Below are 55303 nucleotides of genomic sequence, written 5' to 3'. Positions count from 1 at the left end.
CCCACCGGCACCTACCAGACGGCGCAGAAGTTCCAGGTCTACGGCAAGGCCGTCCGGGTCGTCGGCGCGGGACCCTGGTTCACCCGGTTCCAGGCCCCGCTCGCGCAGGAGAACACCGACATCGGCTTCAGCGCGCCGTCGTCCGCGAGCGGGTCGACGTTCAGCGGGTTCGCCGTGTTCGGCAACTACACCGCACGCATCAACGGGCCGGGCAAGGTGTTCGACTTCGCCGGCGTGCAGAACATGACCATCGAGAACATCTGGGTCGAGCACATGATGTGCCTGTTCTGGGGCAACAACGTCGACAACAACGTCATCAGGGACAGCCGCGTCCGCGACATGTACGCGGACGGCCTCAACCTGACCAACGGGTCGGCGGGCAACCGGGTCGCGAACATCGAGGCCCGGTCGACCGGTGACGACGCGTTCGCGTTGTTCGCCGCCACCGACGGCGGTGGCAGCGGCCAGCAGAACAACGTCTTCGAGAACCTCTCGGTGCTGACCCCGTGGCGCGCGGCCGGTCTCGCGGTCTACGGCGGCAAGCTCAACACGTTCCGCAACATCTACGTGGCGGACACGCTCACCTACTCCGCCGTGACGATCAGCTCGCTCGACTTCGGTTACCCGATGGAGGACTTCGGGCCCGAGCCGACGACGTTCAGCGGGCTCACGCTGGTGCGGTCCGGCGGTCACTTCTGGGGTGCGCAGACGTTCGGCGCGATCTGGATGTTCTCCGCCTCCAAGAAGTACACGGGGATCCGGGTGAGCGACGTCGAGATCATCGATCCGACGTACAGCGGAATCATGTTCCAGACCAAGTACAACGGTGCGGCCGAGAACGTCTTCCAGGACACGGTGCTGTCCAACGTGAGCATCTCGGGTGCGCGCAAGAGCGGCGACGCGTTCGACGCCAAGTCCGGGTTCGGGTTGTGGGCCAACGAGATGCCGGAAACCGGTCAGGGTCCGGCGGTCGGTGAGGTCACGTTCAACGGCCTCAGGTTCAGCGACAACTTCCAGGACATCAAGAACACCACGTCCACCTTCAAGATCAACATTAACAACTGATATCCCTGCCGCGAAGGACAATTCAATGAAAAACACGCTCATGAAGCGTGCAGTGAGCGCTGCCCTCGTCAGCGCCCTCGCACTGTTCGGATTGACACCCACGGCGGGAGCAGCGGTCGTCAGGCTGTCCGCGAACCTGACCGCGTCCAGCACCAACGGAGCGCTCGGCGCCGGGAACGCCGGTGACGGCAACCAGGGCAGCTACTGGGAGAGCACGAACGGCGTGTTCCCGCAGTGGCTCCAGGCCGACCTGGGCGCCGCGAAGAGCGTCAGCAAGGTCGTGCTGCGCCTGCCCTCGAACTGGGAGCAGCGCACACAAACGCTTGCCGTGCACGGAAGCTCCAACGGATCGCAGTTCAGCGACATCGTCGGTTCCGGCGGGCGGGTCTTCTCCCCCGGCTCCGGCAACACGGTGACGCTGGACTTCGCGGCCACCAGCACCAGGTACGTGCGCGTCACGATCACCGCGAACACCGGCTGGGCAGCGGGTCAGCTCAGCGAGTTCGAGGTGCACGGCGAGTCCGGGCCGGTCGACCCGCCGCCGCCTGGCGACAACCTCGCGGCAGGCAAGCCGGTCGAGGAGTCCGGGCACGTGCACACCTACGTGCCGGGCAACGCGGTCGACGGCAACACCGGCACGTACTGGGAGTCCAACGGTCTCCCCGGTCACCTGACCGCGAAGCTGGGCTCGAACGCGGACGTCACCTCGGTCGTCGTCAAGCTGAACCCCGGCGGCGACTGGGGTGCGCGCACGCAGAACTTCGAGGTGCTCGGCCGTGAGGCGAGCGCCACGGCGTTCGGCACCCTGAAGGCACGTGCCGACTACCGGTTCGACCCGGCCACCGGCAACAGCGTGACCATCCCGGTGTCCGGCCGCGCGTCGGACGTGCGGCTGCACTTCTACTCGAACACCGGCGCGCCCGGCGGCCAGGTCGCCGAGTTCCAGGTCTTCGGCGCCTCCGCACCGGCGCCCGACCTGACCGTCACGAACCTGACGTGGACCCCGGCAAGCCCGAGCGAGGCCGACGCGATCAGGCTCACCGCCACCGTGCGCAACGGCGGCACCGTGGCGTCCGGCGCGACGACGCTGAACGTCACGCTCGGCGGCACCGCCGCGGGCACCACCCAGGTCGCCGCGCTCGCCGCTGGTGCCACCGCCAGTGTCACCGTCGACGCGGGACGGCGTGGTGCCGGCTCGTACGCGGCCGCGGCCACCGTGGACCCGGCCAACCAGGTCGCGGAGACCAACGAGGGCAACAACACCTTCACCTCCGGCTCTCCCCTGGTCGTCGGCCAGGCACCGGGTCCGGACCTGCGTATCACCGGCGTCACGCCGAACCCGTCGTCCCCGGCGGCGGGCCAGCAGGTGACGTTCGCCGTGCAGGTCAACAACCGCGGTACCTCCGCGGCGGGTGCTTCGGTGACCCGCGTGGCCGTCGGCGGCAGCACTTTGACCGCCAACACCGGTGTGATCAACGCCGGTCAGACCGTCACGGTCAACGTCGGCTCCTGGACCGCCACGAACGGCGGCGCCACGGCCACCGCGACGGCGGACGCGACCAACGTGGTCGCGGAGACCAACGAGACCAACAACACCGCGACCCAGTCCATTGTGGTCGGACGCGGCGCCTCGACGCCGTTCACGAGCTACGAGGCGGAAGCGGGCCGCTACCAGGGCACGCTGCTGCAGGCCGACGCGGAGCGCACGTTCGGGCACACCAACTTCGGGTCCGAGTCCTCGGGCCGCAAGTCGGTGCGCCTCGACTCGCAGGGCCAGTTCGTGGAGGTCACCTCGACGGTCAGCACCAACTCGATCGTCGTGCGCAACTCGATCCCGGACGCCGCCGCGGGCGGTGGCCAGGAGGCCACGATCAGCCTCTACGCGAACGACCAGTTCGTGCAGAAGCTGACCCTGTCCTCGCGCCACAGCTGGCTCTACGGCACGACCGACGACCCCGAGGGCCTCACGAACCGTCCGGGTGGCGACGCCCGCAGGCTGTTCGACGAGAGCTCCCAGCTGCTGGCGAACAGCTACCCGGCGGGCACGAAGTTCAAGCTGCAGCGCGACTCCGGTGACACCGCCCAGTTCTACGTCATCGACCTGATCGACCTGGAGCAGGTCGCACCGGCCGCACAGAAGCCGGCCGAGTGCGTGTCGGTCACGCAGTACGGTGCCACGCCGAACGACCAGACCGACGACGCGGACGCTCTGCAGCGTGCTGTGACGGCCGACCAGAACGGGGAGATCCCCTGCGTCTGGATCCCGGAGGGCAAGTTCCGCCAGGAGAAGAAGATCCTGACCCTGTTCAACTCCGGTCAGTACAACCAGGTCGGCATCCGCAACGTCACGGTCCGCGGCGCCGGCATGTGGCACTCGCAGCTGTTCTCGCTCACGCAGCCGCAGGACGCCGGCACGATCAACCACCCGCACGAGGGCAACTTCGGGTTCGACATCGACGACAACACGCAGCTCTCCGACTTCGCGATCTTCGGCTCCGGCCGGATCCGCGGTGGTGACGGCAACGCGGAGGGCGGCGTCGGCCTGACCGGCCGGTTCGGCAAGAACACCAAGATCACCAACGTGTGGATCGAGCACGCCAACGTCGGTGCCTGGGTCGGCCGCGACTACACCAACCTGCCCGACCGCTGGAACCCCGGCGACGGCCTGCAGTTCACCGGCATGCGCATCCGCAACACCTATGCCGACGGCATCAACTTCGCCAACGGCACGCGCAACTCCACGGTGTTCAACTCGTCGTTCCGCACCACGGGCGACGACGCGCTGGCCGTGTGGGCGTCGAAGTACGTGAAGGACCAGAACCTGGATGCCGGCAGCGGCAACGCCTTCCTCAACAACACGATCGCACTCCCGTGGCGTGCCAACGGGATTGCGATCTACGGCGGGTCGAACAACCGCGCGGAGAACAACATCATCTCCGACACCGCCAACTACCCGGGCATCATGCTGGCGACCGACCACGACCCGCTGCCGTTCGGCGGGACGACGACGCTCGCCAACAACGCCCTGCACCGCACGGGCGGCGCGTTCTGGGGTGAGGCGCAGGAGTTCGGCGCCATCACGCTGTTCTCGCAGAACCTGCCGATCCCCGGAGTCGTCATCCGCGACACCGAGATCCTGGACTCCACCTACGACGGGATCCAGTTCAAGGGCGGCGGCAGCGGCATGCCGGACGTGCAGATCACCAACGTCCGCATCGACAGGTCGAACAACGGCTCGGGCATCCTCGTGATGGCCCAGGCCCGCGGTTCGGCGCGACTGACGAACGTCACGATCACCAACTCGCGGGACGGCGACATCACCATCGAGCCGGGTTCGCAGTTCGTCATCAACTAGCCCGGCCGTAGATCACAGTTGAAACCACCTCCGACCGGGTATGCCCCGGTCGGAGGTGGTTTCTCATGTCCACGGTCGTTGTGGGGTTCGACGGTTCCGACCTCGCCCGCCGCGCGGTGCTCTTCGGTGCGGAAGAAGCGTCCCGCCGCGGCGGGGCCTTGCAGGTCGTGCACGCCGTACGCGCTCCCCTGCCCGAGCCCGTCTTCACGCCGATGACCATCCCGGTGCCGGAGTTCGTCACCGAGGAGACGATGTCCAAGGCGGCTGAAGACCACCTCAACGAACTGGAGGCCGACCTCAGGGAACGTTGGCCGGACCTCGAAATCGCCACGCACGTGCGCATCGGCCGCCCGGTCGACGTCCTCGCCGCAGAACCCGGCGACCTGCTCGTGCTCGGCTCGTCCGGTCGCACGGGCATCGCGGAGATGTTCCTGGGCTCCACCGCCTTGGAGCTCGTGTCGACCGGCGGACGCCCCGTGATCGTGACCCGCTCCGGCCCTGTCGACGGCCGGGTGGTCGTCGGCGTCGACGGCTCCGAGACCTCGACGGACGCGATCGCGTTCGCCTTCGAGCACGCGGCCCGCCACGGCCGCGAACTGCTCGCCATCTACGCGTGGAACGACGTCGGCTGGGCCGAACTGCCCGAGCAGGACTTCGACCACGTCCGCCTCGACCTGGCCAAGGTGCTGGACGAACAGCTGGCACCCCACATCGCCCGGTGGCCCGACGTACACGTGGCACAGGAGGTCGCTTTCGACGCTCCCGCCCGCGCGTTGCTCCAGGCGGCCGATGGCGCGGCTCTGATCGCCGTCGGCAGTCACGGCCGAGGAGCGGTGAGGCGTGCAATTCTGGGCTCGGTGAGCCACGCTGTGCTCCACCACGCGCCGTGCCCGGTCGCCGTGGTCCACCGGAGGTGACGTGACATGCGCGGGTTGACGGCCGTGCTGCTCTGCCTGGTGCTGGCTTCGTGCGGCCAAGTGCCGCCGCCGCAAGCACCGGCATCGAGCACTCCCACCACCGACACGTCCACGCCGAGCGTTCCGGCGCCGTTGCCGCCGTCGTCGACCCCGCTCCCGGCCACGACCACGCCACCCTTGTCGCCCACTCCGTCGCGTGCGCTGGATCCCGGGGTGACGACCGTGCGCGGCACGGTGTCGGGCGGCGTCGAGTCCGGCTGCACGCTCCTGGACACCGGTGGTGAGCAGTACCTGCTGCTCGGCGCCGACCCCGCGATCGCGGTGGCCGGCGCCGTGGTGGAGGTGAGCGGGCGGGCTGATCCCGGCGGGATGACCACGTGCCAGCAGGGCACGCCGTTCCACGTCATCAGGACCCAGCGGGGTTAGTCGTTCAGAGCCTTGCGCAGGAAGGCCGTGGCCTGCTTGATCGCTGCCTCGGCGGCATGCGTGCCGCGCAACGCGTTCAGCATCACGAAGTCGTGGATGACACCCGCGTACCGGACAGCGGTGACGGGCACGCCGGCCTCGCGCAGCTTGTCGGCGTAGGCCTCGCCCTCGTCGCGCAGGACGTCGGCCTCGGCGGTGATCACGAGTGCCTGGGGCAGGCCGGCGAGCTGGTCCCTGGTAGCGCGCAACGGAGACGCGGTGATCTCGGCGCGCTCGACCGGGTTCGTCGTGTACTGGTCCCAGAACCACTGCATGCCGTCGCGGCGCAGGAAGTAGCCCTCGGCGAACTGCAGGTACGAGTCGGTGTCGAAGGACGCGTCGGTCACCGGGTAGAAGAGCACCTGGGCCTTCAGCTCGACGTCACCGCGTTCCTTGGCCTGCAACGTCAGCGCGGCGGCCATGTTGCCGCCTACCGAGTCACCGGCGACGGCGACGCGGGTGGCGTCGAGGCCGTACGAGGCGCCGGACGCCTGGATCCACTGGGCGGTGGCGTAGTTCTGGTTGATCGCGACCGGGTAGCGGGCCTCGGGCGAGAGCGAGTAGTCGGGGAAGACGACGGCGGCGCCGGCACCGACCGCGAGTTCGCGGACAAGGCGGTCGTGGGTGTGGGCGTTGCCGAAGACCCAGCCCGCGCCGTGGATGTAGAGGACGACCGGGAGCGGACCCTCGGCACCGGCGGGCTTGACCACACGGACCTTGAAGCCGTCCAGCTCCACCCACTGCTCGTCGATCTCGGGCTTGTCCACCGAGCCCGACTGCACCTCGTCGACGGCCTTGCGGCCCTCCTCGGGGGCGATCTCGAACAGGAACGGCGGCGTGGCGGTGGCGGCGGCGAACTCTGCGGCGGCGGGCTCGAGGACGGGGCGCTTCATGACTTCCTCCTGGCGTTCCGGGGTGATGCCACAAAGCTAGTGCGCGATTAAATCGTGCACAACGTAATCACGGCCTCATCAGAACCGGGAATAACTTGATGAGGGGAGCTTTCATCAACCTGACGTTGATGAAAGCTCCCCTCATCAAGTTCGAGTCAGGCGACGGTGAAGGCCGTCGTGGCGCCGGTGAAGCCGGTGATCTTGCCGGTCCAGCCGCTCTTCTCGTCGCCGTGGTGCACGATCCGGTAGGTGCCGGCAGGGGTGTCCGCCGGGATCTGCCAGGTGATCGTGGCGTTGGAGAACGCGATGCCGACCCGTTCCCACTTGTAGCGCGTCGCCCAGTCACCGTCGTCGGCGACGCGCGTCCACTGGCCGTTCACCTGCCGCTGCACCTCCAGGAAGGTGTGGTTGCGGTGCAGGTTGTTCTTCGGGTGACCGGTGACGAACACCGACGTCACGGTCTCGCCGCGGCCGTAGGAGGTCTTGGGCGCGACCAGGACGTCGCCGTACCTCTTGTCGGCGGGCTTGTCGTCGAGCACGACACCGGTCTGCAGGTTGAGGTCGGTGAACGGCGGCTTGCCGGGGTTCGGGCCGGCGGGCAGGGCGGTGCCGGCCTTCATCGACGCGGCGAGCTTGGCGAACTCCTGCTGGTAGGCCGGGGTGGTGTTGCGGCCGAACAGGGTGGAGCCGCCCTCGTACTGCTGCGAGTCGTACTCCTCCGGCGTGGTGACGTACTGGCTGTAGTCGTTGGCGTAGCCCTGGATGAGCACGTTCTGCAACGGCACACCGGCCTCGGCGGCCACCGCCTTGCGGATGCGCAGGCCCGCGGTGATCGTGACCTCACCCGGCACCGCGACGAGGTGCAACTGTCCGATTCGGACGATCTGCAGCGGCACGATGTTCGGCGTCGCACCGATCAGGCCGGTCGGCACCAGGGAGGCCTTGGGGAACTGGCAGTCCCGCAACCACTGCGGAACCTCCATCTGCAACGGCTCGAAGAGCTTCTTCCACGGCGACTGCATGCCCTCGGAGAAGCCGGGGATCGCCGGGCCGTCCTCGATGCTGCCCGCGATCGTGGACGCGCCGACGACGCCCGAACACGTCGTGCCGGGCTGAGCGGTGTCGGTGTAGCGGCCCTCGACCCGCACGGCCGACATGTCCACGAACCGCATGCGCGAGTCGACGCCGCCCGACATAGCGGACTGCGGGCCGCGGTAGACCTCCTGCGCCTTGCGGTTCTGGCGCTCGCCGATGACGCGGGCGTTCTCCCACTCGTTCTCGGTGGGGCCGGAACCGGGCTTCAGGTTGAGGTTCGGCGACATGTCGCCCGCATTGGTGTTCGGGAACGCCGCCACGAAGCCCGCGGTGTCGTCCAGGTACCGCACGCCTTCGTCGTCGTGCTCCCACTGGTACGCCGCGTAGCCCTTGTTATCCGGGCTGATCAGCGTGTTGGCGTTGGTGATCGACGTGTTGTGCGTGGCGAACCAGCTGATCGCGCCGACGTTCGCGGTGCCCTGCCTGAACTTCAGCACCGTCATCTGCGGGTCGATGCCGGCCGGGAAGGCGCCCTTGTCGGGGTTGCGGTCGAACGCGACGCGCGAGCGGTTGACCGACGCGTTCGCGAGCTCGCCGACGCCGAGGCTGATCGAGCCGGGCTTCACGTCGTCGTGCGCCTCGACGACGGACTCGGTGATGCCGTCGACCACGGCGGCCAGGGCCTGCGGCTGCATGCCGAGGATCGACAGGTTGTAGGCGAGGTTGTGCGACTGACCGCCGGGGCCGCTGTGCGTGTGCGTGGCGGAGAGCAGCAGGTTCTCGCGCGTGTAGGTGCTGCCGTACTTCGCCTGCAGCTTGGTGAGCACGCCCTCCTGGACCGCGCGGAAGATCATCGCGAGGTCGGCGTTGACGTACGCGACGCGCTTGTTCGTGGCGCGGTCGACCACGACGTAGGCCCGCGACCGCAGCCGCTGGTGGATGCCCGTCGTCTTCTGGTCGAACTTCGAGTAGCCCATCATGCCGTTCTCGGCGGCGGGGCCGGTGACGTCGGCGATGCCCCGGCCCACCAGGTACGGCTCGGGTTCGGCCCACGCGAACGGGCCGCTGACCAGCGCCGCACCGACGAGTGCGGCGACCACCGTCAAGACTTTCGTCCGCATGAGCACCCCGCTAAGTGAATTGGATTCACATTTCGGGCTTGACGGTAGGTGATCCAGACCACTTCGAGCAAGTCACCGCGAGTGCGTTGGCGGTGACGACGAGCAAGATTCCCGCCCAATGGTGAAGTTCGAACGTCTCCCCCAGCACCACGAGCCCTGCCAGTGCCGCCAGCACCGGGTGCACGCTCATCGCCAGCCCGAACAGGCGGGCAGGCACCTTCCGCAGCGCGATCACGTCGACGGCGTAGGGCACGACGCTGCAGAACACGCCCGCGCCGACCGCGTACAGGATCGCCAACCCGGTCAGCTTCCCGTGCAGCACCAGCAGCACCGCGACCGGGACGTAGAGCGTCGCCGACATCGCGGTCGCGACGGCGGGCGCCTGCAGACCGGGCAACCGGGCACCGACGAGGCGGTTGAGCAGGATGTACGCGGCCCAGCAGCCCGCGGCGAGCAGGCCGAGGCCGACGCCGAGGTAGTCGCTGCTGGGGCCCGGCAGCACCAGCACGTACACGCCGACGGCGGCGACCAGCACGAACAGGAAGTCCTGGCGCGTTCGCGACCCGGCCAGCGCGACACCGAGCGGCCCGAGCACCTCCAGCGTGACGGCGAGACCGAGCCCGATGCGGTCGATCGCCATGTAGAGGCTGAGGTTCATCGTGGCGAACACGAGGCCGAGCGCGATCGTCGGCCACCACTGCGCCCAGGTGAATCTTCGCAGGTTCGGCCGGGCCATCGGGAGCAGCACCGCGGCGGCCACGAACTGGCGCACCGCCACGACACCGGCCGGGCCGATGGCGGCGAACGCGTGGGCGCCCACGGCGGCACCGATCTGGTTGCTGGCCGCGCTCGCGGTCATCGTGGCGAATCCGCCGAGGCTCTTCATGCCGTCCAGCCTGCGGCCCCGACATCGATGCGGGAAATGCATGAGACGTACCACCTATACGCTGGACGCATGGATCTGCGGCACCTGCGGGCGTTCGTGGCGGTGGTCGACGCCGGCACGTTCACCGACGCGGCAAGGGAACTCGACCTGACCCAGGCCTCGGTGTCCCGTTCGGTCGCCGCGCTGGAGGCCGCGCTCGGCGTGCGGCTGCTGCAACGTTCCACCCGGCACGTCGCACTCACCGCCGTGGGCACCCAGGTGCTCGACGGCGCCCGGCGCGTGCTGGACGAGGTCGCCCACCTGCACCGGATCGCGTCGCAGTCGCTGACCGAGCTGCGGATCGGCTACGCCTGGTCGGCGCTCGGCAAGCACACCCGGCGCGTCCAGAAGGCTTGGGCCGCACAGCATCCGGGGCTGCCGCTGGTATTCGTGCAGTCGAACTCGCTGACCGCGGGACTCGCCGAGGGCACCGCCGACATCGCGGTCGTGCGCAAGGCCCTCGAAGACCCGCGGTTCGAGACGGCACTGCTCGGCACCGAACGGCGCTACGGCGTCGTCGCGACGGACAACCCGTTGGCGCGCAAGCGTTCGTTGAAGCTCGCCGACCTCGCCCGCTACTCGCTGGCGGTGGACGACCGGACCGGGACGACCACCCTGGACCTGTGGCAGCCGGGCAAGGCCCCCGCCGTCGTGCGCAACACGCACAGCGTCGACGAGTGGCTGACCCAGATCGCCGCCGGGCAGGCCGTCGGCATGACGTCGGAGGCGACCGCGAGCCTGAACCCGCGTCCCGGCGTGGCCTACCGGGCCGTGGTGGACGCGCCGCCGATCGCGGTGTGGCTCGCGTGGTGGAAGGACCAGCCGCCCCGGCACCTCACCGACCTGATCACACTGGCGTGCGACGCCTACCGCGCGGTGTGAGGAATCGCCGCCGGACCAGGGGAATGAGTGGAGGTTTCTGCCCTCTCGCCCGCCGGAGAGCTCACTTAGGGTGATCTTCCATGGACGGGCTGATGCAACCCCGGCCGCTCACCCTCGCGCACGTTCTGGAGCGAGCCGAGCGGCTGTACGCGCACAAGCAGGTCGTGACGGCCGGCGTGGAGCGGGTCACGTACGCCGAGGTGGCCGTGCAGACCCGGCGCCTCGCCACCGCGCTCGACTCGCTCGGCGTCCCGGCCGGTGCCCGCGTCGCCACGTTCGCGACCAACACACGGCGCCACCTGGAGCTGTACCTGGCGGTGCCGATCACCAAACGGGTGTTGCACTCCATCAACATCCGGCTGTCGGCGGAGCACCTCGAGTACATCGTCGACCACGCCGAGGACGACGTGGTGTTCGTCGACCGCGCGCTGCTCCCCCGGATCTGGCCCAGCGCAGGCCGGATGCCGAAGGTCCGGCACTGGGTGGTCCTGCCCGACGACAGCGACGTGCCGATCCCCGCCGACCCTCGCGTCCTGCACTACGACGACCTGGTCGCGGCGGCCACCCCGTTCGACGGCTCCTTCGAGGACCAGTTCACGCTCGCGGACGAGAACCTGGCCTCCGGGCTCTGCTACACGTCAGGGACCACCGGACCGCCCAAGGGCGTGCTGTACAGCCACCGGTCGACGATCCTGCACTGCCTGGGAACGCTCGCGGCCGGCTTCATCGGCCTGTGCGAGAGCGATGTCGTCATGCCGATCGTGCCCATGTTCCACGCCAACGCCTGGGGTCTTCCCTACGGCGCGATGATGGCGGGTGCCTCGCTGGTGCTCCCCGGTCCGTCCTCGAACCCGACCCACCTGTTGCGGTTGATGGAGTCCGAACGGGTCACCGTCGCCGGTGCCGTGCCGACGGTGTGGACGAGCCTGGTTCCCCAGCTGGCCTTCCACGAACTGAGCGCCACGCGGTTCCTGCTCGGTGGTGGCTCGGTGATCGCCCCGGCGCTGTCCGAGACCTACCGGACCGCGCTCGGCGTGCCCATCACGCACTCCTGGGGGATGACGGAGATCAGTCCTGTCGGGACGATCGGCGGCACCCGCACCCAGCACCGCGACCCGGAGGAACAGGTGGCGGTGCGGGCCGCGCAGGGCCAGCCGCTGCCACTGGTGAACCTGCGGATCGCCGACGTCGAGACGGGTGAGCAACTGCCGTGCGACGGCAAGACCATCGGCGAGTTGCAGGTGGCGGGCCCCTGGGTGGCGGGCGGCTACTTCCACGTGGACGCGAGGGACAGCTTCACCGCTGACGGCTGGCTGCGGACCGGTGACCTCGCCACGATCGACGCCGACGGGTACGTGCGGCTCGTGGACCGGATGAAGGACCTGATCAAGTCCGGCGGCGAGTGGATCTCGTCGGTCGAGCTGGAGAGCGCGCTCACCTCGCACCCCGACGTCGTCGAGGTCGCCGTGGTCGCCCGCCCGGACCCGAGGTGGGGCGAACGGCCCGTCGCCTACGTCGTCCTGCGCGACGGCAGCGCCACCACGGGCGACGAACTGCTGCGGCACATCACGCCGTCGGTCGCCAAGTGGTGGCTGCCCGACGAGGTGGTCTTCCGGACGGCGTTGCCCAAGACCGGCACCGGCAAGCTGTCGAAGAGCGCCCTGCGCGACTCGGCCTGAGGCCTAAAGGTCGCGCAACCGGTGCAGCCGCACCCCGAGCTGCAGTTCCAGGTCGTTCTCGGTGCGCCAGTCGGCACCGAGGACGTCGCTGACCCGGTCCAGTCGCTTGAGCAACGTGTTGACATGCACGTGCAACGCGCGCGCGGTCGCCGCGACGTTCGCACGGTGGTCGTAGTAGGCGCTGAGCGTGCCGACGAGATCGGTGCCGCGCCGCTGGTCGTAGTCGGCCAGCGGGCCCACGGAGGTGGCCAGGAAGCGGTCGAGCTCGCGGGCGCGGTCGGCGTCGAAGACCATCGCGAACAGGGCGTACCGGCCGGTCGTGACGCCCTTGTCGGTGTGCCCGATTGCCCGCATGACCGCGGCGCAGCGGCTCGTCAGGGAGAACGCGCGCGACCAGTCGTGACCGGCCGCCCTCTCCCCCACGACGGCGACGGGGCCGCCCAGCGAGCGCCGCAGCCGCTTGTGGACCTCCTCGACGGTCCGGTCGTCGTCGGCGCTGGGCACGATCATCGTGGCCCTGCCCAGGTGTTCGCCGGCCAGCCCTGCGCGGTCCCTCGCGATGTCGTGCAGGTGGCGCAGGAGATCGGTCGACGACAGCGAGGCCGAGTCCGCGACGAGGACCAGGTTCAGCCGGTCGGCGTCGATGCCGCGGGCACGGGTGCGGGCGCGCTGGGCCGGGCTGATCCCGGGACCGCCTACGAGCAGTTCCGTCAGCAGTTCTCCGCTGAGCCGCTCGCTGGCCTCGGCGACCGCCCGTTCCTTGAGGATCAGCAACCCCAGGATGTGCGTGGCCCGTTCGAGCGTGCGCAGGTCCATGTCCTCCGAGACGCCGGGACCGGCCGGACGGCTCCACGCCAGCGCGCCTAGGCGACTGTCGCCCGCCTGGATCGGGGCCACGCTGCGGGCGACCCCGTCGTCGACAGTGGTCGTGACGCGGCCGGACCGCTGTTCGGGCGCTTCGAGCAACGTGACGGTGCCACCGAGCTGGTCGGCCAGGAGCTGCGCGACGTCGTCCGGCGTCCCGCCCTCCAGCACCACACCGGTCAGGGCCTCGTGGATCGCCTGCGCCCGTTCGACGACGGCCACGTGCTCCTCGATCCTGCGGTACGCGACCTGCAGGTCCTGCAACGCGGTCCGGCTCTCCTCGTAGAGCCGGGCGTTGTCGAGGGCCACCGCGGCGTGGTCGGCGAACGCGCTCAGCAGCGCGATCTCACCCGCGTGGAACGACCGCTCGGAGCGGTACGCGGCGAACAACGCGCCGACCACCTCGTCCCGGATCACCAGTGGCACACCGAGAAGAGCGACCAGGTCCTCGGTGCCGACGAGGCGGTCGAAGCCGGCGTCGTGGTCGATGTGGGTCGAGGCGGCGTAGTTGCGCACCCACTGCGGGCGCCGGGTGGCCAGCACCTTGCCGCCGAGCCCGACACCGGCCGGGATGGTGGCGCTGAGGAACGTGGCGGAGATCGTCCCCTCCGCCGCACGCGCGGACAGCCTGCCGTCCGCGACCAGCGAGAGGTACGTGAAGTCCGTGCCCATCAGGTCGTGGGCGTGGCGGACGATCGACTGCAGCACCTCGTCGAGCTCGCCGAGGGCGGTCAGCGACTTGGCCGTCGCGTACAACGACGCCAGTTCGCGCTGGCGGCGCACGAGCTCGTGCGACTCACTCGGGTCGATGCTCACGACGCCATTCTCACCCAGCCGCCGGTGGCGGAAAGCCCCACCGAATCAACGCGGGTGGTGTGTGATCCAGACCTCAGCCACGAGGGGTCGCCGCCCTAGCATTGGCCGTCATCACCTGCCGGTTCACCGACGAAGGCGGCATGTATGGCAACCCCTCTGGCTCAGCCCGAAGAACAATCCGTGACCCGGCGCCGCGGCTTCCGCAAGCTGCTGACCGTGGGGCTGGTCGGCAGTTCGATCGAGTGGTACGACTTCTTCCTCTACGGCACCGCGGCCGCGCTGGTGTTCCCCAAGGTGTTCTTCCCGGAGTCCTCGGCCCTGACCGGCACGCTGCTCGCGTTCAGCACGTTCTGGGCGGGCTTCGTGGCACGCCCGGTCGGCGGGGTGCTCGCCGGGCACTTCGGTGACAAGTACGGGCGCAAGCCGGTCGTCGTCACGTGCCTCGCGCTCATGGGCGCCGCGACGTTCCTGATCGGCTGCCTGCCCGGCGCGTCGTCGGTGGGAGCGCTGGCCCCGGTCCTGCTGGTGACGCTGCGGTTCCTGCAGGGGCTCGCGGCGGGCGGCCAGTGGGGCGGCATCATGTTGCTGCTGACCGAGTCCGCGAGCCCGAAGCGGCGCGGGTTCGCCGGCACCTTCGGGCAGACCAGCGTCTTCGTCGCCGTGATCATCTCGAACCTGATCTTCGTCGCCGCCAGCGGCCTGATGCCGAACGACGCGTTCCTCAGCTGGGGCTGGCGGATCCCGTTCCTGGTCAGCGTCGTCATGTTCGCCGTGGTCCTGTACATCCAGTCCAAAGTGGAGGACACGCCGGAGTTCCGCGAGCTGCAGAAGGAGGTGGCACGGCCGGAGCGCGCGGTGGTCAGGGCCCCGCTCGCGCAGGTCGTCCGGACCAGGTGGGCGACGATCCTGCTCGCCTGCGGCATCCTCTCGGCCACCAACAGCCTCTTCTACGTCAGCATCGCCGGGCTGCTGAACTACGGCACCACGTCGTTGAAACTGGACCGCAACGGGCTGCTCGCCGTCGTGCTGCTGGGTTCCGTGGCGATGCTCGCGGTCCTGCCGTGGGCCGGTCACGTCTCCGACAAGATCGGGCGCCGGCCGCTGATCCTCATAGGCGGCCTGGGTGTCGCGTTGTGGGGCTTCCCGTACTTCGGGCTCGTCAACACCGCGTCGCTACCGCTGATCTTCGTGGCCGTGGTGGTGGGCTTCACCTTCCAGTGCCTCACCTACGGTCCGATCGCGAGCTTCCTGGGCGAGCTGTTCGCGCCCAACGTCCGCTACTCGGGCGCGTCGCTGTCCTACCAGCTCTCCGCGATCATCATCAGCGGTGGCACTCCGTTCCTCATGACCGCGCTCATCGCCGAGACCGGCAGCACGGTTCCCGTCGCCGCCTACATCACGCTCATGGGGCTGGTCACCTTCGTCAGCGCCTGGTTCCTGCCGGAGACGAACCCGGCCGAGGTCCGCGCGGACCCGCAGGCCGTTCCCGGCGCACACCTCTACCGCTGACAGGAGAACGCTGTGAAGACGTCCGTCGTGCTGGCCACCGTGGTTCTGCTGCTCGGCGCCGATCCCGCTCTGGCGACGACCCCGCCCAGGAACGTCCCGGCGTGCGCGGGGCTGGACCAGCTGGAGATCCCGGCCTCCGCCATCAGCCTGCCCACCACCGGTGGCCGGGTGCGGGCGGCCACCACGACGAACGCTGTCGTGAGTGGACAGACGATCGAGTACTGCCAGGCCGACGCCGACCTCCGCCCGGTCGACCCCTCAGCTCCGGTCATCAAGATGCGGATCGCGTTGCCGCACGGCTGGAACCACAAGGCGATGATGTTCGGCGGCGGCGGGTACAACGGCACGATTCCCGCTCTCACCGGGAACGTGCCGTTCGCCGCCGCGGACGCGCCGGCTCCCCTGGCCCGGCGGTACGCGACGTTCGCCAGCGACTCCGGCCACCAGCAGGGCCCGGTGGCGGTCCCCTCGCTGGACGGTTCGTTCGGCGTGAACGACGAGGCGGTGCGGAACTTCGCCGCCGGTGACGCGCTGAAGAAGACGTACGACGCGAGCCTGTTCCTGATCCGGCGCGCCTACGGCCTCAGTCCCGCCGAGACGTACTTCGCGGGAGGCTCGACGGGCGGGCGTGAGGCCCTCATCGTCGCGCAACGGTGGCCGCGGGCGTTCGACGGCGTGATCTCCGGCTATCCCGCGTGGAACAACCTCGCCGAGGCCCTGTACCTGGGACACCTGACGCGGGTGCTGGCCCGGCCGGGCGCGTTCCCCGGTCCGGCGAAGCAGACGTTGTTGTACGACAGCGTGATCACCGCGTGCGACGGTCTGGACGGCGTCCGGGACGGGGTCGTCTCGAACCTCGCCGGCTGCCACTTCGACCCCCGTGTCCTGCGCTGCCCCGACGGCGCGGACACGGGCCAAACCTGCCTGTCGGACGCCCAGATCGGGTCAGTGAAGGCGATGTCGGCACCGTTGCGCTGGCCGTACCGAGTCGCGAGCGGGGAGACCGGGTACCCCGGCTTCCCGTTCCTGTCGGGCGCGGACATGCGGACCCCGTTCCTCGGGTTCGGCACGACCCCGCCGGCCGACCCGATGCCGGCCACGAGCGGGTACGGCATGCAGTACTGGGACCAGTGGGTCAAGTACTTCCTGACCCGCGACCCCGGCTTCAACCCGCTCGACCTCGACCCCCTGCGTCCGGGGAAGTGGCTCGACCGGATCAGCGACCTGTCGACCATCCAGGACCGCAACGACGTGGACCTGGGCCCGTTCGCACGCTCCGGCGGCAAACTGGTCCTGCTCCACGGCGCCGCGGACGAACTGGTCTCGCACCGCTCGACGAACGACTACTTCGACCGCGTGCGCGACCGGCTCGGTCCTGCCACGACCCAAGGGTTCCTGCGGTACTACCTCGTGCCCGGCGCCAACCACGCGAACTTCGGCACGCCGTCGTTCGCCGCCGGGTGGGACTCGCTCACCGCGCTCGAACGCTGGGTCGAGAGTGGACGGTCGCCGAAGAACCCGGTCGTGGCCGACATCGCCCACGACCGCACCCGTCCGCTCTGCGAGTACCCGGGCTGGCCCCGTTACCGCGCGGGCGATCCGGACAGCGCGTCGAGCTTCACCTGCACGCGTTAGCGGTCGAGGAACTCGTGCACCACAGCGATCAACGCCCTGGCCGCCGCGGCCGGGGCGCGGTCCGCCGGCCTCGCCAGCCCGATGGGCCAGCGCAGGTCGGCCCCGGTCACCTTGAGCGTCGTGACGCCCTTCGCGTCGCCGAGGATGTAGCTCGGCAGCAGTGCGATGCCCAGGCCGTTGCGGACGTAGTCGACGCCGGTGAAGATGTCGGACATCTCCAGGGTCACGCGCCGGGGCACGGCGCAGGCGGCGAACGCCCGGTCGGCCACCGCGCGGTTGCCGTAGCCCAGCGGCGAGTCGATGAAGTCCATGCCGGCCAGGTCGCCGAGGGACACCTCGGCCCTGGCGGCGAGCGGGTGGTCGTCCGGCACGACCAGGTCCATGACCGAGTGGGCCAGCGCGTCGAGGACGATCCCGTCCGGCACCTCCCCCGGCAACGACACGAAGGCGAGGTCGAGCCGGCGGTCCAGCAACTGCTCGACCAGGCCTGCCGACCCCGCGGTCGCCGCACTCGTGCGCACCAGCACTCCGGGGTGGCGGCGGTGGAACTCGCCGAGGAGACCGGGCAGGTCGACCAGGGTCATCGCGGTCAGCGTGCCGACCCGCACGGTGCCCTTCAGCCCGCCCTGGACCTGCGCCACCGCGTCCTTCGCCTCGACCACGGCGTCCAGGACCGCCCGGGCCTTCGGCAGCAGCGCCTCCCCCGCGTCGGTGAGCAGGACGCGTTTGGAGTTGCGGTCGAGCAGCGCGGCGCCGAGCTCGCGTTCGAGGGTCTTGATCGCGGCCGAGACGGCGGACTGCACGACGTGCACGCGAGCGGCGGCACGGGTGAAGCTGCTCTCTTCCGCGACCGCGACGAAGTATTCGAGCTGACGGAGGTCCACACCAGCGATTATCTCACAAAGTGATGATCGTCAGCTTCAACTTTCGTTGGACGAGATGCTCGCTGGACCGCAAGGTGGTGGCATGTCGTTGCTCCTCGATTCACCGGTCACCGAACGAGCCACCGTCAGCAAGCGCCACGGGCGCGGTTTCTGGGCCGTCGCCGGGACGTTCCTCGTCGCGATGGCGTACTCGACCGTCCCCGCCCCGCTGTTCCCGCTCTACGTCGCCCGCGAGGGCTTCTCGACGTTCGCGATCACCGTCGTGTTCGCCGCCTTCGCCGTCGGCGTGGTGATCAGTCTTGTGCTCGCGGGCCACATCTCGGACTGGGCGGGCCGCAAGACCGTCCTGATCCCCGCGCTGGGCCTGGAGATCGTCTCCGCGCTGCTCTTCCTGACCAGCACGTCGCTGCCGGTCCTGATCGTCGCGCGCGTGGTCAACGGCCTGGGCGTCGGCATGATCGCCGCGACCGCCACCGCCTACCTCTACGACCTGCACGCCCGGCACCGCCCCGGCGCCTCCCCGCGCCGGTTCGAGATCGTGTCGACCGCCGCGAACATCGGCGGCCTCGGCGTCGGCGCGCTGGTCGCGGGCGTGCTCGCGCAGTACGCGCCCTCACCGCTGAGCACCCCGTACGTCGTGCTGGCCGTGCTGCTCGTGGTGAGCATCGCCGCGGTCGCCCTCACGCCGGAAACCGTTGTCCGCAAGCAGGTCCCCTACCGTCCACAACGCATCAGCGCCGACCACGGCGACCGCACGGGCTACCTCGCCGCGGCCCTGGGCGCGTTCGCCGCCTTCGCGATGTTCGGCGTGTTCACGTCCGTCTCGCCGGGCTTCGTGGCGGGCGAACTGCACCACCCGTCGCGCCTGCTGGCCGGGCTCGTGGTGTTCCTCGTGTTCGGTGGCGCCGCTGTCGCGCAGACCCTGGTGAGCGGCCTGGCACCGGCCACACTGCGTCGGCTCGGCCTGGGCGGGCAGGCCTTCGGCATCGTGCTGGTCGTGGCCGGCATGGCCGCGGTGAGCTTCCCGCTGTTCCTCGTCGGCGGCGCCATCGCCGGTGTGGGCGCGGGTGTGCAGTTCAAGGCGTCGATCGGTGCGGTCAGCCGGATGGCGGCGCCCGAGAAGCGCGGTGAGGCGCTGGCGACGTTGTTCTTCATCGCCTACCTGGGGTTGAGCGTGCCGTCGCTGTCGATCGGCCTCGCGACGCGGTTCCTCGCGCCCACGACGGTGATGGCGTGGTTCGCCGGGGTCCTGCTGGTGCTGCTGGGCGGAGTGGCGGCGCTCAGTCGACGTGCTTCCTGAACGGGTGCCGAACGTCGTTCTCACACGCGAGGATGTTCAGGTTCCCTTCGCGCCCGAACGCCCACTCGACGTTCTCACCAGACGGCTCACGCGTCCCCAGCGACAGCATCTGCCGTTGTTCCGAGCCGCACTCGGGGCAGGTGAACGTGACCGGCCCGGTCTGCCACCAGGGCGTCCAGCCGCCGATCTTCGTCCCGGCCGACGTCTCCGGCCAGTCCTCGTCCTGCAGTTCCTCCGGCCGGTCGAACGAGTGCGCGTACTCGGTGAACCTGATCGGCTCCAGCACGTTCACCGTGGGCGTGTAGATCTCCTCCTGCACAGAGGGTTCCGGCTCTTCCTCGATCAGCTCGACCACGGTCGTGGAGTCGCGCCACACCAGGCGCACGTCCGGGCCGAAGCAGTCGTCGAGGTCGTGGTGCAACGTGCACAGGAAGACCTGCAGCAGGTCCGTGCCCGCGGGGAACGGGAGTTCGGGGAAGTCGCGCTGGTAGAGCTGCACGGAACCGACGAACGGCATCCGCACGCCGACCGCCTCGGGGTTGAGGTCGTCGTGCCGGGTGCCGTCGCACCACGGCCACGGCTCGTCGATCGGCCACAGCATCGGGCCGCCGATGTGGCTGTCGGCGTCCGTCGGTTCGCCTTCGCGGGGGTTGAGCAGCACGGCGGGCCGGGCCCACTCATCCTTGATCGGCACAAGCGGGAAGACTAGTCGCCGGGCGGTAACGACAACGAGGCCGGCACCGACCCCGCAGGCATGAGGTTCTCGATCACAGCCGTGCTCCTCGCCGTCCTCGCGGCGGGCTGCACCCCGGACATCACCGGGTCCGGTTCCCGTTCGGACTCCGAGTCGCCCACCGCTCCGACGACTCAGCCGACTCCGACGACTCAGCCGGCGACCACCACGTCGGCCGCGGCCACCGCGCTGAACGGGGTGCCGCCCGAGCAGTACGAGAGCCTGCCCTCGCAGTACTGCGACAAGCTGTTTCTGGGAGCCCTCAGCAAGCCGATGCTGGCCGTCGTGGTGGAGACCCCGAAGGGCAGGCTGAACTGCGACCAGGCCGGAGCGGTGCTGTTCGACTACTACGCCGAGCGCCTGGAGCCGAAGACGGGGCTGCCGCCGATCAAGGTCGGCTCGATGTCGTGCAACCAGGTCGCCGAAGGAATCCTGCCCCAGGTCGTGTGCGCCGACGAGGACAACGTCATCTACTCGATGTGGCCGCAGACCTGACGCCGACAGGGGTGGGCGGGTCGTCCCCGCCCACCCCGTTTCGTCAGTCCGTGCCGAACTCCATGGCCGCCGCGTCGAGCAGCTCGTCGGCCGCCGAGACCTCACCGCGCGAGGCGATGGCCTCCGCGCCGCCGTCCGGCACCTCGCCGATCAGCTGGGTCGGTTCCGGCAGGGCCGAGATGAGCGCCGACTGGCGGGTGCCGACCATGCCGAGGCTCGCGAAGAGCTCCAGCTTGGCGCGGGAGTCCGCGATGTCGAGGTTGCGCATGGTCAGCTGGCCGATGCGGTCGACCGGGCCGAACGCCGAGTCCTCGGTGCGCTCCATCGACAGCTTGTCCGGGTGGTAGCTGAACGCCGGGCCGGACGTGTCGAGGATCGAGTAGTCGTCGCCCCTGCGCAGCCGCAGCGTGACCTCGCCGGTGACGGCGGCGCCGACCCAGCGCTGCAGCGACTCGCGCAGCATCAGCGACTGCGGGTCGAGCCAGCGGCCCTCGTACAGCAGCCGGCCGAGCTTGCGGCCCTCGTTGTGGTACGCCGCGACGGTGTCCTCGTTGTGGATGGCGTTCACGAGGCGGTCGTAGGCGATGAAGAGCAACGCCATGCCGGGCGCCTCGTAGATGCCGCGGCTCTTGGCCTCGATGATGCGGTTCTCGATCTGGTCGGACATGCCGAGACCGTGGCGGCCGCCGATGGCGTTCGCCTCCAGCACGAGGTCGACGGCGTCGTGGAACTCCTTGCCGTTGATCGTGACCGGACGGCCCTGGTCGAAGCCGATGGTGACGTCCTCGGCCGCGATCTCGACCGACGGGTCCCAGAACTTGACGCCCATGATCGGCTCGACGATCTCGATGCCCTCGTTGAGCAGCTCGAGCGACTTGGCCTCGTGCGTCGCGCCCCAGATGTTCGCGTCGGTCGAGTACGCCTTCTCGACGGACGAGCGGTAGGGCAGGTCACGCTCCAGCAGCCACTCGGACATCTCCTTGCGGCCGCCGAGCTCCGTCACGAACGCGGCGTCGAGCCACGGCTTGTAGATCCGCAGCGACGGGTTCGCGAGCAGGCCGTAGCGGTAGAACCGCTCGATGTCGTTGCCCTTGTAGGTGGAGCCGTCGCCCCAGATCTGCACGTCGTCGTCGAGCATGGCGCGCACGAGCATGGTGCCCGTGACGGCACGCCCGAGCGGCGTCGTGTTGAAGTAGGCGCGGCCACCGGACCGGATGTGGAAGGCGCCGCAGGCCAGCGCCGCGAGACCTTCCTCGACGAGCGCGGCACGGCAGTCGACGAGACGCGCGATCTCGGCACCGTACGTGCCCGCGCGACCGGGGACGGTCTCGATCTCGGGCTCGTCGTACTGCCCGATGTCCGCGGTGTACGTGCAGGGCACAGCGCCCTTCTCACGCATCCACGCGACCGCGACGGAGGTGTCGAGACCACCTGAGAAGGCGATGCCGACGCGTTCGCCGGCCGGAAGTGAAGTGAGCACCTTGGACACGTTGAGAATTATGCACGACGATGTATGAGCATGCACGCCGGGGTGTCTGTTAGTTGCGCCTCAACACGATCGCCACAGCTCAGGGGGCCAGGTCGAGTTCATCGGCCTTGGCCTGCATGCGTTGAACGCTGCCCTCGTGCTCCATGGAGCGCATCGCCGTGATCGCCGCATACAGGTGCGCACCCACGTACGGATCCTGCTCCTTGCGTTCGGAGATCTCGCCGAGGGTCGCGTTGTACATGGCCTCCGTCATCGCCGCGAGCAACGCGCGTGCGCGCGGAGCGACACCCTTGGGCGCGCAGGCGTCGATGATCGGCGTGACCCGTTCCCACACCTCGTCCGGCGGGCCGGGCGGGTACAGCTGGTTGAGGCCGAGCAGACCGTTCTCCAGCGCGCCCATCACGAGCCGGATCTCACCCTCGTCGTCGGGCAGCAGCCGTTCGACGGCCTCGGCGTCACGCCGGCGGTAGGCGATGGCGAGCCGCAGGCCTATGGCCTGGCTGCGATTCTTGCTCGCGGGCTCTTCGAACCACCATTGTTGTTGCGCGGTCCTGGGGAACATGTCCGCAGTGTGCGCTCCCGATCTCGATTTGGCCCGGTGATTTAGGTAAGCCTAACCAAAGGTGTACGTTGCGGGCATGTCGCGTTACTCCGCCTTCGACCGGTTCACCCTCAAGGCCGCCACCAAGGCAGCCGAGATGATGATGGCCCCGGCGAACCGCCGCGAGGTCTTCGACCAGTTCGTCATGACCGTCACGGCGGTGACCGAGCTCAGCGACCACATGCGCCGGATCACCTTCCACGCGCCGGAGTTCGCGTCGTTCGAGGTGACCGGACCGGACGAGTACTTCGGCCTGCTGATGGCGACCGGCCGCGAACTCGTCATGCCGGCCGACGACCGCATCAACGTCCGCACGTCGTTGCGCGCGATGCCGGAGGACACGCGCCCGGACCTGCGCTGGTACACGGTCCGCGCACACCGCCGGGACGTGGCGGAGATCGACGTCGACTTCATCGTGCACGGCGACGCCGGCCCCGGCACGCGCTGGGCGAGGCGCGCGATCGCGGGCGACGAAGCCGGGTTCCGCGCGGGCGGCTCCGCCTACCTGCCGCCCGCAGGCGGATCGGTGCTGCTCGTGGCCGACGAGACCGCGCTGCCCGCCCTCGCCGCGATCCTCGAGGTCGAGACGCGGCCGGTGCACGTGTTCGCCGAGGTGCCGGACGAGTCCTACCAGGTCGACCTCGACGTGGAGTGGGTGCTGCGCGGCGACGCCGAGCCGGGATCCGCCGTGCTGAAGGCGATCCAGGACAAGGCGCCGTCCACTGTGGAGTACGCGTGGGCGTGCGGGGAGTCGGGGCTCGCCACCGGGGTGCGCCGGCACCTGGTCAAGGACCGCGGGGTGGACCGCAAGGCGATCATGTTCAGCGGGTACTGGAAGGTCGGCTCAGCCCGCATGTGAGACGCCGCTGAGCCGCAACGTCCTCGTCACCACCGGATCGGACGGCGCGATGCCGTACCGGTGCTCGTACACGGCGACCACGATCCGCCCGAGGTCGTCGGCGGCGGCCGGGGTCTGGGCGACGTAGTCGGCGGCCATCAGCAGCATCGGGTGACCGGCGCTGCCCTCGGGCGGCAGATAGCCGTTGACGGGCAGCAGCACGGCGCCGAGGCGGCGGTAGAACGCGATGCGGCGGTGCCGGATCCGTTCCTCGGCAGGGTCGATGCCGGGCTGGGCCGGGTCTTCCACGTCGTAGATGATCCGGGTGTGGCCGGCGCCGGTCATCGCCACGCGCAGGTGCGTCCAGAGGTGTTCGCCCAAACCCCGGCCCTTCTCCCCCACGGTGAAGTAGCGCAGGTAGACCCAGCCGGTGCCGCCGAGGACCCGCAGCACCGCCAGCCCCAGCGGCCGGGAGTCCACCAGCACGAGCGCGGTGTCGGCCAGCAGGTCGTCGAACGGGGCGCGCAGGTGCGGCTCGAAGCCGTCGAAGTAGATCTGCCGCACGTCCGCGAGTTCGTCCGGCGTGAGCGTCGAAGCAGCGACGAGCCTCATCGGAACCGTCCCCCCACCATGGTGCGCAGCACCTCGATGTCCTTGATCCGGCCGGCTGTCGCCGGGTTGTCCGAGAGCACGACGAGGTCCGCCAGCTTGCCGACGGTCAGCGTGCCCTTGAGATGTTCCTGCTTGGAGGCGTACGCGGAGCCGTAGGTGAAGGCGCGCAACGCTTCCAGGCCCGTCACCGCCTCGCCCGGGTTGAACGGCGTGCCCGACGACGTGAGCTGCTCGACCATGTCGTGCATGCCCAGCAGCGGGGCGCCGCGCACGACCGGGCGGTCGGAGCTGCCGGGGACGACCATGCCCGCGTCGAGCAGCGAACGCTGGCGGTAGGCCCACGCGGCTCGGTCCGGGCCCAGTGCTCGCAGCATGCCGTCGCCGATCTCGTTGACGAAACGGCCCTGGGGCACGGCGATCACGCCCAGCGCGACGGCGCGCTCGACCTGGTCCGGGCGGGCGACGCCGAAGTGTTCTACACGGTGGCGGACGTCCGGGCGCGGGTCGAGGCGCTGGGCCTCCTCGACGGCGTCGAGGACCAGGTCGATGGCCGCGTCGCCGATCGCGTGCGTGGCGACGCGCCAGCCGCCGCGGTGGGCGGCGATGATCCGTTCCCGCAACGCGTCCGGGGAGTCCTGCAGGTAGCCGCGGTTGCCCGGGGTGTCGGCGAAGTCGCGGCACAGGGCGGCGGTGTGCCCGATCAGCGAGCCGTCGGAGAAGATCTTGACCGGGCCGATGCGCAGCCAGTCGTCGCCGAAACCGGTGCGGATGCCCAGGTCGAGCCCCAGGCCCAGTTCGGTGACCGGGTGCAGGACGTCGGCGGCGATCATGAGCTCGACGCGGACGTGCAACCGTCCCTGCTCGCGGGCGCGCTGGTAGGCCTCCAGTTCCACCGGGGACTTGCCGATCCAGCCGCCGCCGATGCCCGCCTCGACGCAGCTCGTGATGCCCTCGCTCAGGTACACCCGCCCGGCGCGGTCGATCGCGTCGGCAAGCGCGTCCACCGGGTAGGGCAGGACGAGCGGGTTCACCAGCTGCTGGGCCTGTTCCTGCAGCAGACCCGTCGGCCGGCCGTTGTCGGTGACCACGAGCCCGCCGGAGACCTCGACCGGACGCTCCGCGATCCCCAGCTCCCGCAGCACGGGCGTGTTGACCACGCACATGTGGCCGGACGCGTGCTTGATCCACACCTTGCGGCCGCGGGCGACGCGGTCGAGGCCGTCCCTCGTCGGGTGGCCGCCGCACTTGTTCTGGTCGTAGCCGAAGCCGACCACCCACTCACCGTCCGGCGCGGCGTCGACCGCCGCGTACAGTGCGTCCAGACTCGTCACCCGGCAGTCCACTTCGGACAGCGTGAGACCGAACCACGCCATGTGGTTGTGGGCGTCGTGGAAACCCGGTGCGACGGTGGCACCGCCGAGGTCGACCACCTCGTGCGCGGGGACCTCCTCCAGCGCCACGATGCGGTCACCGAGCACGGCGAGCGCGGACGCCGGGCCGTCCAGCGTCACGAACTCGGCGTTCGTGAGCAGCAGGTCCGCCTTGATCATGCGAGTCCCTCGTAGGCCGTGCAGGGGGTCCGCGGTAGATCCTCGCCAGGTGAACGCCGGGGAATCAACCCCAGCCCCTGGGCTTGTTAATTTCCCGGTATGGCAAAGATTTGGCGAACTACCTAGACGTGAACGTGGTTCATGTACCACCTTCGACCTCGCAAGCCTCACTCCCCTGCATCCCGGAGGCCGCTGTTGAGGAAGAAACTCCTGTCCGCGCTCGCCGGAGCACTGCTGATCACAGCACTGTTCCCCGGCATCGCGCTCGCTGACCCGCCCCGGGCCATCCCCGCCAACCACGAGGCGGCCGACGGCAAGTGGCAGCCGGCGTTCGACTACGACGGTGACGGCTGCTACCCCACCCCGGCGATCTCGCCGACCGGTGACATCGCACCCGGACTGAAGAACTCGGGCGCGCTGAACGGCAACTGCCACGACCGGTCCGACCTGGACAACACCAACTCCTACAGCCGTTCCAAGTGCAACAACGGCTGGTGCGCCTACCTGTACGACCTGTACTTCGAGAAGGACCAGGCCGTGCCGGGCTGGGACTGCTGCGGCCACCGCCACGACATCGAGCACGTGGTGGTCTGGGTGCAGAACGACGTCGCCCAATACGTCTCGACGTCGGAGCACGGCAAGTACAAGACCCACCCGCGCGCCAACGTGCAGTGGGAAGGCACCCACCCGAAGATCATCTACCACAAGGACGGCGTCAGCACGCACTGCTTCCGCCTCGCGGGCGCGGGCGAGCAGGCGGAGAACCACTACGGGGTCTACCAGTACCCCGCCCTGGTCAGCTGGGACCGCTTCCCCGCCGGCGTGCGCGACAAGCTCGTGAACGCGAACTTCGGCAGCGCGTCCCTGGCGATCAAGGACAGCGGGTTCAACCACAACCTCGGTCAGGCCAAGCCGGCCGGGATCGCGTTCGACCCGAACGCGTAGGTCACTTCGCCACCCGGTCGAGCCACTCGGCCAAGAGGGCCCGTTCCGCTGGAGACAGCACCAGGGGCGGGTCCTCTTCCAGTGCCACCCTCAGCGCGATCGCCCGGCTCGGGATGTCCGTGGACTCGTCCGGTGCGGCGTCCGTCGTGATCGCCCTGATGACCTGCTCCCGCGAGAACGTGATGAGCCCCAGGTCGCGGTCCTCCTCCGGCGTCGCGAGCAACGCCAGCACCACACCCATTCCCGCCGCGTGCACGAACTGCGCCGCCTGCTCCACCGGGACCGTCAGGCGGCCCGCCGCCGCGATGCGGCTGATGATCTCGCGGAGCATCGCGTCCGCCTCCAGCCGTGCCGCGCGCTTGCGCGGCTCGCCGTACATCAGCAGGTAGAACGCGGGCCGCGCCAGGCCGAAGCCGATGTGCAGGTCCCATCCCCCGCGCAGGTCGTCGACGGGGTCGCCGCCGACCCCCATCGCGTGCTTGGACTCGAGGTAGCCGGAGAAGCCGAACCCCGCCACGGCGTCGAGCAGCCCGTCCTTGTCGCCGAACAGCCGGTACAGCGTCGGCGCCTGCACTCCCGCGGCCGCGGCCACCGCGCGCGTGGAGACCGCTTCCTTGCCGCCCTCGATCAGCAGGTCGGCCGCGGCCCTCACCAGACGCTCCCTCGTGTCCATGTATCGACGATAACACGCTGAAGGTAGCGATGATTCGATAGCGGTGCTACGTTGATTGCGTTAACGACGGAAACAACAGCTAGGAGCACTGACATGACTCGCGTTGCGATCGTCACCGGCGGATCGAGGGGCATCGGGCGGGCAGCCGCCGAACGCCTCGCCGCCGACGGAACGGCCGTTGTCATCGTGTACGCCGGTAACAAGACCGCCGCCGACGAAGCCGTGGAGAAGATCAGGACGAACGGCGGCCAGGCCGTCGCCGCGCAGGCCGACGTCGGCGACGAGGAAGCAGTCACCGCCGCGTTCGAACTGGCCGAGGAGACCTTCGGCGGTGTCGACGTCGTGGTGAACTCGGCGGGCATCATGCCGCTCGGCACCGTGGCGGACATGGACCTCGACACGTTCGACCGCGTCATGCGCACGAACGCCCGCGGCACGTTCATCGTGAACCAGCAGGCCGCCCGCAGGCTGCGCGACGGCGGCGCGGTCATCAACGTCTCGTCGTCGGTGGTGGGCCTGCGCTTCCCCCAGTACGGGGCCTACGCCATGTCCAAGGGCGGCGTCGAGGCGCTGACCCTGATCCTCGCCCGTGAGCTGCGCGGCCGCGACATCACCGTGAACACCGTCGCCCCCGGTCCCACGGCCACCGACCTGTTCCTCGACGGCAAGGACCAGGCCACCATCGACACCCTCGCCAGGCAGCCGCCGCTGGAGCGCCTCGGCTCGACCGGCGACATCGCGGCGGTCATCTCCTTCCTGGCCGGTCCCGCCCGCTGGATCAACGGCCAGACCATCCGCGCGAACGGAGGCATCATCTGATGGGCCAGGTCATCGTCGTCACGGGAGCGTCCAGCGGCTTCGGCGCGCTGACGGTCCGCAGGCTCGCCCTCGCCGGCCACACGGTCTACGCGGGCATGAGGGAGACGTCAGGCCGCAACCTGGCCGCCGTCGCGGACCTCGACGCGTTCGGGTCCGAGAACAAGGCCGAGGTGCACGCCGTGGAACTCGACGTGCAGTCGCAGGAGTCCGCGGACACGGCCATCGAGTCGATCGTCCGGGAGCAGGGCCGCCTGGACGTGGTCGTCCACAACGCGGGCCACATGGTCACCGGCCCGGCCGAGGCCTTCACACCGGAGCAGTACGCGGACCTGTACGACGTGAACGTCCTGGGCACCCAGCGCGTGAACCGCGCCGCCCTGCCGCACCTGCGGGGGCAGCGTTCCGGCCACGTCGTGTGGGTCGGTTCGAGCTCTACGCGCGGCGGCACTCCCCCGTACCTGGCCCCGTACTTCGCGGCCAAGGCGGCGATGGACGCGGTCGCCGTCTCCTACCGCGCCGAGCTGCTGCGGTTCGGCATCGAGACCACCATCGTCGTGCCGGGCGCGTTCACCCAAGGCACCAACCACTTCGCGCGCAGCGGCACGCCCGCCGACACGTCCCGCGCCTCGGAGTACGAGGAGCTCTACCCCGGCCTGATGGACCAGGTCGGTGTCCGTCTCGCAGAGCTGGAGCCGTCGTGGGCGGACGCCGGTGCCGTGGCCGATGCGATCGTGGACGTCGTCGGCGCGGCGAAGCCGCCGTTCCGGGTGCACGTCGACCCGTCGTCCGACGGCGCCGAGGTCGTGAACGCGGTGGCGGACCGGGTGCGCGGCGAGTTCCTGCGCCGGGTCGAACTGGCGGACCTGATCTAGCGCCTGCCGAGGAGCGCGGACACGGTGAGGAACCGGTAACCGCGCTCCTTCAGCCCGGTGATGACGGGCTTGAGCGCCTGCCGGGTCTGTTCCCTCGCCGCGTACATGGGGTGCAGCAGGATGATCGAGCCCGGCCTGGTCTGGGCCAGGGTCTGCTCGGTGATCTCCTGCGCGGTGGGCGTGCCCGCGGAGTCCGGTTCGACGTCCCACATGACCGTGGTGCGGTCGTGCTGCTGGAGATAACGCGGCAGGGCGAAGAGCTTCTTGCCGTTGGGCGGGCGGAAGTGGATGTCCCCGTTGTAGCCGGTCCTGCGGATCTGGGCGTCGGTGTCCTCGACCTCCTTCGCCACCGTGCTCGGGAGGACGCCGATCATGCGCTGGTGGGTGTACGTGTGGTTGCCGATCTCGTGCTTCGCGTCCGCGATCCGCCTGCCGAGCTCCGGGTGCTTCTCGAGGTCGCGGCCCATGAGGAAGAACGTCGCGGGGACGTTCTCGGCTGCGAGCAGGTCCAGGACCTGCTGGGCGCCGGCGGGGTCCGGTCCGTCGTCGAAGGTCAGGGCGACCACCTTCTCGTCGGTCTCGACGCGGTCGACCAGGTCACCGAAGAACTGGAACGTGCGGGCGCTGCTGACGTTCCACAGGGAGATCGCGGCTACCAGCACCAAGGCGAGGCTTACCGCCGTGATGATCGTTGGCTTGCGGCGCAACCACTTCATGCGCTCACTATGGCCGCGGCGGACTTCCCGGTGCGCAGCACCCCGTCGTCCAGCGGCACGCACCGGATCCCGCCCTTGCCTCGCAGCGCCTTGAAAGCACCCGGAGCGATGACCTGGTCCATCCAGGCGCAGGGGTTCGCCGGCCGATGGACCTCGAACCGCACCGGCCCGTCACCGCTGTCGAGGCTGAACACCGCACCACGCGGCAACGAGTCCACGTCGAACCCGCGCACGACGACGTTGCGGCGCGCCACCAGCGGGTCCACCGCCCATGGCTCGAGGGACTCGGCCGCGATGATCGTGATCGCCGCGTTGCGGTGCGCGGGGTGGTTGAAGTAGCGGTCACCGACGATGCCCAGGCCCGCCCTGATCTCCACCTGGGAGCGCGAAACAGGTCCGGGATCGGGACGAGGGCCGTCCGACGGACGGCCCTCGAAGGCGTGCACGGGTGAGACGTGCAGCGCCACGATCTCGATCAACGCTCGCCGAGCTGCCACTCCGGCCGCACGTAGTGGCACGTGTAGCCGTTCGGGTAGCGCTCCAGGTAGTCCTGGTGCTCCGGCTCGGCCAGCCAGAAGTCCGACTCCTGGGTGACCTCTGTGACGACCTTGCCCGGCCACTTGCCCGAGGCGTCGACCGCGGCGATCGTCTCCTCCGCGATCTTCTTCTGGGTGTCGTCGGTGTAGAAGATCGCCGAGCGGTAGCCCGCGCCGATGTCGTTGCCCTGGCGGTTGCGGGTCGACGGGTCGTGGATCTGGAAGAAGAACTCCAGGACCTGCCGGTAGCTCAGCAACGAAGGGTCGAACACGATCTCGATGGCCTCGGCGTGGTTGCCGTGGCGGCGGTACGTGGCGTTCGGCGTGCTGGGGTCGCCGGTGTACCCGACGCGCGTGGAGACGACGCCGGGGTGGCGGCGGAACAGGTCCTGCATGCCCCAGAAACAGCCGCCCGCGAGAACAGCCTTCTCCGTCACTGTGTCACTCCTCTTCTCGGGTGTTCACTCAGGAGAACGTTCGGTCTTCCCCGGTTCATCCCCGTCAGGTTGTGACGTAACCATTACGGACCTGGATTCGATGACTTCGCCCAGGTAGCGCATGACGACGGCCACGGCGGCGGCGACCGGGACGGAGAAGAACGCGCCCGCGATGCCGTAGAGCGACGTGCCGGCCGTGACGACGAGCAGGACGACCGCCGCGTGCAGGCGCAGGCCGCGCGACTGCAGGATGGGCTGCAGCACGTTGCCCTCGACCTGCTGCACCACGACGACGATGATCAGCATGATGATGGCCGTGGTCAGGCCGTTGCTGACGAGCGCGACCAGCACGGCCAGCGCGCCGGCGATGAACGCGCCGATGATCGGGATGAAGCCGCCGAGGAACGTCAGCGCGGCCAGCGGTATCGCCAGCGGCACGCCGAGGACCAGCAGGCCCACGCCGATGAACACGGCGTCGATCAGCGACACGACGGCCTGGCTGCGGATGAAGCTGCCGAGCGTGACCCAGATCCGCTCCAGCACCGTCGTGACGTGCGCGCCGGCGCGCTCACCGATCATTCCACGCACCCACGGCGTGAACCGCATGCCGTCCTTGACGAAGAAGAACGCCAGCAGCAACGCCACGATCCCGGTCACCAGGCCCGACGTCACCGCGCCCGCTCCGGTCAGCAGCCCACCGGCGATCGACCCGATGCTGGACTTGATCTGGTCGACGCCCTGCGAGATGAGCCGGTCGAGGTCGCTGCCCTTCAGGTTGAACGGTGGCCCGGAGGCCCAGTCCTGCAGCTGCGTGACGGCCTTCTGCGCGCTCTGCGCGATCTCCGGCACACCGGACGCGATCGACGACGAGATCGCCGCGATGACCCCGCCCAGCACGCCGAGTCCGACGAGCAGCACGATCGTCGCCGCCAGGGCCGAGTTGAGGCCCTTCGACATCATCCACCGCGCCGGCGGCCACAGCACCGTCGTGATCAGCAGGGCGAGCAGCACGGGCATGACGACCACCCACAGCTTCCCGACCAGCCAGAAGACCATCCAGAAGCCGAGCGCGGCCAGCGCCGTCCGCAAACTCCACCGCGCGAGCCAGCTCACGCCGTGCCCGATGGCCTCACCCTTGTCCGCCCACCTGCGATCCCGTTCCACGCCCACAGTCTGTCGTTACCCACCCCGAACGGGTGGCAGACATGCCGTTTCGTTAGCCGCGGCCCCAGAACGTGTCCTCCTCCGCCGGGTCGGCCGTGAACAGCCACACCTCGACGACCTTCCCGCCGGCGACGCGCATCACGTCGATCCCGGCCCCGTCCATCTCCGCCCCGGAGCGCTTGCCGGTCCAGTGCACGGGAGCCGCCACGACGTCGCCGTTCACCATCAGCGGGGCGCTGCGCTTCAGGGAGAAGGTGCCCTCGGACACGGACATCATCCCGCCGATCATCGCCCCGACGGCTTCACTGCCGCGGTGCACGCCCGAGAACTGGTTGCCGCCTGGCTGGTGCCACACCACGTCGTCCGCGAACTGGGCGGCGACGGTGACGAAGTCGCCGACCTCCAAGGCCTCGAAGTAAGTGGTGGCGACGGCGAGCGGGGTGGTCATGGGTTTCTCCGTTTCGTTGCGGTTGACCTATGCTCACCAAAAGTAACCAATTACCTCAACGTAACTAACGGAAGGATGTGCGCCATGTCACAGACCATGCCGGACTGGAACGTGCTGATGGCCACCTGCCCGTCCCGCAAGAGCCTGGCGCGCATCGCGAACAAGTGGACGGCGATGACCGTCTCCGTGCTGGGCAACGGGCGCACGCGGTTCGGCGACCTCAAGACGCAGCTCGGTGGCATCAGCGGCAAGGTGCTGACCGAGACGCTGCGGGACCTCGAACGCGATGGGCTCGTCACGCGGCACGTGTACGCCGAGGTGCCGCCGCGGGTCGAGTACGAACTGACGGAGCTCGGCTTCACGCTGTACGAGCCGCTGTTCGCGCTGTGCCGGTGGGCCGAGGAGCACATCGCCGAGGTGCTGGTCAACCGCGAGGCGTACGACGCGCGCTAGCGCGAAGGTTCTCGACCGGCCGTGAGCACGCCGTCGACGTCCGGCGCGACGGAACCGCGGATCAGGTTCCGCACGACGGGCAGACCGGACAGCCGGAACGCCATGTCGCGCAACGAGATCCGCCAAGCGGACGAGGGCGCCATCCAGCCGATGAACCGCCGCCCGAACTCCTGGGTGTGCGTCACGGCGGGCTTCACCCGGCCCTGGTAGCGCTCGAAGGCGCCCTCGGCGCCTGCGGAGAGCTCTTCCACCAGCACGCAGGCGCCGGTCATAGCGAGTGACGCCCCGTGGCCGGCGAACAGCGAGACCGCCCCGCACGCGTCGCCCACGAGCACGACCTTGCCGCGATGCCACATCGGCATGTCCACTTGGGACACCTCGTCGTAGTAGACGTCGTCCGGCACCACGGAGAGCAGCGAGGGCGCGACCCAGCCCAGGTCACCGAACCGCTCCCGCAGCGCCGAAGCCGGATCGGCGGGCAGTTCGGGAGAATCGGACCGGTAGAGCAGCAACGCGGCCATCGCCCCGTCCCGCACGGCGTAACAGCCGATCATGCGATGCGGCACGGTCAGCATCTGGTAGCGGTGGCCGATCCGGGCGCTCAACTCCGCGTCCTGGAACGAGAACGCCGCCGTGTGGTGCCCCAGGTACCGCACGAACGACGACGGCGGCCCGAACACCAGCTCCCGCACCCGCGAGTGCACGCCGTCAGCACCCACGACCAGGTCGAACTCGTCCGAGGACCCGTCCGGGAACGTCACGCGGCCGTCGTCGCCGACAGCGGAAACTGTTGCGCCAAAACGGATCGGCGCACGCAGATCATCGCGGATCACCGAGGCCAGGTCACCGCGCAACAGGCTGATCACCCCGTCCGCGACCGCCTCGTAAGCGGAGGCGGAGATCTCCGCGCGCCGGCGCCCGGAGGAGTCCACGCTGGTCACCGACGAGATCGGCGCCCGCCGCGCCTCCAGCGCGGGCAGCAGCCCCATCCGCCGCGCCACCTCGTGACCCGGCCCGAAGAAATCGATCATGTAACCGCCCGCGCGGAACGACGGCGCCTTCTCCACCACCGAGACGTCCCACCCGGCGCGCTCCAGCCACCACGCGGACGTGAGTCCGGCGATCCCCGCTCCCACGACCAGCGCACGCCGTTGGGCATTCGACTTAGGCATATGCCCAATCTAGCACTACGGATGCGGCCGGCGACTGCTTCGCCCGCTCGTCCAGAACCAGAGACCGGCCACGACCAGCGCCAGCACGCCCAGCCCGAGTGCGCCGTCGGGGATGTCGCCGTCGTCCTGCGACTGCCGCTGGGAGTACTGCGGACTCTGCTGAACCGCCTGTCCGGGAGTGGTGGGCGCGATCGAGGACGGCTGCGCGACCAACGCCAGCGGAATCGCCTCGGTGTCGCTGAAGTCGACCATCCCGGTGGCTTCGAGCACCGTCATGTGGTCGAGCACGGTGTCCATGCAGACCTTGGCGTAGTCGCGGATCGCGGTGTTGCGCGTACCGGTGCGCACGGAGGCGAGGAACTTGTAGACACCGCCGTGCGCCGCCCTTAGCCGATTCGCGAACACGCGGTCGAACTCGGGGCTGCGCGCGGGCGCGGCCGCCATCTCGTCCAGCCAGCCCTGCTGCGCCTCACTGGGCCGCGTCGGCAGCTGCACGCCGAACGTGCGGGCGAGCACGGCGGTGCGCCGGTCCAGGTCGGCGTGCCCGTCGATGAGGTGCCGACCGGCCTCCTGCACCTTCGGGTCGGCCGACTTCTCGAGTCCCATCCGCCCGGCGGGGCCCTCCCACAGACCCGCGAGGGCCACCTTCTGCAGCAGGTCCCGGCCAGCGGGGCCCATGGGCCCGAACTGGGTCTGCACGTAGTCGGGCCCCAGATCCTGCTGCGCGAACGCGGGCTGCGCTCCGAGCAACAACGCCAGCAAAGCGACGAGGAGTATCCGCATGCCGGGAGGTACGGACAGACGACGACCCGCTGACCGTTGCACAGTGCAATGTTTATCGTTTCGTTACCGAAGCCGGAGCCCTGTAGAACTAGGCGGGTGAGCGACATCGACGACCTGACCGACGCGGTCCTCACCGCGTCCCGCCTGCTGGTGGCCGTGTCGGCCCGATCCCTCGCGGCCGTCGAGGAGACGCTCACCCTGCCGCAGCTCAGGATGGTCGTCCTGCTCGACAGCCGCGGCCCGATGAGCCTCACCGCGCTCGCCGACCTGCTGGAGGTCAACCCGTCCACGGCCAAGCGCATGATCGACCGCCTGATCACGTCCGGGATGGTCGACCGCGCCCCGAACCCCGCCTCGAAACGCGAGGTCGTGGTCGTCGCGAGCCAGGAGGGCAGCCGAATCGTGACCGAGGTGATGTCGCGGCGGCGGGCCGAGATCAGCACGATCGTCGCCCGCATGCCGGAGCACCTGCGGCACGGCCTGGTCGAGGCGCTGACCGCGTTCGCCGAAGCAGGTGGCGAACCGCGCTGGTCAGCCCGCGACGAGGCGCCGGAACGGACCCGCGACCACGCGGAAGTCGACTGACGGGTCCAGCGCGCGGTGCAGCACCAGGCCGTCGATGGCCGCGCTCAGCAACAACGCCACCGCGTCGGCGTCCTGCACGCCCGAGTCCCGCAACCACTCGGCGACCCGCGCCCGGAAGTCCACGACCAGCGCCGACAACGCGTCCCGCAGCCCGGGCAGCCGGTGCGCGGCCAGGAACGCCTCCGCCAGCAGCAACGACTCGGGGTCCGTGCCGGTGAAGCGGGACAGGTCCTCGAAGATCCGCTCGACGCCCTCGGCCGGCGACACCGCCGCCAGCGCCTGCGCCGACTCGGCCAGAGCGCGCGAGGCGAACTGCAGCGCGGCCGCCGACAGCAGTTCGGGCACCGACGAGAAGTGGTAGTGCACGAGCGCGGCGTTGACGCCGGCCCGTTCGGCGACCAGCCGCGTGGTCACCGCACCCCAGCCGACCTCGCCCACGAGCTGTGCGGCGGCGTCGATCAGTTGTTCACGGGTGCGGCGACCGCGGTCGGCTGACTTGGGCACGTGCTCAACTTAGCTTTCGGCCTTCTTCGTGAACGCCTCGAGCACCTCGGACCAGCCGCCGGTGTTGTCCTGAAGTGCCTTCGCGCGCAGCTCCTCCGAGCCCGCGAGCTGGGCGAAGCCGCTCTCCACGACCTTGAGCCGGGTCGCGGCGCCCTCGGGCACGAGGGTGAACTCGACCAGCGTCGTGTTGTCCGCGCTCAGCTCCTGCCCGCCGAACGCGCTGGCCCAGCGGTAGGCCACGTACGTCTGCGGCGTCACGGTCTCGACCCGCACCGGGAAGTCGCCGTACTGCTCGTTCTTGCAGAGGGTCGTCTCCCCCTCGACCGCGGTGCCGGACGGCTGGGAGGCCACCCAGAACCCCGGCTCGGTCACCAGCTGCCAGACCCGCTCCGGCGGTGCTTCGATCAGGGTCTCGCGTTCGATCCGGTCCACGCTCACGTCCACTCCCAGGTCCGCCAATAAGTGCAACCCCAGGGTTGCACATCCCCCCGAGGATGCGCAACCCCAGGGTTGCATGTCTCTCCCGCGCCCCGAACGGCGGGAGACGAGCTACTTGGCGCCCAGCGAGTCCACGACCTTGGTGGTCACCGCGTAGGAGCTCCGGACGGTGCCCTTCTCCAGACCGCCCTCGTCCTCGGGCAGGTCCTCGGCCACGGTCGACCGGCCACCGATGAAGTCGCCGTTCTCCGGGTCGACGATGATCTCGCTGAAGTTCTCGCCCTGCTTGATGCCGAGTGCGACGCCTTCCTTGCCGTCGAGGTTGGCCCTCTTGTCCGTGACGACCAGCCCCGGCACCATCGCCACCGCCCGGAAGATGTTCGCCCGCACGTCGGCGGGGTACTGGCCCGACTGCAGAGCCCGGCGAGCCGACACCAGCACGCCCGCGTCGCCGGTCCCGTCCTCGTCCTTCAACCTGGCGTAGAGCTCCTTCGGATCCTTCGGCAGCGACGCGATGAACTCCGGCGTGGGACTGTGGAGCGAGCCGACGGTGCACCGGTCGGGCTGCCCCTGGGCGAAGTAGGAGTAGTTGCCGCACTTGGCGCGGAACTCCTGGCCGTCCTTGAACGACGTGCCGGGATCCGGTGCGCCGTCGCCCTCGTGGCCCTCCAGCCACTTCGAGGAGTTGAGCTTGTTCCGGAACAACCACTCGTCGCGGCGGTCGGCGGGAATCCACTCCTCCTGGACCAGGTCGACCTCCGAGGCGTTCCCGGAGCCGATCTCCACGGTGATGCCCGCGGAGCGGGTGCGCACGTACCGGAACTGGCCGGGCGCCAGCGGGCGTTCGACCACGCGGGACGCCAGGTCGGCGGCCTTGGTCAGCTCCTCGGCGGCGTTCACCGGGTTGCTGCCGACGCCGGTGAGGTCGACGGTCGACGCGGCCAGGCCACCGCCGGTCAGCACGGCCACGGCGGCCGCGGCGGCGAGCCAGCGAACCCGCTTGCGCGGCCGGCGCTCGACGGCGATCGGCTCGGCCACTTCGGCGCGTGCCTTCAGAGCAGCGGCCAGGGCGTTCTTGCCGGCGGCCACGTCGAAGTGGACGGGCTCGTCACCGGCACGCGACAGCGCGGCGTCGAGCACTCGGTCGAGGGTCTCGGGCTTGGTGGGCTCAGACATGGCTGTCCTCGGTGAAGTCGTGGTCGGTCGCGGCGAGACGGGTGCGCAGCCGGGCCCGGCCGCGGTGCAGGCGGGTGCGAACGGTGGCCACCGGGACGTCGAGCGCCACGGCGATCTCCGCGGGCGAGAAGTCGGCCCACGCGTGCAGCAGCAGCACCTCGCGTTCCTCGACCCGCAGTTCGGCGAGCCAGGAGGTGAGCGGCCCGGCGAGCAGCCCGGCGTCCGCCGCGGCGCTCGCCCGGTCGCCGATGTCGGCCTCGTCGGTGCGGGCCGCGTACTCCTTGCTCCACGCCCGCAGCTTGCGTTCCTCGGCGCGGACGTGGCCGCGCAACAGGTTCGTCGCCACCCCGTAGAGCCACGCCCGCACGGCGTCGGCGTCGTAGGCCTGCCCGGCACGCTGGTCCCAGAGCACCAGGAACGCCTCCGACACCACGTCCTGCGCGGTGTCGGCGCCGACCCGCCTGGCCACGTAGCGGTGCAACCGCTCGGCCGTCGATTCGTAGAGCTCCAGCAGCGCGGACTCGTCCAGCACGGCCGGCCTCACTTCCGGTGTCAGCGCCATGGGCGCCGCTTGGGTTCGCACAGACCTACCTGGTCGCAGACCCCAGGAGCGTTCCCGTCGTGTGCTCACCGCCACATCGTGCGGCAGCCGGTCAGATCTCGCACGGGTACGGGTGCCGGGCGGCGAACTCGGCCGCGGTCATCCCGAACAGCACCACGTCGTGGTGACGGCCGGCGAAGAACTCGTGGTCGCGCAGCCTGCCCTCCTCGGTGAAACCGAGCTTGCGGTGCAACGCGATCGAGGCGTCGTTGAACCCCCGGACACTCGCCTCGCACTTGTGGAACCGCCGTTCGCCGAACATGAAGTTCAGCAGCAGCCGCACCGCTTCCGTCGCGTAGCCGCGTCCTTTGTGGTCGGTGCCGATCGAGATTCCGTACATGAACCGGCCGGCGCGGTAGTCGACCGCGTCGGTCGCCAGCATCCCGACGAGCGCGGCCTCGGCCAGCGACTCGATCCCGAGCATCATCGTGTCGTTCTCGGGTGCCTCGAGCGCGGTCTTCTGCGCCCACTCCCGCTGCCGGGCTCCTGATCGCGGCGGGTGGACGCGGTCCGCCCTGCGCATGTCTCCGGTGTTCGCGTCGAACCGCTGGAAGCTCTCCCAGTCCTCCGGTTCGACGCCGCGCAGCCGGACGAGTTCTCCTACCCAGGCAGAGGTCATCGCATGATCGAACGACCACCCGATCGTGTCTGGCAAGCGGATTACTACTATCGCCCGATGACCGCCTACGACGATCTCGAGCTCGACACGACGGTGCTGCCGGAGCGCCAGCAGGCGATCCTGGTCGCCATCCGCGACTGGGTCGTCGAGCACGGCTACTCCCCCAGCACGCGCGAGATCGGCGAGGCCGTCGGCCTGAAGTCGTCCTCCAGCGTCTCCCGGCACCTGACTGCGTTGGAGGACAAGGGTTTCCTCAAGCGCGGCGGCTCGGTGACGCGGCCGATGGACGTACGGGTCTTTCTGAGCGGCGCGCCGATGGCGGCGGGGACGCTCTCCGGGGACTCGATCTCGGTGCCGGTCGTCGGTGACATCGCCGCCGGTGCGCCGATCTCCGCCGTCGAGCACGTGGACGAGGTGCTGCACCTGCCGCGCGGCCTGGTCGGCCGGGGCAGCAACGTGTTCGCCCTGCGCGTGCGCGGCGACTCGATGATCGGCGCCGCGATCTGCGACGGCGACACGGTCGTGGTGCGGCAGACGCACGAGGCCTACAACGGGCAGATCGTCGCCGCGATGATCGAGGAGGAGGCGACGGTCAAGGTGTACCAGCGCAAGGGCGGCCACGTGTACCTGGAACCGCGCAACGCCGAGTACCCGGTGATCGACGGCGACAAGGCCGTCATCCTCGGCGTCGTCGTGTCGGTGCTCAGGAGCGTCTGAGAGGTCGCCGGTCCACTCAGGACAGATCACTCAGAGGACGCCCCAGTCGCGTGATCGCAGGTGCTCCACGACGGCGTCGGTGGCCGGCGTGGTCGTGGAGCGGGTGACGACGTAGAGGGTGTTGAGCGGGGGCACCTCCGGGTGGTGCAGCTGTTCGACCGAGCCGGCGGCGAGCGCGGGTTCGGCGAGGTAGCGCGGCAGGGCGGACACTCCCGCCCCGGCGATCACCGCGGCCAGCACGGCGCGCAGGTCGGGCACGGTCACGGCGACGGTGTTCGCCGGGCGGGTGCCGAACTCGCTGCGCCAGTAGCGGCGGATGATCGGCAGGTCGCCGTCGTAGGCGACCAGCGGCAGGTGTTCGAGGGCTCGCGCGGGGTCCGCGGCCAGCACGTCCTGGTCCACGGTCCTGGCCAGCAGCGGCGGCCCGACCAGCAGGAACTCCTCGTCGGTGAACGGCGTGGCGGTGAACCCGGCGGCAGGACGCACCGAGGACAGCACCACGTCGAGCTTCGCGGCCCGAAGCGCGGCCAGCAGGTCACCGGCCAGGCCGAACGTCACCTCGAACCGCAGGCCCCTGCGCGTCAGCGGGGCGAGTGCGGGCAGGCCCCGCACGGTCATGAACTCGGCCGCTCCCCCGATCCGGACCGTGCCTTCGAGGATGCCGCCTGGGTCGAGCGCGGTGCGGAGCTGGTCGACGTGCTGGCCGACGCGGCGGGCCAGGTCGTCGGCACGGGGTGTGGGGGTGACCCCGCGGCTGCCCCGCACGAACAGCGGTTCGCCCAGCTCCTTCTCCAGCCTGGCGAGCTGGCCGCTGACCGCCGGCTGGGTGAGCCCCCGCCTGGTGGCCGCGCTGGTGATCGAGCCGCCCCGGTAGATCTCCAGGAACGTCGCCAGCAGATCCAGGTCCGTCAACTTCGCAGCCATAACTCATCTTATAGCTCGTCCGTGGCGTTCTCCGGATCTGTGATGTCCTGAACCACATGAAGAAGCTACTGATGGTCGTGTCCGGCGCCGACTCGCTCACCCTGGCGGACGGCTCGGCCCACCCCACGGGGTTCTGGGCGGAGGAGGTCGTCGAGTCCGTGCGCGTGCTGCGCGAAGCCGGTGTCGAGGTGACGGTCGCGACGCCGGGCGGGGTCGTGCCCACCGTGGACAAGGCGAGCCTCGACGGCAAGTTCGACGAAGCCGTCGCCTCGCTGGAGGACCTGCGTGCTCCCGCCGCACTGTCCGATGTGGACGCTGCCGGTTACGACGCGATCTACCTGCCGGGCGGGCACGGTCCGATGGCGGACCTGGCGTCCGACGCGTCGCTGGGCGCGTTGCTGGCGGAGTTCCACGACGGCGGCAAGCTCGTCGCTGCACTGTGCCACGGACCGGCCGGACTGCTCAGCGCGGTCCGCGCGGACGGCACGTTCGTGTTCGCGGGCAAGGAGATGGCCGTGTTCAGCGACGAGGAGGAGCGCCAGGGAGGTCTGGCCGTCCCCTACTCGGTCGCCGGTCGGCTGACCGATCTGGGCGCGCGCCTCACGACGGGTGAGCCGTGGTCGAGCACGGTGGTCGTGGACGGCCGGCTCGTGACGGGTCAGAACCCGCAGTCCACCGCGGCCACCGCAACGCGGGTCGCCGAACTGCTCGGCTGAGACGGACGCGCTGTGCCTCCTACAGCGCCAGCTGCAGGAGGCACAGCGCCGCCAGCAACGCCGGACCGCGGCTGAACTGCGCCATCAGGCCGAGCGGCGTCGGCCCGAACACGCCGAAGTCGATGACCACGGCACCGAAGTCGACCGGCGGCCGCGTGGCGATCCGGTACACGACGGCAACCGCACCGACCGCCGAGACCAGCGCGTTGACCGCGGACACGTGCGGGGTGAACGCCGCGGTGACCGCGCACCACAGAATCGCGCCGGCCGCGGGGAACACGAGGTGCGCCAACCTCAGCTGACGGTCCGGCAGCCCCAGTGCGCGGCGCATCGCGGGCGAGCGGCAGACGAACTTCAGCCCCGCGGCCAGCCGGTCGGTGGCCAGGAACGCGGCGACGAGGTGCACGGCCGGGACGACCGCGCCCTGCCAGCCCACGGACACCAGCGCCGGGACGGGCAGCAGCGCCGCCCAGACGAGCACGGCATTCGGCGTGCGGCGCAGCCGGAGCGCGTCGCACCAGGCGAGGACGACGAGCCGGGAACCCCTCAACCGCGCCGACTTCACGCGGCCGAGCGCACGGGCACGGCGTTCGGCCAGCACCGCGCCGAGGAGGGCGAGGTCGAACCAGCTCACCGACACCCGCGCCACGCCCGCCAGCGCGCCACCCGGCGCGAGGTCGGACCACCGCAGGGACCGCAGCGAGGCGGCCGCCACCACCACCAGGCCGATCGCCACCACCCAGGCGGCACCGACCGCACCGGCCCACCCGCCCAGCAGACCCGGTTCACCGGCCGCCGCCTGCCCGGCACCGGCGCCCAGCCACGACACCGGCAGGCCGAGCGGTACCAGCAGCGCCACCACCGCCAGCCACACCAGCCCGCTCAACCACCCCTGCGGCCGCACCCCTGCCCGTTGCACCGCCACGGCGCCGGCCACCACGGCCACCCCGCAGGCGGACCCGGCACCCGCCGCGACCAGGGGTGGCACCACGGCCCCCACGATCCCGGACACGACAGCGGGCCAGCAGGCACCCACCGCCGCCCCCACCGCGAGCAGCCACAAGAACCGCGGCCGCAACAACGCCTCGCGCGGCACGGGTGAGCTCAGCACCCAGAACATCCGGTCCGCGCCCACGAAGACCGGCCCGGCCGCCAGCACCACCTTCGTCAGCACGGCGACGCCCAGCACCGACAGCCAGAGCGCGGTCCACGCGCCACCTGGGTAGGAGGCCTTGGTCAGGCCGGCGTACACCCAGCCGTAGCCGACCAGGCCGACGACCGAGAAGTTGACGAACGGGGCGTACAGCCGCGTGACCTGGAAGCGCCACGGCACCGGGGGCCGCAGCCAGTGCCGGACGGCGGACGCGGTCACAGCGTGACGGTCCGGCACGCCACCGCCTCCACCAGTTCTTGGTCGTGCGACGCGAACACCACGGCCACCCCGGCGGCCTTCTCGGCCAGCAGGCGGGACCGCAGCCAGGAGCGGCCTGCCGCGTCGAGGCGCTGCTCGGGTTCGTCCAGCACGAGCACCGAGCGCGGCCTCACGAAGCACGACGCCAGCCCGAGCCGGTGCCGTTGCCCGGAGGACAGAGTCGGCGGCAACTGGTCTGCCACCGCACCCAGCCCTACCTCACCCAGCACCGCCAGGACGTCGGCTGACGACCCGTGCAGCCACGCCAGCAGCCGCAGGTGCTCCACGACGGACACGTCCGGGAAGTAGTCGGCGTCGTCGAGCAGCGACGCGACGGCGGACCGGAACTCGCCCGACGACTCGTCCAGCTCGGCGCCGCCGAGCAGCACGCTGCCGGACTCCAGCACCTCGGCACCGACCAGGCAGCGCAGCAGCGTCGACTTGCCCGAACCGTTCGGGCCCACGACGGCAACGGCCTCACCGGGGTCGGCGGTGAAGGACAGATCTGCGAAAACGGGGATTCCGCCGTAGCTGAAGCCGGCGTCCCCCACGCCCAACGACATGTGATCAGGGTAGTGGGAATAGTCGGGGCACCCAGGCGTTAGGATAGATGCAAACGCATAAGTCATTAAGTTTGAAGGAGGCGGGTGCCGTGCAGTTCGGAATCTTCTCGGTGAGCGACATCACCAGGGACCCGGTGAGCGGCGAGACCCCGAGCGAGGCCGAGCGCATCGACGCGATCGTGCAGATCGCGGAGAAGGCCGAGGAGGTCGGGCTCGACGTGTTCGCGATCGGCGAGCACCACAACCCGCCGTTCTTCTCGTCCGCGCCGACGACGCTGCTCAGCCACATCGCGGCGAAGACGAAGAACCTCATCGTCAGCACCGCCACGACGCTGATCACCACGAACGACCCGGTGCGCATCGCCGAGGAGTACGCGATGCTGCAGCACCTGTCGAAGGGCCGCATGGACCTCATGCTGGGCCGCGGCAACACCGCGCCGGTCTACCCGTGGTTCGGTGCCGAGATCCGGCAGAGCCTGCCGCTGGCGCTTGAGAACTACAACCTGCTGCACCGGTTGTGGCGCGAGGACGTCGTGGACTGGGAGGGCAAGTTCCGCACGCCGTTGCAGGGCTTCACCAGCACCCCGCGTCCGCTGGACGACCTGCCGCCGTTCGTGTGGCACGGGTCGATCCGCACGCCCGAGATCGCCGAGCAGGCCGCCTTCTACGGCGACGGCTTCTTCGCCAACAACATCTTCTGGCCGAAGGAGCACTACATGCGGCTGATCCAGTTCTACCGCCAGCGGTACGCGCACTACGGCCACGGCACGGAGAAGCAGGCCATCGTCGGCCTGGGTGGTCAGGCGTACATCGCGAAGCGGTCGCAGGACGCGCTCAACGAGTTCCGCCCGTACTTCAACGAGGCTCCCGTCTACGGCCACGGCCCGCGGATGGAGGACTTCATGGAGCAGACGCCGCTGTCGGTCGGCAGCCCGCAGGAGGTCATCGACAAGACGCTGACCTTCCGCGAGCACTTCGGCGACTACCAGCGCCAGATGTTCCTGATGGACCACGCCGGCCTGCCGCTCAAGATGGTGCTCAACCAGCTCGACCTGCTGGGCGAGGAGGTGGTTCCGGTGCTGCGCAAGGAGATGGAGGCGCGGCAGGACCTCGAGACCGCCAAGCCGCCGACGCACGCGGGGCGCGTCCAGGACAAGTACGGCGACGGACCGGTCCGCCAGCCCAAGCCCAACGCCAACCGGGGGGACAACGTCACGGGCGGCTCGCCGTACCAGGACTCGCAGTGACCCGTGCCAACGAGGCCTGGGAGTCCCTGATGAAGGCGTACGCCGCGCTGACGAAGCAGTTCAACGCGGAGGACGTCTGGGGCGAGCTGACCATGCGGGAGTACGACGTGCTGTACCAGCTGTCCAAATGCGACAGTCCACTCAGGATGAGTGAGCTGAACCGCCACGTGCTGCTGAGCCAGCCCGCCCTGTCCCGCATGGTCGACCGCCTGGTCGAACGGGGCTACCTCGACCGCCGCCCCGATCCCGGTGACCGCAGGGGTGTGCGCCTGTCGCTCACCCCCGCGGGCCGCGAGACCCAGCGGGCCATCGGCCTCCCGCACGCACGCAGCGTCACGCGCGCACTGAGCGTGCTGACGCCCGAAGAACTCGACCAGCTCGCCGCGATCACCGGCAAGCTCAGCCAGAGCGAGGAGTAATGGGCCAGAACTTCCAGCTGGTGGTGGTGTCCGCCGGCACGAGCGACCCGTCGTCCACCCGCCTGCTCGCCGACCGCGTCGCCGGACGGGTCACCACCCTCGCCGGCAAGCGGGCGCAGACCGTCGGCACGACGGTGATCGAACTGCGCGAGCTCGCCACCGAGATCGCGAACGCCCTGGTGTCCAACCACATCGGGCCGAAGCTGCAGAAAGCCATCGCGACCCTGCGGCACGCCGACGGCATCGTCGCGAGCACCCCCGTCTACAAGGCAGGCGCGAGCGGGCTGTTCACGTCCTTCTTCCAGATCCTCGACAACGACCTGCTGATCGCGAAGCCCGCCGTGCTCGCCGCGACCGCCGGTACCGCCCGGCACGCGCTCGTGGTCGACGACCAGATGCGCGGGCTGTTCGCCTACCTGCGCACGGTCGTGGTGCCGACGGCGTTGTTCGCGTCGACCGAGGACTGGCAGGACAACGGGCTCAACAAGCGCATCGACCGCGCGGCCCTCGAACTGGTGGCGCTCATGACCTCGGGCTTCGAGAAGACCGTGCGCGACGAGTCGTGGGGCAGCTACCAGCACGAGTACGGCAGCGCGGGCGGCACGGAGCTGACGATCGACCTCGACTCCGACCTGATGCGCCTGGCGGCGGGCGGCGCCTAGAAGTCCGCACCACGCGAGAGCTTCTCGTTCTCGCGCAGCTCGACCAGCGCACTCTCGTGCATCGCAACGGCGGCGTCGTACGCGGCGCCGCCGAGCACGATCCGGTGCGGTGGAACAGGTGCGTTCATCGCACTGAGCACGGCGCGCACACCCCGTTCGGGATCGCCCGGCTGCTTGCCGTCCTGGTCCGCGAACGTCGCGCGAATGCCCTCGACCAGCGGCAGGTACGCGTCCACGGTCTCGCGCACCGGCTCGTCCTGAAAACCCGCGTAGGCCTTGGTGCGGAACGATCCCGGCTCCACGACGAGCACGCGCACGCCGAACGGCTCGACCTCCTGGCGCAGCGTCTCCGACAGCCCTTCGAGCGCGAACTTCGCCGCCGAGTAGTAGCCGAAGCCCTGGATGCCGACCAGCCCGGCCAGCGACGACATGTTGACGATCCAGCCGCTGCCCCGCGCCCGCATTCCCGGCAGGACGGCGCGCACCACCTCGACCACGGCGAACAGGTTCAGGTCGAACGTGAGACGGACCGTCTCGTCTCGTGAGCCCTCCACCGAGCCGTACCAGCCGCGGCCCGCGTTGTTGACGAGCACGTCGATCCCGCCGAACCGCTCCTCCGCCGCCTTCACCGCCGCGCGCACCTGCTCGGCGTCGGTGACGTCGAGCTCGAGAACCAGCACGCGGTCCCCGTGGGCAGCAGCCCATTCCCGCAGCTCAGCGGGCCGGCGCACGGTCAGCACCACTTGATCGCCCTGCTCCAGCGCCGCCTCGGCGTAGGTCAGGCCGAACCCTCCGGGCGTCCCTCCGGTGATGAACCAGGTCCTCATCGCACTTCTCCTATCGCTATAGAGACGACTGTAGCGCTACATAAGCTACTATAGCGACCATGCAGAACGCACGGGATCGGCTCCTGCTCGCCGCGGCGGAAATGCTCGACGGCGGCGGCACGGTGTCCACGAGGGCGGTGTGCGAACGCGCCGGGGTGCAGGCACCGACGCTGTACCACCACTTCGGCAGCAAGCAGGGCCTGATCGACGCCGTGCTGAACCACGGCTTCACCCAGTACACCGCGGTCGAGAGCTCCGGCGACCCGCTCGGCGACCTGCGCGAGGGCTGGGACCGGCACGTGCGGTTCGGGCTGGAGCACCCGTCGTTCTACGGGCTGCTCTACGGCCGCGCCGAGCCCGGAAAACCTTGTGCCGTCACCGCTCCCGCGCACGCCGCACTACGCGAACGGTTCACCGAGGCCGCCACCCGAGGGCTGCTGAAGGTCCCCGCGGACGACGCGGCCGAGCAGGTGCTCGCCGCGAACGTCGGCGTCACACTGACCCTGATCAGCCGGCCGGAGCCGGACTTCGCGCTGTCCGAACGCGTCCGCGAGGCCGCGCTGGCGGGGGTGCTGCGCACCGCCACCGAGTCTCCGACCGACCGGGCCAGCACCGCGCTCACGCTCCGCGCGCTGGTCGCCGACGATCCCGGCGACCTCACTCCAGGAGAACGCGCGCTGCTCGGTGAGCTCCTGGACCGCCTGGCCCGCTAGAGCACCCGGTGTTCCTCCGACCAGGGCACGAGCTTTCGCTCGGCCCAGGTCAACAGGTAGAACAGAGCCACACTGATGACCGCGAGCAACGCCATCGCCGCGAACGCCAGTGAGGTGTCGGCACTGCCGCCGGACACGGTGATCACGTAGCCCAGTCCGGCATCGGCGCCCACGAACTCACCGATCACCGCCCCGATGACCGCCAAAGTGATCGAGACCTTCAGGCCGACGAAGATCTGCGGCAACGCGTGCCACAGGCGCAGCTTGAAGAACTCGTGCGTGCGCGTCGCGTCGAGCGACCGGAACAGCTCGACGAGTTCACCGGGAGTCGACTTCATGCCGGACGCGGTCGAGATGACGATCGGGAAGATGCACACGAGCACCACCATCAGCACCTTCGACGAGATGCCGAATCCGAACCACACCACCACGATCGGCGCGATGGCGACCTTCGGCACGGCGTTGAGCGCGACCAGCAGCGGGTAGAACATCCGCTCCAGCACGCTCGACCCGACGATCAGCAACGCGAGCGGCACACCGATCACAATGGACAGTGCGAAGCCGGACACGGCCTCCCACAACGTGATCAGCGTCTGCTCCAGCAGGTAGCCGGGCAGCTCCAGGAACGACACGACGACGTCGGCCGGTGACGGAACGAGCAGCGGCTCGATCCCGAACACGATCGTCGCGAGCCACCACAGCCCGATGATCGCCAGCAGTCCCAGCACCGGCAGCGCGGCCCTCATGCGGTCGCCAGGAGCCCGCGCAGCTCGCGGCTCACCTCGTCCAGCTCGACCTGGCCGAGCGCGCGCGGACGAGGCAGATCGACCTCGACGACCCGGTGGATCCGGCCGGGCCGCGGGCTGAGCACCACGATCCGGTCGGCGAGCAGCACGGCCTCGTCGATCGAGTGCGTCACGAACACGACGGCGCGCGGCCGGGCGAGCTGAACCCGTTGCAGCTCTTCGGAGAGCTCGGTGCGGGTGATCGCGTCCAGCGCGGAGAACGGCTCGTCCACCAGCATCACCCGCGGGCTCTGGATCAGCGACCGGCACAGCGACACCCGCTGCTGCATGCCACCGGACAGCTCGTGCGGCAGCCGTTTCTCGAACCCGCCGAGCCCGGCCAGCTCCAGCAGCTCGTGCGCGCGGTCCCGCTGGTCGCCCAGACCGAGGACCTCGGCCGGCAGCAGGACGTTGGCCAGCACCGTCCGCCACGGCAGCAACGCCGGTCGCTGGAACATGACCGACACGTCCCCGCGCGGCCTGGTGACCGGCGAACCGGCCACCAGGATCTCGCCCGCGGACGGGCTGAGCAGCCCGGCGACGAGCCGCAGCAACGTCGACTTGCCGCAGCCCGACCGCCCGATCACCGCGACGAACTCGTGCTCGCCCACCTCCAGGTCGATGCCGTCGAGCGCGTGCACGCCGCCGAAGGAGTGCGAGACTCCGCTGATCGTGATCACTTGGGCGAGATCCCGAAGGACACGAGGTCGTCGGGCTTCAAGGATCCTTCCGGGATCGCACCGGCCTCGACGAGCGTACCGATGATCTTCGCGACCCGCGCGCCGGTCACCCCGCCCACCCTGCCGCTGTAGTCCGGCGGCTTGACGTACGGCGCCATCAGCCCGACCTCGGCACTGGCCACGTCCGCGTCCTGGATCGGCTGGTACTCCTTGAGAATCGGACCGACCTCGTCCGGGTGCTCGATCGAGTACTCCAGGCCCTTGAGCAGCGCACCCATGAACGTGCGCGCCAGCTCGGGCTTGTTCTGCACGACGTCCTTGGACGCCACGAGCGCGTTGCCGTAGAGGTCGGGAACCAGGTCGCCGTACGGCAACACCACCGCCTTCCTGCCCTTGGCCGCGGCCTCGATCAACGGCTTGCCGACCACGAACTGGCCGATCCCGTCGACCTGCCCCGCCGCCAGCAGCTGCGGCAACGCGGGCGGGGCGGACGGCACGAACTGGACCTTCGCCGGATCGATGCCCGCCGCCTTCGCGTAGACCGGGAACATCACCTGGTTCGTCGACCCCGGCTGGTCACCGATCTTCTTCCCGGCCAGGTCGGCGGGCTTCGAGATGCCATTGCCCTCCAGCGCGACGATCGCCGCCAGCGACCGCTGCTGGATCGCCGCCATCACGGTGACCGGCAGCTTCTCCTTGGCCGTGGTGATCGCTGTGGCGGTGAAGTCGGCGACACCGAAGTCGGCGCGACCAGCCGCGACCAGCTTCAGGACGTCGACGCTGCCGGTGCCCGGCGTGATCGTGACGTCGAGGCCCGCCTGGTCGAAGTACCCCTTCTCCTTCGCCACGTACACGTACGCGTCACGCCCGAACGTGCCGAACGACGTCAGGTAGCTGACCTTCTGCAGAGCTTTCTGCCCGGCAGGCGCCGCACAGGCCGTGACGGCCAGCAGAACGGCGAACAGCGCTGAAAACGCTTTCCTCATGTTCCCTCCCCCGAAGGCACCCTCATGGTCGAACATAGAGGCCGGGGAGGACAGATGACCACGTCCGATAGTCCGGTGGCCGTGATCGGCGCGGGTCCGATCGGGCTGATCACCGCGCTCGGCCTGGTCGCGCACGGCGTCCCGGTCGTCGTCTTCGAGTCCGGGGCCGCACTGTCGGCCGAGACCAGGGCGGGCACGATCCTGACGCGCACGCTGGAGGTGCTGGACCGGTACGACGCGCTGGGGCCGGTGCTGGAGGCATCGCTGCGGCTCGACGAGATCGGCGAGGTGGACCGGGCGACCGGGACGTCGACCGGGAGCGTGCTCACCTCCGCGCTGGCCGGCGAGACGCGGTTCCCGTTCGTCGTCAACGTTCCGCAGCACGAACTGGAGCCGGTGCTCGCCGCCGTCCTGGAAGAGCGCGCGCCCGGAACGTTGCGAATGGGACACCGGCTGGTGGACTTCGCACAGCACGAGGACGGCGCGACACTGCGGCTGTCCACTCCGGACGGGCTCGTCGAGTTCGCGGCCGCGTACGTGCTGGGCTGCGACGGCGGACGGTCGACCGTGCGGGAACGGCTCGGCGTCGAGGTCGGCGGGCACACCCTCGAGCAGCGGTACGTGCTGGTCGACCTGGTGTGCGACCTGGACGTCGCCCATCCGCGCGACTACCCGTACCTGGCCTACTTCGGCGACCGCGAGGAGTGGATGGTCCTCGTGCGGCAGCCGCACTGCTGGCGGTTCGTGTTCCCGCTGGCGCCCGGCCGCGACGAGCCGGCACCGGACGAGCTGCGGGACAAGGCGCGGCACTTCATCGGTGACGTCGACTCGCTGGAAGTGCTGGGCAGCAACGTCTACACGGTGCACCACCGCGTCGCGACGTCGTGGCGGGACCGCCGGGCGTTCCTGCTGGGCGACGCGGCGCACCTGATCACGCCGATGTGGGCGCTGGGCCTGAACACCGGCGTGCTCGACGCGTCCAACCTGCCGTGGCGACTGGCGTGGGTCCTGCGCGGGTGGGCTTCGGAGGCTTTGCTGGACGGGTACGAAGCCGAGCAGAAACCGGTGGCCGTGCACGGTTCGGGCGCTCTGGCGGAGGCGGCGCGCGCCGTGATGGACCGGCGCTCGGACTCGGTCGCGGGGTGGCGCGACGCGATGACGCGGACGTTGCTCGGCGTGCGGCTGGGCGCGGACTGGCCGATGACGCGCACCGGGCCGCTCCAGGTCGGCGACCGAGCCCCGGACCTGCGGATCTTCGGTCTGCGCGGCCCGGTCCACCTGCACGAGCTGTGCCGTGACTCGTTCGTCGCGCTGCACCTCACCGACGCGCGCCGCCGGCCGTTCCTCCCCGCGGACGGGCCCGCCGGTCTGCGGCAGGTGGTCGTGAGCCGGTGGGACGCGCCGCACGACTCCGGCCTGCGTTCGCGGGCCTACTTCGATCCCGGCGACACGGTGCGCGAACGCTTCGGCGACGTCGTGGTCCTGCTGAGGCCGGACGCGCACATCGCCCACGTCGAACCGTGGACCGCCGCTTCGTGGCAGTCGGTCCAGGAGCGCTATCTGCAGGAGGTGCGCCTTGCGGGGTGACGTCGTGATCTCGCCGTCCGGTGAGGAGATCGTGCTCGTCGACGTCGGCCGTCGCGTGCTGCACGACGATCCGCTGGTCAGGGTGTGGGAGGTGACGCTCGAACCGGGCGAGACCCACCCGTGGCACCTGCACCACAACCCGTACGTCGTGCTCAGCATCGACGGCTCGGAAGGCCGGATGGACTGGCTCGACGGCAGCGAACCGCGGTTCATCTCCGAGCACCGCGGCGGTTTCGTCTACCGGCCCGTGTCGCCCGTGCACCGGCTCACGAACATCGGCACGACCTTCTACCGCAACCGGCTGGTCGAGCTGAAGGACCTCGGCGAGAACCTGCCGGAGCCGTTGGACGTGCGGCCCGGCGACGTCGACGTGCGCACGGTCACCGACGTGACCCTGGACCTGGAGGGGCCGCACGTTCTCGCCGCGTTGGACGATGAGGACGTGCGGCTCCACCCAGGGGGACCGTGCCGGCTCGACGGCGAGTGGTTCGTCGTCGAACTGGCCTACTTGGCCAGGTAAGGCTCGATGTCCTCCGCCTCGGCGACCCGCCGCACCTCGACCGACATCTCCTCGACGCCCGCGAAGCAGGTGATGTACTCCTGCGCGACGGCCGTGGCCTCGGCGAGGTCCTTCGCGCCGATCAGCAGGAACCCGCCGACGACCTCCTTGGCCTCGGCGAACGGCCCGTCGATCGACTTGATCGCCGCACCGCGCCTGCGCACCACCGCGCCCTCCTGCTGCACTCCCTCGGCGCCGAGCATGACGCCGTCCGCCGTCAGCTTCTCGGCGAACGCGTTCATCCGCTCGATGAGCTCAGGACCTGGCTCCCACGAGGCCGGGTCGTCCAGCGGGACTCGGTGCATGAGCATGAACCGCATGTTTCTCTCCTCGTTGTCGACTAGTGGTGTGGCTCGGAAGGTTGCCGGGGGAATTCGCGGTCAGACGGGTGCATCGTGGTGTCGCCCCCACGTCCTCGTACTGGATGTACGGGGGCGTGGGGGCGGCACCGCGAGGTGCCCTGCTGAGCGTGGATTACCTCGCCAACGTTCCGAGTCGCGCCACTAACAGCGTGCGCTGCCACCCCTGCGTCGATCGGCGTCACGGAGCTTTCGACATTTTCGCCATGATGGCCCGGTGAGACTTTCGCGGCCGGTCGTCCCCCTGCTCGGCATGTGGCTGTTGGGCAACCTCTACGAGCAGGTCGTGTGGAACCCGCAGCTGCTGGCGGACCCGCGGCCCGGCTCGCTCGTGGGCGTGTTCGCCGCGGGCAGCCCGATCTACCACTACCTGCCGTGGGCGCCGCTGGCGGTGGTCCTGACGGTCGTCACGCGTGCACCCAAGCCGGCGCTGGGCTGCCTCGCGGTCTCGGTCGCGATGAAGATCCTGCTGATCACGCAGGTCGACCCGGTGTTCCGCGACCCGTCCGTCTCCCGTGACGTCGTCCACGACAACGCCGTGCTCTGGGCGTTCGGCAACGGCGTCGTCATCATCGCGGTGGCGGCCACGATCCTGCTGGTCCAGCGAGCGCGGCACCGGGTCCGGTCCGGCACGTAGCGACGAGGTGGTCCGCGGTGCGCAGGACCAGGGCGGCCATCGTCAGCGACGGGTTGGACGTGCCGAGCGACGGCATGCTGCCGCACCCCACCGCGTACAGGTTCGGGTGGTCCCAGCAGCGTTGCCACTGGTCCACGACGGAGTCGCGCGGCGAGGCGCCCATGACGTGCGTGCCGCCGCCGTGCCCGGCGCCCCAGTACCGCAGCGGCTCCCCGTCGTGCTCGAAGTACCGTTCCTCGTCGGGCTTGTACGAGGTGTGGTCGTCGGCGCCGAGCATCTCGAAGATCCGGTCCGAGACCCGTTTGGCGGCCAGCAGGCCGTTCTTCACGTAGTCGGACAGTCCGTAGTGGATCGACGGGCGCGGATTGCCGAGCGGGTCGCGGCGCGCGTGGTCGAGCGTCACCCTGTTCGCGGGGTCGGCCTCCTGCTCGATCTCGAACTGGAGCGTGAACTGGCGGCCGACCCGGTCCGCCACCGCCTCCCGCAACGCCTTGCCGCGCAGCCCCGCCGCGACGAACTCCGCGGTGTCGGAGTCGGGGCTGCCGGCCGACCAGCCCCAGCCCCAGTTGCCGATCTCGATGCGGAACGGCGCTCGAGCGCCGCGTTCGGGACCGCTGCGGAACGCCTCGATGCCCGTCGTCGAGCCCGGTCCGCGGAACGGGCCGATCGCCTGCGGCATCAACGCCCACGTCAGCAGCGCGGGGTGGTCCATCAGGTTGCGGCCGACCTGGTCGCTGCTGTTCGCGAGCCCGGACATGAGCAGCAGCTTGGCGTTCTCGACGGCGTGCGCGGCGAGGACGACGACGTCCGCCTCTTCCTCGTGCCGCGTGTGCCTGCCGGACGTGTCGTCCTCATAGCGCTGGTAGCTGACCTTGGTGACGCGCCCGAACTCGTCGGCGTGCACCCGGTTCACCACGCAGCGCGTGCGCAGTTCGACGTTCGCGGACCACCGCTTCTGCGTCCGGAGCGGTGTGTACTTGGCGTTCTCCGGGCAGACTGGCACGCAGCTCGCGTAACCGGTGCACTGGTGGCCGTCCAGCCGATAGCCGTTCACCGGAACCCCGTTGCGCGCCTGCGGTGTGCCGACGACGAGCAGTTCGCGGCCATCGATGCTCGCACCGTCCACAACGGACGCGATGGCGTGGTCGAGATACGTGCGGGGCAAGGCGTGCATGGGATAGCGGTAGCCGTCCGCGACGGGCAGGTGCTGGCGTTGTTCGTCGGCGTCGGCCGCGATCCCGATCTCCCACTCCGCGGCGCGGTACGCGGGTTCCAGGTCGGCGTAGCTCAGGGGCCAGTCGCGGCCGCGCCCGCAGTCGGCGGCGTGGAAGTCGTCGGGGTGCATCCGGGGTGTGATCCCGGTCCAGGCGGTGCCGGTGCCGCCGTTCATCCGCAGGTACGGGCTCGAGTAGGCGAACGGCCCGGTGTTGATCAGGTAGTTGCTGGACGGCGCCGCTGCGGTCGTGCGATAGGGCTTCAGCGGTGACTTGACGAGCGCCGTGCGGAACCTGCCGACCGCGTCGTGGTTCACCTCCGCGCCCGCCTCCAGCACGAGCACGCGGAACCCGTTGTCGCCCAGCACCTTCGCAATGAGCGAGCCAGCGAACCCCGCGCCGACGACCACGGCCTTCACCGGGCGCTTCTAGCGGGTCTCTGCTCCCAGCTGCCGAAGCCGGGCGCCCTGGTCCCCGGCGCGGCGACGCCGGCGGCCTTCCACGCCAGGCCTTCGACGTAGGCGCGCTCGCCCGGGATCACCCCGCGCCAGACCCCGGTGTACCAGAGCTGGATGATCTCGTTCTCCGGCGCGCCGTCGGCCAGCGCGCGGTACTGCTCGACCAGTCCGGTCGACCTCAGCTCGTCCGCCGAGAACCCGGTCAGCTCAGCGGACAACTCCAGGAAGGCGTCCATGGCGCCATCCTGGGTGGAGGAACCCCCTGCACCAAACGATCCGGGCAAGGCTCACCCACGTGGCGCAACCTCCATCTCGCCGAGCAGCGACCAGTCGTCCTGATCCACCGACTGGCTGACGATGCGGGGCGTCTCCGCGAGGTGCTGAGGCAGTTCCTCCTGGGCGTTGCGGAAGTGCTCGGACTGCACGTGCGCGCCGCCGGCGTCACCGTCCCGGAACGCCTCGACCAGCACGTACTCGTTCGGGTCGTCGAGGCTGCGCGACCAGTCGAACCACAGGCATCCGGGCTCGGCGCGGGTCGCCTCGGTGAAGCTCCTGCTGATCTCGGGCCAGGCCTGCGCGTACTCGGGCAGGACGCGGAACTTGGCGGTGATGAAGATCAAGACGGCCTCCTTCTGGTGATCGCTCCCGAGCCTAGGACGGCTCGGTGACCGGGACCAGCGAGCCGTCCGGTCCGATCGTCGTTCGCTGCGGGCCGTGCTTGACCATCTCGGCCACCGCCGCGGTGCGGGCGGCGTCACGGTCAGGCTGGTCCGGACGGGTCACGCGGAAGCCGTGCAGCACGACGTCCGGCGGGCTCCGCCGTGAAGCCGAACATCTCCGACGCCACCGAGTCCGCGAGCTCGTACTGGCCGTGCGACTCGGCGTGGTGCGACCGGAGCAGCGTGCCGTCCGCGGCCCACTCGGCGAATGCCAGCCGTCCCGAACCGGAGTGCCGGGCGAACACCTTCAGCGGACGCTCCCCGCGTACTCCAGGACGTGCTCCGGCACGGGCACGGCCGCCAGCTCCTGATCGCACACGATCGTGGCATCCGGCAGCACCGCCACGTACGTGAACCCGTCGCCGGGGTAGATCTCGTCCGCCAGTTCACCGTCCGCGACCGGCGCGACCGCGCACCCCGGCCGCAACGCGCGGACCACCGCCTCCGCCGCCGAACGGTCCGGCACGCCGCCGCCTCGCAACGCCGCCCGCACGTCGCCGAACACCACCAGCGCGG

62 protein-coding genes (2 of these 62 running past the window's edge) are annotated in these 55303 nt (G+C 69.9%); 25 read left to right on the top strand and 37 right to left on the bottom strand.

Annotation, left to right across the window (positions count from 1 at the left end; all coding sequences use genetic code 11):
* The 4 genes from LX88_RS15690 to LX88_RS15675 form a co-directional block, all read left to right on the top strand.
* A protein-coding gene (locus tag LX88_RS15690) for a galactose-binding domain-containing protein (protein WP_258948509.1) crosses the window boundary here: on the top strand, positions 1-1065 show its final stretch. It extends 2742 nt beyond the left edge of the window; 1065 of the gene's 3807 nt are visible here — the last part of the coding sequence; its start codon lies beyond the left edge, outside the window; it ends in the stop codon at positions 1063-1065.
* Positions 1066-1117: 52 nt separating this feature from the next.
* A complete protein-coding gene (locus LX88_RS15685) occupies positions 1118-4420 on the top strand; it encodes a CARDB domain-containing protein (RefSeq protein ID WP_258948508.1) in 3303 nt (1100 codons plus the stop codon).
* 65 nt (positions 4421-4485) lie between these two features.
* Positions 4486-5337 (top strand): universal stress protein, encoded by an 852-nt coding sequence (locus LX88_RS15680; RefSeq protein ID WP_258948507.1) that lies wholly within the window; start codon positions 4486-4488, stop codon positions 5335-5337.
* Positions 5338-5343: 6 nt separating this feature from the next.
* Entirely contained in the window at positions 5344-5763 is a 420-nt protein-coding gene (locus tag LX88_RS15675) for a hypothetical protein (RefSeq protein ID WP_258948506.1), read from the top strand.
* Here the strand turns inward: LX88_RS15675 and LX88_RS15670 are convergent.
* The 3 genes from LX88_RS15670 to LX88_RS15660 form a co-directional block, all read right to left on the bottom strand.
* The gene (locus LX88_RS15670) at positions 5760-6695 is read right to left on the bottom strand and encodes an alpha/beta hydrolase (protein WP_258948505.1); all 936 of its coding nucleotides are present in this window, start codon (positions 6693-6695) and stop codon (positions 5760-5762) included. The genes LX88_RS15675 and LX88_RS15670 overlap by 4 nt on opposite strands.
* Before the next feature lie 155 nt (positions 6696-6850).
* The gene (locus tag LX88_RS15665; protein ID WP_258948504.1) at positions 6851-8851 is read right to left on the bottom strand and encodes a neutral/alkaline ceramidase; all 2001 of its coding nucleotides are present in this window, start codon (positions 8849-8851) and stop codon (positions 6851-6853) included.
* A gap of 25 nt (positions 8852-8876) precedes the next feature.
* Positions 8877-9737, bottom strand: a complete 861-nt coding sequence (locus tag LX88_RS15660) for an EamA family transporter (RefSeq protein WP_258948503.1) — start codon at positions 9735-9737, stop codon at positions 8877-8879.
* Positions 9738-9806: 69 nt separating this feature from the next.
* Between LX88_RS15660 and LX88_RS15655 the strand changes: the two genes are divergently transcribed.
* Both LX88_RS15655 and LX88_RS15650 read left to right on the top strand, forming a co-directional pair.
* Positions 9807-10658, top strand: a complete 852-nt coding sequence (locus LX88_RS15655; protein ID WP_258948502.1) for a LysR family transcriptional regulator — start codon at positions 9807-9809, stop codon at positions 10656-10658.
* An 80-nt stretch (positions 10659-10738) separates the two neighbouring features.
* Positions 10739-12337, top strand: a complete 1599-nt coding sequence (locus LX88_RS15650; RefSeq protein ID WP_258948501.1) for a long-chain fatty acid--CoA ligase — start codon at positions 10739-10741, stop codon at positions 12335-12337.
* A gap of 3 nt (positions 12338-12340) precedes the next feature.
* On the opposite strand, the gene LX88_RS15645 is transcribed toward LX88_RS15650, so the two are convergent.
* Positions 12341-14017, bottom strand: coding sequence for a helix-turn-helix domain-containing protein (locus tag LX88_RS15645; protein WP_258948500.1), 1677 nt, complete (start codon positions 14015-14017; stop codon positions 12341-12343).
* Between the two features lie 180 nt (positions 14018-14197).
* Between LX88_RS15645 and LX88_RS15640 the strand changes: the two genes are divergently transcribed.
* A complete protein-coding gene (locus tag LX88_RS15640) occupies positions 14198-15526 on the top strand; it encodes an MFS transporter (RefSeq protein WP_258948499.1) in 1329 nt (442 codons plus the stop codon).
* Positions 15527-15538: 12 nt separating this feature from the next.
* A complete protein-coding gene (locus tag LX88_RS15635; protein ID WP_258948498.1) occupies positions 15539-17161 on the top strand; it encodes a tannase/feruloyl esterase family alpha/beta hydrolase in 1623 nt (540 codons plus the stop codon).
* Here LX88_RS15635 and LX88_RS15630 read toward each other — a convergent pair.
* A complete protein-coding gene (locus tag LX88_RS15630; protein WP_258948497.1) occupies positions 17158-18045 on the bottom strand; it encodes a LysR family transcriptional regulator in 888 nt (295 codons plus the stop codon). The genes LX88_RS15635 and LX88_RS15630 overlap by 4 nt on opposite strands.
* Before the next feature lie 82 nt (positions 18046-18127).
* Here LX88_RS15630 and LX88_RS15625 point away from each other — a divergent pair, with 82 nt between their 5' ends.
* Entirely contained in the window at positions 18128-19345 is a 1218-nt protein-coding gene (locus LX88_RS15625) for an MFS transporter (protein WP_258948496.1), read from the top strand.
* Here the strand turns inward: LX88_RS15625 and LX88_RS15620 are convergent.
* Positions 19326-20039 (bottom strand): DUF1963 domain-containing protein, encoded by a 714-nt coding sequence (locus LX88_RS15620; RefSeq protein WP_258948495.1) that lies wholly within the window; start codon positions 20037-20039, stop codon positions 19326-19328. The two genes, LX88_RS15625 and LX88_RS15620, sit on opposite strands and share 20 nt — an antisense overlap.
* Before the next feature lie 60 nt (positions 20040-20099).
* Between LX88_RS15620 and LX88_RS15615 the strand changes: the two genes are divergently transcribed.
* A complete protein-coding gene (locus LX88_RS15615) occupies positions 20100-20573 on the top strand; it encodes a hypothetical protein (protein WP_258948494.1) in 474 nt (157 codons plus the stop codon).
* A gap of 43 nt (positions 20574-20616) precedes the next feature.
* Here the strand turns inward: LX88_RS15615 and argG are convergent, their stop codons facing one another.
* Complete coding sequence (gene argG, locus LX88_RS15610; RefSeq protein ID WP_090063938.1) at positions 20617-22062, bottom strand: argininosuccinate synthase; 1446 nt, start codon at positions 22060-22062, stop codon at positions 20617-20619.
* Positions 22063-22141: 79 nt separating this feature from the next.
* Entirely contained in the window at positions 22142-22624 is a 483-nt protein-coding gene (locus LX88_RS15605; protein WP_258948493.1) for a hypothetical protein, read from the bottom strand.
* 76 nt (positions 22625-22700) lie between these two features.
* Here LX88_RS15605 and LX88_RS15600 point away from each other — a divergent pair, with 76 nt between their 5' ends.
* Positions 22701-23522, top strand: a complete 822-nt coding sequence (locus LX88_RS15600; protein WP_258948492.1) for a siderophore-interacting protein — start codon at positions 22701-22703, stop codon at positions 23520-23522.
* On the opposite strand, the gene LX88_RS15595 is transcribed toward LX88_RS15600, so the two are convergent.
* Both LX88_RS15595 and LX88_RS15590 read right to left on the bottom strand, forming a co-directional pair.
* Positions 23508-24113: a GNAT family N-acetyltransferase gene (locus LX88_RS15595; RefSeq protein ID WP_258948491.1), complete on the bottom strand. Its 606-nt coding sequence runs from the start codon at positions 24111-24113 to the stop codon at positions 23508-23510. The genes LX88_RS15600 and LX88_RS15595 overlap by 15 nt on opposite strands.
* Entirely contained in the window at positions 24110-25663 is a 1554-nt protein-coding gene (locus tag LX88_RS15590; protein ID WP_258948490.1) for an amidohydrolase, read from the bottom strand. The genes LX88_RS15595 and LX88_RS15590 overlap by 4 nt, the downstream gene beginning before the upstream one ends.
* A 195-nt stretch (positions 25664-25858) precedes the next feature.
* Here LX88_RS15590 and LX88_RS15585 point away from each other — a divergent pair, with 195 nt between their 5' ends.
* Positions 25859-26608, top strand: coding sequence for an NPP1 family protein (locus tag LX88_RS15585; RefSeq protein ID WP_307790333.1), 750 nt, complete (start codon positions 25859-25861; stop codon positions 26606-26608).
* Position 26609: 1 nt separating this feature from the next.
* Here the strand turns inward: LX88_RS15585 and LX88_RS15580 are convergent, their stop codons facing one another.
* The gene (locus tag LX88_RS15580) at positions 26610-27281 is read right to left on the bottom strand and encodes a TetR/AcrR family transcriptional regulator (protein ID WP_258948489.1); all 672 of its coding nucleotides are present in this window, start codon (positions 27279-27281) and stop codon (positions 26610-26612) included.
* 93 nt (positions 27282-27374) lie between these two features.
* Between LX88_RS15580 and LX88_RS15575 the strand changes: the two genes are divergently transcribed.
* Together LX88_RS15575 and LX88_RS15570 are read left to right on the top strand one after the other, a co-directional pair.
* The gene (locus LX88_RS15575; RefSeq protein WP_258948488.1) at positions 27375-28100 is read left to right on the top strand and encodes an SDR family oxidoreductase; all 726 of its coding nucleotides are present in this window, start codon (positions 27375-27377) and stop codon (positions 28098-28100) included.
* Positions 28100-28972, top strand: a complete 873-nt coding sequence (locus LX88_RS15570; RefSeq protein ID WP_258948487.1) for an SDR family NAD(P)-dependent oxidoreductase — start codon at positions 28100-28102, stop codon at positions 28970-28972. The genes LX88_RS15575 and LX88_RS15570 overlap by 1 nt, the downstream gene beginning before the upstream one ends.
* Here LX88_RS15570 and LX88_RS15565 read toward each other — a convergent pair.
* From LX88_RS15565 to LX88_RS15545, 5 genes are read right to left on the bottom strand one after another with little or no spacing between them, the layout of a single operon-like run.
* On the bottom strand, positions 28969-29688 hold the full coding sequence (locus LX88_RS15565) for a polysaccharide deacetylase family protein (protein ID WP_258948486.1): 720 nt from the start codon (positions 29686-29688) through the stop codon (positions 28969-28971). The genes LX88_RS15570 and LX88_RS15565 overlap by 4 nt on opposite strands.
* Positions 29685-30185, bottom strand: coding sequence for an MOSC domain-containing protein (locus LX88_RS15560; protein ID WP_258948485.1), 501 nt, complete (start codon positions 30183-30185; stop codon positions 29685-29687). The genes LX88_RS15565 and LX88_RS15560 overlap by 4 nt, the downstream gene beginning before the upstream one ends.
* Positions 30164-30661 (bottom strand): peptide-methionine (S)-S-oxide reductase MsrA, encoded by a 498-nt coding sequence (msrA, locus tag LX88_RS15555; protein ID WP_090063930.1) that lies wholly within the window; start codon positions 30659-30661, stop codon positions 30164-30166. The genes LX88_RS15560 and msrA overlap by 22 nt, the downstream gene beginning before the upstream one ends.
* 24 nt (positions 30662-30685) lie before the next feature.
* Complete coding sequence (locus LX88_RS15550; RefSeq protein ID WP_258948484.1) at positions 30686-31825, bottom strand: AI-2E family transporter; 1140 nt, start codon at positions 31823-31825, stop codon at positions 30686-30688.
* A 52-nt stretch (positions 31826-31877) separates the two neighbouring features.
* Positions 31878-32273 carry a nuclear transport factor 2 family protein gene (locus tag LX88_RS15545; RefSeq protein WP_258948483.1) on the bottom strand — a complete coding sequence of 132 codons (396 nt, stop codon included), beginning with the start codon at positions 32271-32273 and terminating at the stop codon, positions 31878-31880.
* Between the two features lie 84 nt (positions 32274-32357).
* Here LX88_RS15545 and LX88_RS15540 point away from each other — a divergent pair, with 84 nt between their 5' ends.
* Positions 32358-32726 (top strand): winged helix-turn-helix transcriptional regulator, encoded by a 369-nt coding sequence (locus LX88_RS15540; protein ID WP_258948482.1) that lies wholly within the window; start codon positions 32358-32360, stop codon positions 32724-32726.
* Here LX88_RS15540 and LX88_RS15535 read toward each other — a convergent pair.
* Both LX88_RS15535 and LX88_RS15530 read right to left on the bottom strand, forming a co-directional pair.
* A complete protein-coding gene (locus tag LX88_RS15535) occupies positions 32723-33898 on the bottom strand; it encodes an FAD-dependent oxidoreductase (RefSeq protein ID WP_258948481.1) in 1176 nt (391 codons plus the stop codon). The two genes, LX88_RS15540 and LX88_RS15535, sit on opposite strands and share 4 nt — an antisense overlap.
* Before the next feature lie 15 nt (positions 33899-33913).
* A complete protein-coding gene (locus LX88_RS15530; protein WP_258948480.1) occupies positions 33914-34681 on the bottom strand; it encodes a DUF4142 domain-containing protein in 768 nt (255 codons plus the stop codon).
* A gap of 96 nt (positions 34682-34777) precedes the next feature.
* On the opposite strand from LX88_RS15530, the gene LX88_RS15525 reads away from it, so the two are divergent.
* Positions 34778-35266, top strand: a complete 489-nt coding sequence (locus LX88_RS15525; protein ID WP_258948479.1) for a MarR family winged helix-turn-helix transcriptional regulator — start codon at positions 34778-34780, stop codon at positions 35264-35266.
* Here LX88_RS15525 and LX88_RS15520 read toward each other — a convergent pair.
* From LX88_RS15520 to LX88_RS15500, 5 genes are all read right to left on the bottom strand, one after another.
* A complete protein-coding gene (locus LX88_RS15520) occupies positions 35213-35770 on the bottom strand; it encodes a TetR/AcrR family transcriptional regulator (protein WP_258948478.1) in 558 nt (185 codons plus the stop codon). The two genes, LX88_RS15525 and LX88_RS15520, sit on opposite strands and share 54 nt — an antisense overlap.
* A 9-nt stretch (positions 35771-35779) precedes the next feature.
* Positions 35780-36208, bottom strand: coding sequence for an SRPBCC domain-containing protein (locus LX88_RS15515; RefSeq protein ID WP_258948477.1), 429 nt, complete (start codon positions 36206-36208; stop codon positions 35780-35782).
* A gap of 111 nt (positions 36209-36319) precedes the next feature.
* Complete coding sequence (locus tag LX88_RS15510; protein ID WP_258948476.1) at positions 36320-37384, bottom strand: CU044_5270 family protein; 1065 nt, start codon at positions 37382-37384, stop codon at positions 36320-36322.
* Entirely contained in the window at positions 37377-37967 is a 591-nt protein-coding gene (locus LX88_RS15505) for an RNA polymerase sigma factor (RefSeq protein WP_258948475.1), read from the bottom strand. The genes LX88_RS15510 and LX88_RS15505 overlap by 8 nt, the downstream gene beginning before the upstream one ends.
* Positions 37968-38037: 70 nt before the next feature.
* Positions 38038-38604 carry a GNAT family N-acetyltransferase gene (locus LX88_RS15500; RefSeq protein WP_258948474.1) on the bottom strand — a complete coding sequence of 189 codons (567 nt, stop codon included), beginning with the start codon at positions 38602-38604 and terminating at the stop codon, positions 38038-38040.
* 57 nt (positions 38605-38661) lie between these two features.
* On the opposite strand from LX88_RS15500, the gene lexA reads away from it, so the two are divergent.
* Positions 38662-39321, top strand: coding sequence for a transcriptional repressor LexA (lexA, locus tag LX88_RS15495; protein WP_258948473.1), 660 nt, complete (start codon positions 38662-38664; stop codon positions 39319-39321).
* A 30-nt stretch (positions 39322-39351) separates the two neighbouring features.
* On the opposite strand, the gene LX88_RS15490 is transcribed toward lexA, so the two are convergent.
* Positions 39352-40245: a LysR family transcriptional regulator gene (locus LX88_RS15490; RefSeq protein WP_258948472.1), complete on the bottom strand. Its 894-nt coding sequence runs from the start codon at positions 40243-40245 to the stop codon at positions 39352-39354.
* Between the two features lie 56 nt (positions 40246-40301).
* Between LX88_RS15490 and LX88_RS15485 the strand changes: the two genes are divergently transcribed.
* Complete coding sequence (locus LX88_RS15485; RefSeq protein ID WP_258948471.1) at positions 40302-40961, top strand: type 1 glutamine amidotransferase domain-containing protein; 660 nt, start codon at positions 40302-40304, stop codon at positions 40959-40961.
* Between the two features lie 19 nt (positions 40962-40980).
* On the opposite strand, the gene LX88_RS15480 is transcribed toward LX88_RS15485, so the two are convergent.
* Together LX88_RS15480 and LX88_RS15475 are read right to left on the bottom strand one after the other, a co-directional pair.
* Positions 40981-42333 carry a DUF6297 family protein gene (locus LX88_RS15480; protein WP_258948470.1) on the bottom strand — a complete coding sequence of 451 codons (1353 nt, stop codon included), beginning with the start codon at positions 42331-42333 and terminating at the stop codon, positions 40981-40983.
* On the bottom strand, positions 42330-42935 hold the full coding sequence (locus LX88_RS15475; protein ID WP_258948469.1) for an ABC transporter ATP-binding protein: 606 nt from the start codon (positions 42933-42935) through the stop codon (positions 42330-42332). The genes LX88_RS15480 and LX88_RS15475 overlap by 4 nt, the downstream gene beginning before the upstream one ends.
* 89 nt (positions 42936-43024) lie before the next feature.
* On the opposite strand from LX88_RS15475, the gene LX88_RS15470 reads away from it, so the two are divergent.
* The 3 genes from LX88_RS15470 to LX88_RS15460 are packed head-to-tail and all read left to right on the top strand — an operon-like array spanning position 43025 to position 45263.
* Complete coding sequence (locus LX88_RS15470) at positions 43025-44182, top strand: LLM class flavin-dependent oxidoreductase (protein WP_258948468.1); 1158 nt, start codon at positions 43025-43027, stop codon at positions 44180-44182.
* The gene (locus LX88_RS15465; protein ID WP_258948467.1) at positions 44179-44601 is read left to right on the top strand and encodes a MarR family winged helix-turn-helix transcriptional regulator; all 423 of its coding nucleotides are present in this window, start codon (positions 44179-44181) and stop codon (positions 44599-44601) included. Before LX88_RS15470 ends, LX88_RS15465 begins: the two co-directional genes overlap by 4 nt.
* Complete coding sequence (locus LX88_RS15460; RefSeq protein WP_258948466.1) at positions 44601-45263, top strand: CE1759 family FMN reductase; 663 nt, start codon at positions 44601-44603, stop codon at positions 45261-45263. The genes LX88_RS15465 and LX88_RS15460 overlap by 1 nt, the downstream gene beginning before the upstream one ends.
* Here the strand turns inward: LX88_RS15460 and LX88_RS15455 are convergent.
* Positions 45260-46090: an SDR family NAD(P)-dependent oxidoreductase gene (locus tag LX88_RS15455; RefSeq protein ID WP_258948465.1), complete on the bottom strand. Its 831-nt coding sequence runs from the start codon at positions 46088-46090 to the stop codon at positions 45260-45262. The two genes, LX88_RS15460 and LX88_RS15455, sit on opposite strands and share 4 nt — an antisense overlap.
* A 59-nt stretch (positions 46091-46149) precedes the next feature.
* On the opposite strand from LX88_RS15455, the gene LX88_RS15450 reads away from it, so the two are divergent.
* A complete protein-coding gene (locus tag LX88_RS15450; RefSeq protein ID WP_258948464.1) occupies positions 46150-46803 on the top strand; it encodes a TetR/AcrR family transcriptional regulator in 654 nt (217 codons plus the stop codon).
* On the opposite strand, the gene LX88_RS15445 is transcribed toward LX88_RS15450, so the two are convergent.
* From LX88_RS15445 to LX88_RS15435, 3 genes are read right to left on the bottom strand one after another with little or no spacing between them, the layout of a single operon-like run.
* On the bottom strand, positions 46800-47549 hold the full coding sequence (locus LX88_RS15445; protein ID WP_258948463.1) for an ABC transporter permease: 750 nt from the start codon (positions 47547-47549) through the stop codon (positions 46800-46802). The genes LX88_RS15450 and LX88_RS15445 overlap by 4 nt on opposite strands.
* Positions 47546-48268, bottom strand: coding sequence for an ABC transporter ATP-binding protein (locus LX88_RS15440; protein WP_258948462.1), 723 nt, complete (start codon positions 48266-48268; stop codon positions 47546-47548). The genes LX88_RS15445 and LX88_RS15440 overlap by 4 nt, the downstream gene beginning before the upstream one ends.
* Positions 48265-49254, bottom strand: coding sequence for an ABC transporter substrate-binding protein (locus LX88_RS15435; protein WP_258948461.1), 990 nt, complete (start codon positions 49252-49254; stop codon positions 48265-48267). Before LX88_RS15435 ends, LX88_RS15440 begins: the two co-directional genes overlap by 4 nt.
* Before the next feature lie 54 nt (positions 49255-49308).
* Between LX88_RS15435 and LX88_RS15430 the strand changes: the two genes are divergently transcribed.
* Together LX88_RS15430 and LX88_RS15425 are read left to right on the top strand one after the other, a co-directional pair.
* On the top strand, positions 49309-50841 hold the full coding sequence (locus LX88_RS15430) for an FAD-dependent monooxygenase (protein ID WP_258948460.1): 1533 nt from the start codon (positions 49309-49311) through the stop codon (positions 50839-50841).
* A complete protein-coding gene (locus LX88_RS15425) occupies positions 50831-51361 on the top strand; it encodes a cupredoxin domain-containing protein (RefSeq protein WP_258948459.1) in 531 nt (176 codons plus the stop codon). Before LX88_RS15430 ends, LX88_RS15425 begins: the two co-directional genes overlap by 11 nt.
* On the opposite strand, the gene LX88_RS15420 is transcribed toward LX88_RS15425, so the two are convergent.
* Positions 51346-51720, bottom strand: coding sequence for a YciI family protein (locus tag LX88_RS15420; protein ID WP_258948458.1), 375 nt, complete (start codon positions 51718-51720; stop codon positions 51346-51348). The two genes, LX88_RS15425 and LX88_RS15420, sit on opposite strands and share 16 nt — an antisense overlap.
* 256 nt (positions 51721-51976) lie before the next feature.
* Here LX88_RS15420 and LX88_RS15415 point away from each other — a divergent pair, with 256 nt between their 5' ends.
* On the top strand, positions 51977-52396 hold the full coding sequence (locus tag LX88_RS15415) for a hypothetical protein (protein ID WP_258948457.1): 420 nt from the start codon (positions 51977-51979) through the stop codon (positions 52394-52396).
* Here the strand turns inward: LX88_RS15415 and LX88_RS15410 are convergent.
* The 6 genes in view from LX88_RS15410 to LX88_RS15385 are tightly spaced (at most 51 nt apart) and all read right to left on the bottom strand, a layout consistent with a single transcriptional unit that may run on beyond the window.
* Entirely contained in the window at positions 52329-54029 is a 1701-nt protein-coding gene (locus LX88_RS15410; RefSeq protein WP_258948456.1) for a GMC family oxidoreductase, read from the bottom strand. The genes LX88_RS15415 and LX88_RS15410 overlap by 68 nt on opposite strands.
* Positions 54026-54304: a hypothetical protein gene (locus LX88_RS15405; RefSeq protein ID WP_258948455.1), complete on the bottom strand. Its 279-nt coding sequence runs from the start codon at positions 54302-54304 to the stop codon at positions 54026-54028. Before LX88_RS15405 ends, LX88_RS15410 begins: the two co-directional genes overlap by 4 nt.
* A 51-nt stretch (positions 54305-54355) precedes the next feature.
* Positions 54356-54688 (bottom strand): putative quinol monooxygenase, encoded by a 333-nt coding sequence (locus tag LX88_RS15400; protein ID WP_258948454.1) that lies wholly within the window; start codon positions 54686-54688, stop codon positions 54356-54358.
* A 31-nt stretch (positions 54689-54719) separates the two neighbouring features.
* Positions 54720-54851, bottom strand: a complete 132-nt coding sequence (locus LX88_RS15395) for a hypothetical protein (protein ID WP_258948453.1) — start codon at positions 54849-54851, stop codon at positions 54720-54722.
* Positions 54829-55032, bottom strand: a complete 204-nt coding sequence (locus tag LX88_RS15390) for a hypothetical protein (RefSeq protein WP_258948452.1) — start codon at positions 55030-55032, stop codon at positions 54829-54831. The genes LX88_RS15395 and LX88_RS15390 overlap by 23 nt, the downstream gene beginning before the upstream one ends.
* 2 nt (positions 55033-55034) lie before the next feature.
* On the bottom strand, positions 55035-55303 hold the 3' portion of the coding sequence (locus LX88_RS15385; protein WP_258948451.1) for a DUF6928 family protein. 13 nt of this gene lie beyond the right edge of the window; 269 of the gene's 282 nt are visible here — the last part of the coding sequence; its start codon lies beyond the right edge, outside the window; the stop codon is at positions 55035-55037.

The organism is Lentzea californiensis (assembly GCF_024648825.1).
Taxonomy (GTDB): domain Bacteria; phylum Actinomycetota; class Actinomycetes; order Mycobacteriales; family Pseudonocardiaceae; genus Lentzea; species Lentzea californiensis.
This window is presented reverse-complemented; position numbering and strand designations above follow the sequence as displayed.

Bases quoted from the DNA above. Each gene is read 5' to 3' on its own strand.
- LX88_RS15680 (WP_258948507.1), top strand. From the start codon at position 4,486: ATGTCCACGGTCGTTGTGGGGTTCGACGGTTCCGACCTCGCCCGCCGC.
- LX88_RS15675 (WP_258948506.1), top strand. From the start codon at position 5,344: ATGCGCGGGTTGACGGCCGTGCTGCTCTGCCTGGTGCTGGCTTCGTGC.
- LX88_RS15670 (WP_258948505.1), bottom strand. From the start codon at position 6,695: ATGAAGCGCCCCGTCCTCGAGCCCGCCGCCGCAGAGTTCGCCGCCGCC.
- LX88_RS15665 (WP_258948504.1), bottom strand. From the start codon at position 8,851: ATGCGGACGAAAGTCTTGACGGTGGTCGCCGCACTCGTCGGTGCGGCG.
- LX88_RS15660 (WP_258948503.1), bottom strand. From the start codon at position 9,737: ATGAAGAGCCTCGGCGGATTCGCCACGATGACCGCGAGCGCGGCCAGC.
- LX88_RS15655 (WP_258948502.1), top strand. From the start codon at position 9,807: ATGGATCTGCGGCACCTGCGGGCGTTCGTGGCGGTGGTCGACGCCGGC.
- LX88_RS15650 (WP_258948501.1), top strand. From the start codon at position 10,739: ATGGACGGGCTGATGCAACCCCGGCCGCTCACCCTCGCGCACGTTCTG.
- LX88_RS15625 (WP_258948496.1), top strand. From the start codon at position 18,128: ATGTCGTTGCTCCTCGATTCACCGGTCACCGAACGAGCCACCGTCAGC.
- LX88_RS15615 (WP_258948494.1), top strand. From the start codon at position 20,100: ATGAGGTTCTCGATCACAGCCGTGCTCCTCGCCGTCCTCGCGGCGGGC.
- LX88_RS15605 (WP_258948493.1), bottom strand. From the start codon at position 22,624: ATGTTCCCCAGGACCGCGCAACAACAATGGTGGTTCGAAGAGCCCGCG.
- LX88_RS15600 (WP_258948492.1), top strand. From the start codon at position 22,701: ATGTCGCGTTACTCCGCCTTCGACCGGTTCACCCTCAAGGCCGCCACC.
- LX88_RS15595 (WP_258948491.1), bottom strand. From the start codon at position 24,113: ATGAGGCTCGTCGCTGCTTCGACGCTCACGCCGGACGAACTCGCGGAC.
- LX88_RS15590 (WP_258948490.1), bottom strand. From the start codon at position 25,663: ATGATCAAGGCGGACCTGCTGCTCACGAACGCCGAGTTCGTGACGCTG.
- LX88_RS15580 (WP_258948489.1), bottom strand. From the start codon at position 27,281: ATGGACACGAGGGAGCGTCTGGTGAGGGCCGCGGCCGACCTGCTGATC.
- LX88_RS15575 (WP_258948488.1), top strand. From the start codon at position 27,375: ATGACTCGCGTTGCGATCGTCACCGGCGGATCGAGGGGCATCGGGCGG.
- LX88_RS15570 (WP_258948487.1), top strand. From the start codon at position 28,100: ATGGGCCAGGTCATCGTCGTCACGGGAGCGTCCAGCGGCTTCGGCGCG.
- LX88_RS15565 (WP_258948486.1), bottom strand. From the start codon at position 29,688: ATGAAGTGGTTGCGCCGCAAGCCAACGATCATCACGGCGGTAAGCCTC.
- LX88_RS15545 (WP_258948483.1), bottom strand. From the start codon at position 32,273: ATGACCACCCCGCTCGCCGTCGCCACCACTTACTTCGAGGCCTTGGAG.
- LX88_RS15540 (WP_258948482.1), top strand. From the start codon at position 32,358: ATGTCACAGACCATGCCGGACTGGAACGTGCTGATGGCCACCTGCCCG.
- LX88_RS15535 (WP_258948481.1), bottom strand. From the start codon at position 33,898: ATGCCTAAGTCGAATGCCCAACGGCGTGCGCTGGTCGTGGGAGCGGGG.
- LX88_RS15530 (WP_258948480.1), bottom strand. From the start codon at position 34,681: ATGCGGATACTCCTCGTCGCTTTGCTGGCGTTGTTGCTCGGAGCGCAG.
- LX88_RS15510 (WP_258948476.1), bottom strand. From the start codon at position 37,384: ATGTCTGAGCCCACCAAGCCCGAGACCCTCGACCGAGTGCTCGACGCC.
- LX88_RS15500 (WP_258948474.1), bottom strand. From the start codon at position 38,604: ATGACCTCTGCCTGGGTAGGAGAACTCGTCCGGCTGCGCGGCGTCGAA.
- lexA (WP_258948473.1), top strand. From the start codon at position 38,662: ATGACCGCCTACGACGATCTCGAGCTCGACACGACGGTGCTGCCGGAG.
- LX88_RS15490 (WP_258948472.1), bottom strand. From the start codon at position 40,245: ATGGCTGCGAAGTTGACGGACCTGGATCTGCTGGCGACGTTCCTGGAG.
- LX88_RS15485 (WP_258948471.1), top strand. From the start codon at position 40,302: ATGAAGAAGCTACTGATGGTCGTGTCCGGCGCCGACTCGCTCACCCTG.
- LX88_RS15475 (WP_258948469.1), bottom strand. From the start codon at position 42,935: ATGTCGTTGGGCGTGGGGGACGCCGGCTTCAGCTACGGCGGAATCCCC.
- LX88_RS15460 (WP_258948466.1), top strand. From the start codon at position 44,601: ATGGGCCAGAACTTCCAGCTGGTGGTGGTGTCCGCCGGCACGAGCGAC.
- LX88_RS15455 (WP_258948465.1), bottom strand. From the start codon at position 46,090: ATGAGGACCTGGTTCATCACCGGAGGGACGCCCGGAGGGTTCGGCCTG.
- LX88_RS15450 (WP_258948464.1), top strand. From the start codon at position 46,150: ATGCAGAACGCACGGGATCGGCTCCTGCTCGCCGCGGCGGAAATGCTC.
- LX88_RS15445 (WP_258948463.1), bottom strand. From the start codon at position 47,549: ATGAGGGCCGCGCTGCCGGTGCTGGGACTGCTGGCGATCATCGGGCTG.
- LX88_RS15435 (WP_258948461.1), bottom strand. From the start codon at position 49,254: ATGAGGAAAGCGTTTTCAGCGCTGTTCGCCGTTCTGCTGGCCGTCACG.
- LX88_RS15430 (WP_258948460.1), top strand. From the start codon at position 49,309: ATGACCACGTCCGATAGTCCGGTGGCCGTGATCGGCGCGGGTCCGATC.
- LX88_RS15420 (WP_258948458.1), bottom strand. From the start codon at position 51,720: ATGCGGTTCATGCTCATGCACCGAGTCCCGCTGGACGACCCGGCCTCG.
- LX88_RS15405 (WP_258948455.1), bottom strand. From the start codon at position 54,304: ATGGACGCCTTCCTGGAGTTGTCCGCTGAGCTGACCGGGTTCTCGGCG.